The following is a 56,153-nucleotide window of genomic DNA, read 5'->3' as shown; positions in this document are numbered from 1 at the left end:
CCAAAGGCAAACATTAAAATGCGCATGCCGGGAAAGTCGAAGCGATCGCGCAGCGCCTCAACTTCGGGCGTAATAATCCCTAAGTCTTCCGCCATGATTGGCAGCGTTCCTAGAGCTTCGCCGAGGGCGGTGAAAAACTTTTCGCCGGGGGCTTCAATCCACTCGCCGTTGATGGCGGTTTCTTCGCCCGCAGGCACCTGCCAGTAGGCTTCAAAGCCGCGAAAGTGATCGACTCGCACAATGTCGACGTACTGCAACGTCACCTGAAAGCGCTTAATCCACCAGGCAAAATTGGTTTTTTCGGCCTTATCCCAGTTGTAAACCGGGTTGCCCCAGAGCTGACCCGTCTCGCTAAAATAGTCGGGCGGCACACCGGCGATAAAGGCGGGTTCAAAGGTGTTGGGGTCGAGCTTAAACAGCTCGGGGTCGGCCCAAACGTCGGAGCTGTTGTGGCACACGTAGATCGAAATATCGCCCACGATCTGAATGTTTTTGTCGTTGGCGTAGCGGCGCAAATTTTGCCACTGCTCAAAGAATTTAAACTGCACAAACTGGTGGTATTGAATCTGATCTTTCAGCGCCTCCCGCTGGGCTTGCAGCGCCTCGGGCTCGCGACGGGCGATCGCCGGATCCCAAAAATTCCAGCTTTTGCCCTCGTGGGCCTCCAGCAGGGCCATAAACAGCACAAAGTCATCTAGCCAGGAGGCTTGCTCTTGGCAAAACTGGTCAAACTTGGCCTGCTGCTCGGGCGATCGCGTCGTCAGAAAGCGCTCGTGGGCCAGCTTGAGAAACTGCGTTTTGTGGGCAATCACCTTCTCAAAATCGACCTTCTCCGGATCGACATCGGTCAGAGGCTCCAGTTCGTCTTCTGCCAACAGTCCTTCATCCGCCAGCTGGTCTAAGTTAATCAGCAGCGGGTTGCCGGCAAAGGTGCTGAAGTTCATGATGTAGGGCGAATGCTCGTAGCCAGTGGGCCCCAGCGGCAAAATTTGCCACAGCTTTTGGCCACTCTTCGCCAAAAAGTCGACAAAGGTATAGGCGGCTGGCCCCAGATCCCCAATGCCGTAGCGGCTGGGGAACGAGGTGGGATGCAGTAAAACGCCACTGGCACGTTGAAAACTCATAGGGGTTCGGCGATGCGTTAGAAATTTGAAAGGGTCTTAGAATACAGAAAAGTGACGCCTGAGGGCGAATTTTCACTCTACCGGCACTGTCATTGGTAGGAGAAAATGACTGCTCAGCGCATCCTCCTAAGGGTTGGGGGTTGTTAGTTCCCAAGTGCTGTATAGACTTTGCATTCTATTTGCGCTCTTGTGGATTCCATGAATTCTGTGGCGCGTGTTGTGGCTCGGCGTGATGGGCAGCAGTGAGAACGGTGAGCACCGCCCATTCTACTAAGGAGCAAGGCTTTCAGCGATCAGGAATAGGTTGATTCAACGCCGTTGTAGCGGGGAGCGATGGCGCGATCGCTCTTACCTGGGGCCGATGTCGCTTCGTGTGAATTCCGCTAACGTGATGGGCGGACATTGCGTACTGCTAAACGGGTAGGTTGACCTTGAAGAATGAGCCCCTATGGTTTAAGAATGCCATCATCTACGAAGTGCCTGTGCGGGCCTTCGCCGACAGCAATGGCGATGGCATTGGCGACTTTCGCGGCCTGACTGGCAAGCTGGACTATCTTCAAGACCTGGGTGTCACCGCCATTTGGCTGTTGCCCTTCTTCCCGTCGCCGCTGCGCGATGACGGCTACGACATTGCCGACTACGTCAATGTCAACCCGATCTACGGCACCCTGGACGACTTCAAGGATCTCTTGCAGGCGGCGCACCAGCGGGGCATCCGCGTCATTATCGAGCTGATCGTCAACCACACCTCTGATCAGCACCCGTGGTTTCAGCGGGCGCGGCGATCGCCCAAGGGCAGCCCCGAGCGCGATTTTTACGTCTGGAGCGATACCTACGAGAAGTATCAGGAAGCGCGGATTATCTTCCAGGATTTTGAAACCTCCAACTGGACCTGGGACTCGGTGGCTAACGCCTACTTCTGGCACCGCTTTTATTCCCACCAGCCCGACTTGAACTATGACAACCCGGCGGTGCAGCAGGCCGTCTTTGACGTCATGGATTTTTGGCTAGAAATGGGGGTTGACGGGCTGCGCATGGATGCCGTGCCCTACCTCTACGAGCGTGAAGGCACCAACTGCGAAAACTTGCCCGAAACCCACGCCTTCCTGAAAAAGCTGCGGAAGCACGTCGACGAAAAATTCCCCAACCGCATGCTGCTGGCCGAGGCCAACCAGTGGCCCGAAGATGCCGCCGCCTACTACGGCGATGGCGACGAGTGCCACATGAACTTTCACTTTCCCCTGATGCCGCGCCTGTTTATGGCGCTGCGCATGGAGGACAGCTTCCCGATCGCCGACATCCTACAGCAGACCCCCGCCATTCCCGACAACTGCCAGTGGGGCCTGTTTCTGCGCAACCACGACGAGCTGACCCTGGAAATGGTCACCGACGAAGACCGCGACTTTATGTATCGCGTCTACGCCCAAGACCCCGAAATGCGGGTGAACCTGGGCATTCGGCGGCGGCTGGCCCCGCTGCTGGGCAACGATCGCCGCCAGATCGAGCTGCTCAATAGCCTGCTGCTGTCGCTGCCGGGCACGCCTGTGCTCTACTACGGCGACGAAATTGGCATGGGCGACAACGTCTACGTGGGCGATCGCAACGGGGTGCGCACCCCCATGCAGTGGAACTTTGACCGCAACGCCGGCTTTAGCAGCGCCAGCCCCCAGCGGCTGTTTTTGCCCCTGATCGTCGAGGCCGAGTACCACTACGCCACGGTCAACGTTGAGGCCCAGCGGGCCAACCCCAGCTCGCTGCTCAACGCCACCAAGCGGCTGATCTCCATGCGCAATCACTTTCGCGCCCTGGGCAGCGGCGATTTTCAAATTTTGCACCCCGACAACCGCAAGGTGCTGGCCTTTACCCGCACCTACGAAGACGAGCGGATTTTGGTAGTGGCCAACCTGTCCCGCTTTGTGCAGACCGTTGAGCTAGAGCTGCCGGGGTTAAAGGGGTGGGTACCAGTCGAAATCTTTGGCCGCACCGAGTTTCCGCCCATCGAGGAGTCGCCCTACTTCCTCAGCATTGGGGCCTACGCGGTCTACTGGTTTATGCTCAAGCCCCAGGTCGTGCCCCTAACCGAGGTCAAACCCAAGGTCGAGCTGCCGATGCTGCAACTAGCCGGGGCCTGGCCCACGGCGTTTTCTCAGCTGCAATCGGCTCAGACGCGCGGGTTTACGGCGAGTTTAGAAATGTTGCTACCCCAGTATTTGTCTAGCCACCCCTGGTTTGGCGGCAGAACCCGTACGGTGCAAACGGCTCGCATCACCGAAGTCATCTCCATGCCCTACGGTGATAGCCATGCCCAAATGCTGGAGCTACAGGTTGACTACATCCAGGGCAGCCCGCAGACCTACGTGCTGTTTTTGGCGATGGCCGCAGGGGAGCAGGCGCTCCGTCTGCTAAAAGAGTCCCCGCAGTCGGTTGTAGCGCGGCTCAATCTGGCCAGCAGCGATGAGGCGGCGGTGTTGTTTGATGCGATCGCCGACAAGACGTTCTTAACCGCTCTGCTCGACGGCATCGCCCATCACCGGGTCTATGAAAATGCCGCCGGCAAGCTGGTGGCGGCTACCACGCCCTTATTCGATGAGCTGAGCCGCAGTGAGCCCAGCCCATCCCTGGGTGAGGAGCAAATGGGAGACGGCCTGCCCTTTGAAGCGTCGCTGATGAAAGGCTTCCACAACAACACGTCGATTGCCTACGCCAAAACCGGCAGCGTCGCCGCCCAAAATCGCCTGATTCTCAAACTCTTTCAAAAAGTGGAGGAGGGTCAGCATCCCGATCTCGAAGTGCGCCGCTTCCTCGACGAGCACCAGCACTTTACTAACATTCCTTCAATCGCAGGCACCCTGACCTACCATCGCCCGGCGACGGAGCCGATCACCATCGGTTTGCTGCAAGAGTTTATCCCCGACACCCGCAGCGGTTGGGACTACACCCTCGACCATTTGCGCGACTATTTCGATCTCGTCGTGATGGATCAGTCGGATATCGCCGAAGCACCCATGCCCGTTGGGTCGCCCTTTGAGCTTGAGCCGGTGGCCGTGGATGCCTCTCCAACTGAGGTCTTTTTCCCGCTGCCCTATTGCCCGCTGCCCTCCGTCGAGTCTCAAATTCCGGCCTGCAAGGCGATCAACAGCTATCTGGCCAACATGCAGCTCCTAGGGCAGCGCACCGCCGAACTCCACATAGCCCTGGCGGTGGATGCTGACCAGCCTGCCTTCATGCCGGAACCCTTTACCTCGCTCTACCAGCGATCGGTCTACCAGTACAGCCGCAACCTGACCGGCCAGGTCTTCTTGCTGTTGAAGAATCGCCTGAATACGATGCCGCCGGAGACGCGATCGCTCGCCACCCTGGTCTTAGAACAGCATGACGCCTGTTTGCAGCAGTTTCAGTCGGTGTTGAACCACAAAATCACCGCTCTGCGAACTCGCTATCATGGCGACTATCACCTAGAGCAGGTGCTATACACCGGCAAAGACTTCTACATCATTGACTTTGAGGGTGACCCAGCCCGGAGTCTCAACGAGCGCCGCATGAAGCGATCGCCCCTGCGCGATGTCGCCTGCATGCTGCAATCGTTCTACTATGCCGTCAACGTTGCCCTCGACAAGGAAGTAGAGAGCGGCATGGGGCAACCCGACCATCACCATCAAATGCAGCAGTGGGCCGAATTTTGGTATCGCTGGGTGAGCACCACCTTCGTCAAGGCCTACTTGACTACCGCTGCCCGCGATAGCTTTTTGCCCAAAACCCAGCAAGAGCTAGAGGTCATGCTCAACAACTACCTGGTCGAGCAGGCGATCTACAACCTGGGTCGCGAGCTAACTAACCAAACCAACCGCATCAACATTCCCCTGCGCCGCATTCTTCATCTTTTGAATGTTGCCCCTGAGGGCGCTCTAGCTGAGCCTAAGGCCTTGAAGAAGGCCTAACCCAAACCTCAAACAGCGTTAGAGGTCAGCAAATTTTTCCTGCGGTGGCCATCGTCCCGCAGGAAATTTTCGGCTAGCTGTTTTTTGGCCAACAGGCCCAGGGTTTGGATCGCCTGCTCAACTTGCTCTGACCAAGAGACCGCCGTATTTAGCCGCAAGCAGTTGCCATAGCACTGTCCCGAGGCCGAAAACATGACGCCGGGGGCGATCGCAATTCCCTGGGCTAGCGCCTCCTGATACAGCCGCAGTGAATCAAATCCCGCCGGCATTTCGAGCCACAGCACATGGCCCCCGGTGGGCCGGGTCACGCAGGTCTCGGCGGGAAAGTAGTCGCGAATCGCCTGCTGAATGTGCACCATTTGGTCTTGGTAGACGCGGCGCAGGTGGCGGAGGTGGCGATCGTAGCCGCCGTTGGCCAAAAAGGCCGCCACCGTCAGCTGAGGTGCGATCGCCGTGTTTTGGTTGAGAATCGACTTCATGTGGGCAATCTTGCCGTGGTAGCGGCCCCCGGTGCACCAGCCCACCCGCAGCCCCGGCGACAGGGTTTTGCTCACTGACGCGCAGTAGAGCACCCGATTTTCGCTATCAAAGGCTTTGATCGCCTTGGGGCGAGTTCCCTCAAAGCAGAGATCGCCGTAGACATCGTCCTCGATCAGCGGCCTGTCGTACTGGTTGAGTAGCTCCACCAGGTGCTTTTTCTTGCGATCATCCATACAGCTACCCAGGGGGTTGCTGAAATTCGATACCAGCAGCACCACCTTGACATCGCCGGTTTGCAGCGCTTCTTCGAGGTGGGGCAGGCTAATGCCGTCGCGGGGGTGGGTGGGCAGGGTCAGTGCCTTCAACCCTAGGCATTTCAATGCTTCTAGCACGGCGAAGTAGGTAGGCGACTCGATCGCCACGGTGTCGCCGGGCTGGGTCAGCGCTTGCAGGCAAAAATAGATTGCCTCGTTGGCTCCGTTGGTAATCACCATCTGGTCGGGGTGGACTGAGCAGCCCGCGTCGAGCATGCGCTTGGCAAACTCGGCCCGCAGCTCGGGGCAGCCCAGGGGTGTGCCGTAGGAGTGGGCTGCGTTGGTGTTGTCTCGCAATATCTTGCCCATCAGCCGATTGAGCTGAGCCAGGGGCAAGTGTTCTAGGGCAGGTAGCGCCGCCCCGAGCTGAATCAACCCCGGATCGCGCATCAGGCTAATCACCTCAAAGGCCAGGGAGATATCAATATCGGTGGCCTGCCGGGGAGGCGCGGTGGGGGCGGGTTCCTGGGGCAGTTGTAGGGTTGTCTGTTTGACGTAGTAGCCCGATTGGGGTCGCACCACAATCAGGCCTCGGTCTTCCAGCAGGCGATAGGCTTCCATCACCGTGGAGGTGCTGACTGAGAGCTGAGCCCGCAGCTTGCGCACCGAGGGCAGGCGATCGCCCGGTTTAAGCGTGCCTTCGGTAATCAGTTGCTGAAGGCGATCGGCCACCTGTTCGTAGAGGATTTGGTGCGGAGCGAGGGTGATGGGGGAGAGGGGCATGAGGGTGTGGGGTGGGGGAGTAGGGGGTGAGGGTAGGGGAGGTGGGGAGTGAGGGGGTGGGGATAGTTTTGAATTTTGAATTGAGTGGAGTGATGAAGTAGGGGGGATTTTTGGGAGAGGGTAGGAACAGTTTTGGGGTGGGGAGACCAGAACAGTTGTAGAAATCCAAACTGTTACCAAGACAATTTACGCTAACTGCCTCTGTTTCGATAGGGGAAGATCGAAGAAACTTTACCTATGCCGAATCGATTCGTGCTGTTCCCGTTGGCCCATCGCCTTTCTTAGAGGACAGCTCCATGAAACCGAATAGTTTGTACGCTCAGCTTGAGCTAATTCAAGAGCCGCTCGGTAACCCTATCCAAACCGATTACTCTATTGCTCGGGTGTGGGCCGGGGCCAAGCGGTATCTCAGGCGGGCGGGCGGTGCCCTGCTGACTTACCTCTGTGGTTCCACAGACCTCAGTGTGACCGTGAAGCGCGACCTGCGGGGCAATACGCTATTTGTCGCCTACGACCCGGTGAGCCAGCAGCGTCGCACCTTCAGCTCTGAGCAAGAGCTGCGGGTGTGGGCCGACCAACGCTACTACCAGTAGTGGGTAACACCTTCGATCCTGCGGGGCGGGTTAGCCGACTGTCATTCCCGCAGGATTAGAACCTGGCAGATCTAAGGCTGCGATCGCAGGGTTTGCGGTGACTACATAAATCTGTAAACTTTGCTCGACAGCGCGGGGTATGTGCCGAAGTGAGCGCGCCGATGCGTAGGCTAGACTTGAGAATTTTCTCGGGAATGCGCTTTTCTCACCGCCTGGAATCTGCCATGCTAGAGCTACTTCGGAGCGTACTGGGTCAGTATTGGCCAAAATTGACTTGGAAACTGTATTACTGGTTTTCTAGTCCCAAAAAAGTAACCCTGGCCTTGCTGGTCATTGCCGCAGTAGCGCTGGTCGCCAGTAAACCCAAATATCGTCGCCGCCTAACTGTCGGCAGCTTAGGGTTACTGGTCGCCTACTGGTTTGTGCTGTCGCCGCTGTTTGCGACCCCGGCAACGGCCCTGCTATCAAGTTTTGTACCCACAGACAATGGGGAATCAGCCGATGCCATTGTGGTGCTGGCCCGCAACAGCCGCCTCCAGGGCGATCGCTACAATACTGCCTTAGGCATGGTAGCCGAGGGGCGATCGCCTAACCTGTTGATCATGGGCCGTTCCCAGGGGAACGATGTGCTCAAAGCCCTCGATGAGCGCAACCTGTCTCCCAATCTGATGCTCAGTGCTGTCTGCGTGAGAACAACTAAGCAAGAGGCAGAGTCAGCCGCTGCCGCCCTTGGGGCCAGGGGATTGAAGCAGATCATTTTAATCACCGATACGCCCCACATGCTGCGGGCCTGGCTTACCTTTAAAGGGCTGGGGTTTACCGTGATTCCCCATGTTGAGCCGCTGCCAGAGGAGGTGGTCAGTCGTGAGCGATCGGTGCTCGCCATTCGCGAGTACTTGGGCCTGGCTAGTTATGCGGTCTTGGGTCGGTTTGAAGGGCAGTCGCCCAACACCCTGCCTGAGGTGGCCAAAGCAGTAGCTGACGACTTTCCTGCCGATCGCTGCTTTATGACCGCTGAGCAAATTCGGCAGGCGTTAATGCTCAGCTAAAATTTTAAGAATCAGGGTAGAGTCCAATGACCATTTCGCTAACTCAGGTTGATGCTTTTACTGATGCCGCCTTTGGCGGCAACCCAGCAGCGGTGTGCGCCCTGCCCGAGGCCCGCCCCGATCGCTGGATGCAGCAAGTGGCCCAAGAGATGAACCTCTCAGAAACCGCTTTTTTCTACCCTGAGGGCGACGGCTACCGACTGCGCTGGTTTACCCCCACCGTAGAGATCGACCTGTGCGGCCATGCCACCCTAGCTACCTGCCACGTGCTGTGGAGCGAGGGTCACCTGAGCAACGAACAGCCCGCGACGTTCCATACCCGCAGCGGGGTGCTCACAGCCCGCCGCCTCGACGATTGGATTGAGCTCAATTTTCCAGCCAACCCGTCCCACCCCATCGCTGAACCCGACGGTCTGGCAGAAGCCCTAGGCGCAACCCCCCAAGCCGTTGCTGAAAACTCCCTGGGCTACCTGGTCGAGCTAGAGTCAGCAGCGGCAGTACGCGATCTGCGACCCGACTTTGTCGCCCTCGGGCAATTCCCCGTCCACGGCGTGATTGTCACCAGCCGGGGCGACGCGCCCTACGACTTTGTCTCTCGGTTTTTTGCCCCTGCCCTCGGCATCAACGAAGACCCGGTCACCGGAGCGGCCCACTGTTGCCTCAGCCCCTACTGGCGCGAAAAGCTCGGCAAAACCACCTTTCTCGCCCACCAGTCATCGGCCCGGGGTGGCATAGTCAAAGTGCAGGATGAAGGCGATCGCATTCGCCTCAGCGGCCAGGCTATCACCGTCTTCAAAGGAGATTTGCTGCACTAATGCCAATCGAGGTCACCACCTGGTATTTGGAAATGCTCGACTCGGCCCAACTGCGGCCCAAGCTCAGCAAGCATCCCAGTTTGGAGATTCGCCAGGCTGAGGTGCCCTGCCCAGAGTTGAGCCGGTTTCTCTATGCCAGCGTGGGTGGCCAGTGGTACTGGTGCGATCGCCTTTCCTGGTCTTACGATCGCTGGCTCACCTACCTCAACCGTCCCCAGGTCGAAACCTGGGTAGCCTACATTTCGGGTACCCCAGCGGGCTACATCGAGCTAGAAGCCCATCCCCAAGGCGATATTGAAATCACCTGCTTTGGTCTGCTGCCCCAGTTCATCGGTCAGGGCATTGGTGGCCATTTGCTGACGGTGGGCGTGCAGCGCGCCTGGGGCAAGGGAACCAGTCGCGTATGGGTACATACCTGTAGCCTCGACGGCCCTGTTGCCTACAAGAACTATGAGTCGCGAGGGTTCACCCGCTACGACACCAAGGTCGCGATCGAAGACCTGCCCGACGAACCACCCGGCCCCTGGCCCAACAGCAATCCCCACCCACAGCCATGAATCATCCCGACTACTACCACACCATGGCTCGCTACAACCAGTGGATGAACGAGAGCATTTATGCCTGCTGCGCTCAGCTCCCGGATGGCGATCGCAAGGCCGACCGGGGCGCGTTTTTTAAGTCCATCCATGGCACGCTCAACCATCTGCTGTACGGCGATCGCGTCTGGATAGGCCGTCTCAGCCACCAGCCTTACCCCAATGCTCACCTCGGGCAAGACCTCTACGCCAACTTCGACCAACTCCGCCAGGCCCGCACCGAGATGGATGCCGCGCTCATCGACTGGGTAGCCACCTTCACCCCCGACTGGCTGGCCCAGCCCTTTGAGTACACCAGCAACATCGACCAGCAGGTTCGCCTGCTGCCCACCTGGCTGCTGATCACCCACCTGTTTAACCACCAAACCCATCACCGGGGACAAGTCACCACCCTGCTAAGTCAGCTTGGTATTGACCCTGGCCCTACTGATTTACCCTGGCTACCGCTGGCATAACCTCCTGCCAAAGCAGCATAGCCCTAGTCAAAACCGTTGCTTACGTCCATAGCAGGTTAAGTCCCAGCCAGAACAGCCCAACTGCCAAGGTCAAGCCGACCCGCCCCTCTTCGCTCTTCTATTTTCTTTTTTAACTATGGTGCTAGTCATTGCCCCCCGCGCTAATATCCCCAGGCTTGTCGAGAGTGACTGGGGCTGAACCGGGCTGTTGATCAAGGCGTAGGGCCAGGGCCAGGGCCGATCGCGCCTGGGCCTTTTGCACTAGCGGGTCGAGTTGCTCTACCGACAGTCCACTCAACAGGCTCAGTTCCTGACGGTTTAGCCCCCTCAGCAGCATCTCAACACACCAGGTGGCGCGAGCCTGCTCAACCCCAAGCGGCTCACTAGTGGACGACATGATGCCGGTTGTGACCTCGGCCCACAGCTGCCGCACCCGCAAAGGCGTAATTGGCTGATCATCCGGCCCCAAAAACATGGCTGGTGACGCATCGCTGCGGCTTTTGATCCAGCGGGTAAGCGGGTTTTTGGTGTAGGTGCCGTAGCGCTTTCCCATAATCCACTGGTTCAGCGGTACTTGGCGTTGCTGAGGGCCAATCAGCAAGATGTGCTGGCTACTGTCGTAAAGGGCGCTAGCGCGGGTTAGCAGCGGCACCTCTGCTGCCGCCACCCCGGCCCCCAGCAGCACGTAGATCAGGGCATGGGTCTGATTGCCAGCCTTGCGAGCGGCCTGCATAATCTCATGGATCACCGGGGCGGGTAGGTCGATCCAGCTCTCTGTGTCGGGTGGAGTAAGGCTGGGCTGAGCTGGGGTAAGCCCAGCCTCGGCATGGGGCCGGAGGCTGAGCAGCCAACTGACGATACTCTCGATAAAGGCGTTCCTGCTAGACCACAGCCGATGAAATTCCATGCCGTTCTCGTTAGCACCTGCGGTGGTGCTGTCGATCGCCGCATAGCCCAGCAGCAGTGCCATCACCAGCCCCGCCACCTCCTCCGGCGACAGGCCAGCGGTGTCCCCTGGAGCCAAATGCGCCTCCAGGTACTCAGCGATAAAGTTACGAATGGTCTGTAACCCGCGCCCCATAGCCTGGCTATTGTCGGCGGAAAATTGCCCGGCCTCACCGATTACTGATCGCACCAGCTCGGAGAGTTGATCGAGGGTAGCCAAGCACTGACTCAGAAACTCCCTTAGAGACTGGTCGATAGGAGTTTGAGCTAGAGCCGCCAGATCAAAACCATAGTCTGAACCAGACAACACCTCAGCCTCAGTCATGACCGCAGCAAGCAAGCCATGCTTGCTGCCAAACTGGCGAAACAGCGTGACCTCGTTCACCCCCGCCAGATCGGCCACCTGGCGAGTGGTGGTAGTGCCCACCCCCTGGCTAGAAAAAAGCTGAAATGCCGCATCTACGAGACGCTGTCGGGCTGATTGGCGCTGACCTGCCATAGCAAAAAGAAAGCAACACTTGCATTTTACCAGAGAAGTTTGCTAGAGTTAATTTGCAAGCGACACTTGCAAAGACTCCAGTCAGTCCCCAAGGGGTGCAAAGGAGTCGGGCAAGGACTTCCCCTCAATCAGTTCGCAAGTTCGATTGAGGGTTTTAACCCTAAAAGGAAAAAGGACGTGCTATGACAACAACGCTGAAGCAAGCCCCAGAAAAACGGGGAGTCAAAGACCTGGATTGGACATTGGTAGGTTTTTTGGCCGCTATTCACGGCGCGGCCCTGCTGGCCCCGTGGTTCTTTTCATGGTCGGCCCTAGGAGTGATGGTGGCGCTGCACTGGCTGTTTGGCAGCATTGGCATTTGTTTGGGCTATCACCGATTGCTCACCCACCGCAGCTTGCAGGTGCCCCAGTGGTTAGAATATGCGATCGCGACAATTGGCGCGATGGCGCTCCAGGGTGGCCCGATCTTTTGGGTGGCGGGGCATCGCCAGCACCACCTCTACACTGAAGATGCTGAAAAAGATCCCTACGCCGCCAGTCGCGGGTTTTGGTGGAGCCACATGCTGTGGATGGTGTACCGCAATCCGGCAGTCTTTAACGGCCAGATTTATCGTCGCTATGCTCCCGATATTGCCCGCGACCCCTACTACCGCTGGCTCGATCGCAACTTTCTGCTGCTGCAAGTGCCGGTTGCGATCGCCCTCTTTGCCCTCGGCGGCTGGTCTTTTGTCATCTACGGCGGCTTTCTGAGAATTACCCTGCTGTGGCACTCGACCTGGCTGATCAACTCGGCAACCCACATGTGGGGCAAGCGCCGCTTTCACATCGAAGACAGCTCGGGCAATCTGTGGTGGACGGCGCTGCTCACCTACGGTGAAGGCTGGCACAATAACCACCACGCCTTCCCCAACGTGGCCCCCGCAGGCTGGCGCTGGTGGGAAGTCGATGTCACCTGGTACGCCATTTGGGTCTTAGAAAAACTGGGTTTAGCTCGTCGTGTGGTGCGTCCCCCCGCAGAGGCAATGGCCCAGGCACATCAGTAATCGTGTTTGAATAGCTTTACTCCTTCCCTAACCTCGCAATCTTCTTAACAGATTCGCGGGGTTAGCTGTTTATTAGAACACTCTGGACAGTTTTCGCTGGCATCGGTAGAATGCGGATTTTAGACCTATTTTGCAGTGGTCTAGCCAGCGAAAATCTAAAGTTTTAGCTTAACTCAAAAAGTATGACGAAGGGGAAGGGAACCGAGGTTCATTTGCTATGCTAGCTTTAACAATCATGATTCTCTAGCTGTTGAATCATCCCGTTGATTGCTATCTTTATGGAGCCAAGGTAGCGATCGCAAATATAAAAAACAACCTCTGCATCTATATCTTCGTAATGATGGCTGAGAATATCACGAGTACCTTTAGCGCCTTTCCAGTCAACATTTGGATACGCATTCAGTAAGTCTTTTCCCCCCACCTTTTCTAGGTTCTTAATACTCTCTCCCATCCAAATGAGCATCATAGCAATGCCATCAAGCTTGTCTACGCCCTCATCATCTTGGATAAAATCTTCGGCAGATTGAATTCCTGCAAATCGCCGCTCAATTCGATCAATAGCTGCTGAAATTTGGTGAAGGATCTCTCGCAACACCTCGCGATCATACATAGATGACATCTCGCTCAATGCGTTGCTTCAGCACTGGGTTCATTGTTGGTCGATATCTAACAATATCAACGGGGACTTGCAAAACGCTTTGAAGATGCTCTTTGAGATGAACCATAGTGAATAAGTCAGGAGCCATTTCAACCACGATGTCTACGTCGCTGACTTCCTTCGATCGATCTCTAGCAACAGAGCCAAAAATTCCTAGGCGAGTGACACCATATGTTTCTACCAAGAGAGGTTTGAGCTGGTGCAGCATCTCTAAGACTTTGCTGAGTTGGGGAGTCTCTGTAGCCATAGCGCTTTAACTAGGAGGGGCAACACTCTATCCTCAATTGGTGCATTGCGGCCCCAAAGCAAATCCTGCGATGGTTGACTGGGGTTGGCTGGTCGCGAATGCACCCTACAATTGGCCTTTTACTCATCGAGCAAACTTAGCACCTCTTGTTCTACGGCCCGCGAGGGTTGGAGAAACGGCCCATAGGGCCATCGCATCAACTCTACCGGAATACCTTGATCCGCCAGTTGAATAATCTCCCAGATAAATCGGCGTACCTGGTTGGCAATCTCGGGTTCCCACTGACCTAGCTTGGTATCGAGCTGTTCAACGATAGTGTCCATAAACGCTTCTACCAACTGGGTAAACAAGCATTGCTATTCATCAAATTATAGGGTTGCTCATCAGCCAATAGATCTTTTGGCAACAAGGCAACGCTTAGGGTGCTGATGTATCTAGGTCTACAGGGTGGAAGCGGGGGTGGAGGCGATCGCGCACCAATTCGCCTCCTACCAAATGCTGCTCCACAATGCGCAGCACATCTTCAGGGGTGACCCGGCAGTACCAGGTATTGCCGGGCATTATTTTGACCGTCGGCCCAGCGCTGCACTGGCCCATGCAGTCGCTCTCGGCCACCAGAATGGTCGGGCTCTGGTGCTGCTGAAACGCTGCCAGTACCGCTGCCGAACCGCCGCGATCGCACGAGCGATGCCGGCACACCTGCACTAGCCAACGTTTGGAAACCACAGATCGATATTTCCTCTCAATGGGCGTCTTAACCGTGAAGCCGTTATCCCTAAGTCTGCCCTATCGCCCCTAGGACAACTGTCCCATGAGCTTCACTAAACCGTTTAGAGGCCAGTCTTCGAGCAAGATCCGTAGACAGCTAACAGTTCATTCACCCAAAGCGCATCGATCGCACCCTGGAGCCGCCGCTGCTGCTGGCGGAGCGTCTGGGGGCTGAGGCAGGGCTGCAAGCGCGCCACTAGCTCGTCGGCTTCGTCAATCAAAAAGTTTAGCAACGGCTCTGCTTCGGCCTGCCGCAAAATCTCACCCATGCGCTCTGCGGCCACCTGATCGAGGGTGGGGAGCAGCGCTAACTGGCAATATTCGTAGACCGTGGGGCGGTAGGCCAGGGCGCTACTGAGCCATTCGTCAGAGTCTGACATGGGGGTCTCCTACAGCCATGGACCCAAGCCGACTGGGCTCAGGGTTTAATCGAACAACACAGCAACGGGTAACCGGCATGGCAACCCCCAAACCACCAATGGCCCACGGCGATACCCAGACCAAGGTTGGTTCCTTGAGGGTTAAGTGTACCCAGCTTGGTTGCCGTGACAAGGGTTTTGGTGAAGTTTATGCCTTGGGAGGCGGATCTTGGTGAAGGAATGACGAAGCTTGACCTAGACGGCCACTAGCGATCGCACCAAACCCTCGAATAGCGGCAACCCATCCACCCCGCCCAGCACCGCATCGGCGGCTCGCTCGGGGTGGGGCATCAGGCCCAGCACGTTGCCCGCTCGGTTGCAGATACCTGCAATGTTGCCTAAAGAGCCATTGGGGTTAGCTTCCTCATCCACAGACCCATCTATGCCACTGTAGCGAAAAACAATCTGCCGGTTGGCCTCTAGCTCGGCCAGGGTAGCCGCGTCGGCGTAGTAGCAGCCCTCACCATGGGCAATGGGCAGGGTGATCACCTGGCCCGCAGAATAATTGGCTGTCCACAGCAGGTCGGTGCGCTCGACTTTGAGGGGTACGCGATCGCAGATAAACCGCATATCTCGATTGCGCACCAGCGCCCCCGGTAGCAGCCCCACCTCGGTCAAAATCTGAAACCCGTTGCAGATGCCCAGCACCGGCTTGCCTGCCTTGGCGTGCTCCACCGTGGCCTGCATGGCGGGCGAAAAGCGGGCGATCGCTCCACACCGCAGATAGTCTCCGTAGCTAAAGCCCCCAGGCACCACCACGATATCCACATCGCTCAGGTCGCTGTCTTCATGCCAGACCATACGGGTGGGCTGGCCAAGCATGTCGCGGGTGACATAGGCCACGTCGCGATCGCAGTTGGCCCCGGGGAAGACGATGACGGCGAATTTCATGGGAGTTGAGGGGAAGTAAGGGGGAAAGTTTTGAGTTTTGAATTTTGAGTGTTGAGTTTGCTCTACTGAACTCAAAACTAAACACTTAAAACTCAAAATTTCTAAGCCGTTGCCAGGGTTTGCAGCTCAAAGCGATAATTCTCGATCACTGGGTTGGCTAAGAGCTGATCGCACATGCGATCGAGTTGCTGACTGGCGGCAGATTCATTCTCAGCATCGAGGGTTAGCTCAATATATTTGCCGATGCGAATCGGGCCGACGTTGTCGTAGCCCATGTGGGCCAGGCCAGACTGCACTGCGGTGCCCGCTGGGTCGAGCACCGAGGGGCGCAGGGTGACATAGATGCGAGCGCTGTAGTGGGGCAAGGCTGACTCCGGTGGTGGGGGAAATCCATAATAGTTTGCACCCCTCATCCTACCGTATCAACCGATTGATAAAATTGAGTCAGTACAAGTGAGCCAGCATGGTACGACGCACCCGCAGCCAAGAAAAAGTTCTGACCGTTCTAAAGGGTTTGAGCAAGCCAATTTCGGCCCAAGCTCTCTATGTTGAAATGCGGCAGGACGGCAACACCACGGGGCTTGCCACAGTCTACCGAGCGTTGGATGCCCTCAAGCTTGAAGGGGCGGTGCAGATGCGCACTCTGCCCTCTGGCGAAGCGCTCTACAGCTTGCCTCAAGAAGACCGCCACCACCTCACCTGCCTCCAGTGCGGCAACACTATCGCCATTGACCAGTGCCCCGTCCACGACCTAGAAAAACAGCTGCATAAGGCCCACGAGTTCAAAATCTTTTACCACACCCTAGAGTTCTTTGGCCTCTGTCCCCGCTGCCAGGGCAGTCTGTCCAGCGCTGAAGCTTCAGTTTCCTGAGGTTTAAGGCCAAGGACTGGGCTGCTGCCCCCAGTAAACCAGTCCTTGATTGGGCACTGTACTCGGGCTAACACCATTCGGTATATGGGGCTAGCAAGGGGGGCGATCGCAACTCCTACCGATGATTGATGGCGAAGCCAGCCAAGAGAACAATAATCAAAGCTTGAAGGCAGCGGCCATGCGGATTTTCTGTACTCCAGTCCAATGCCGGTAGCTCAGTCATTGTGCGCCTAGGCCGCTTACCCATGGTCAAGTTTAAATCTTATTTTGAGCGCCACTATCCTTACCTAGAGCGCGTTATCGCCATCATTGCTCTAGTCAACTTGGCGCTAGTCTTTTTCGATCTCACCTATCTCAGTCTGCGGCCAGTTTACAAACAGTATTTACCCTCTGTTACCCAGGTCTATGACCCTGTCAAAGGAATTAAGGCTCATCCTTTAACAGAGCGCTATTCATCTCAAGTTGAACAGCTCAAAAGCCAGCTTGATCAGACTGGGCTGCGAGCGCTTCCCACCCAAAACTCACTATCAGACTTGCAAAATCTCAGCCAGCAACTCTCGACAGAGAGCGCCTTTGCTGAGCCCCACGGTGACCTTGCCTTAGTTGCAATTCAGCAAGCCCTGCGATCGCGCACAGGTGAACCCTCAGCCCAGGATGCGTTTGCCAAATTTTGGAGTGCGGACTACCTCGAACAGACGAGTTGGCAAACGGAGCTTGAATTTTGGGACAGGCAAATTCAACCCTTTTTTCAGGGTAATTATTACCGCACCGTCAACCGATGGGGCGCACCAACGGATTATTTTTGGCTGATTGATCTACCGTTCGTGCTAATTTTTGCGGTGGATGTTTTGGCACGCATCAGTGCTACTCGGCGGCGCAACCCCGATCTAACTTGGGTGGAGGCTGGCCTGCGGCGCTGGTCTGACCTGTTCTTGCTACTGCCATTTTGGCGCGGGTGGCGAATTTTGCCTGTAGCCCTGCGCTTGTATCAGGTGGATTTGCTAGCCCTAGACGCGGTGCAGGCCGAGGCCCAGCGGGATGTAATTGTCACGGTTGGGGCTGACATTGCTGGCATTGCTGGCATTGAGATCATCGAGCAACTTCAGGATTCGATCCGGCAGGGGGAGCTGCTGAATTGGATCGCCTTAATTGACCCAGTGGCTAACTCTGAAAACTCAGTTGGCCTGGTGGCTGAGGAAGAAATTACGGCGATCGGCAATCGTCTCTACCAGGTGGGGGTAGACAATATTTTGCCTCAGGTTCAACCCGACATTGAAGAGTTGGTACAGCACAGCATTGCTCGAACCCTAGAGCAGATGCCAGGATACCCCCAGCTCAACCATTTGCCGGGCTTAGAGCAGGTATCTGTGCAGATGGTCAAGCACCTGTCTCATTCGGTAGCCCAAGGTCTTTATCGCAGCGTTGCTGGAAGCTTTTCAGATGCTAGAGGTGCAGAAATTACCGCCCGCTTGCAGCATAATTTACGCGAGGCGATCGCCCATGAACTGAGTCAATACAATACCCGCAAAGAGATCGAATCGAGGCTCGTCAGCGCCTTGGACAAGTTCAAAATCAAATATGTGAAGGCTTTGGCAGAGGCGGGTGGCGAGACGCTAGCCAGCCACACAGAGCTTTTGCGCAAGCAGCTTAGCTGACGTTGCTGCTCCCAAAAATCTTCGCATTTGAGCGGCTATATTCTTTAGACCTCTTACCTGTTCCCTCCCAGGTAAGAGGGTGAACAGGTTGAAAAATCTTAGAATTTTACAATATTGTTTGGTGACGGGCTGGCCAGCCTAGAGTTGGTCAGGCTTGAAATGGTGTCAGTTTAAGTTTGAGGCCGTCTTATTGGAAAATACAGATGAATAGCAAGGCCTCAAGGACAATCTTAATACGGTTATCAGAAGACGCTACTTGAAGGGTTTTGCTTAGTTAGTTTTTAACGTCTATTCTTCTAAAAACCTTTGGTAACAATGAATTGCAGAGATTAACCAAAAATTATGCAACGAGTACTAATCATCGGTGGCTGTGGACGAATTGGCGGCAGTATTGCTAAAGACATTTTGGCTCACACTGACGCTGAAGTGACAATTACCGGGCGCAATCCCCAACTGGGTACCGCTGCCTTAGAACGACTGGGTTCCAAAGTGCAGTTCCAACGGTTGGATCTGTCAAATCAGCCAGAGGTGAAAACAGCGATCGCCAAAGCAGACCTGGTAGTGCATTCGGCTGGCCCCTTTCACTACCGAAATGCTGATGTTTTGTCTGTCTGCATTGAGCAGGGGGTTGACTATACCGACGTTAGCGATGAACGCAGTTTTACCCGCAAAGCTCTGGCGATGCATGCCGAAGCCGAGGCTGCGGGGGTAACAGCCGTCATTAATACTGGGGTGTTTCCTGGTATTTCAAACAGCATGGTGCGCCAGGGGGTTGAAACCTTAGACAAGGCAAGTTCTATTCAGCTAAGCTACATTGTCGCTGGATCTGGTGGTGCCGGTGTGACGGTGATGCGAACCACCTTTATTGGTCTGCAACGCCCCTTTGATGCCTGGCTGAATGGCGTCTGGCAACCGGTGAAACCCTATACAGGCCGTGAATCTTTAGAGTTCCCAGCCCCCTATGGTAAGGCCCATGTTTACTGGTATGACATGCCCGAGTCGATTACCCTACAGCAAACTTTTCCGGTGGACAACGTAATCACAAAGTTTGGCGTAGTGCCTGACTTTTATAACCACGCCACTTGGACAATGGCCCATTGGCTACCCTCGGTGGTGCTGCGCAATCCGCAAACGGTAGAGTTTTTGGCCCATGTCAGTCATTCCATGACCAGTGTGACCGATCGCTTTAGCGGTACTGGGGTGGCCATGCGCTGTGATATCAAGGGGCAGCAGGGGGGCCAGGAAGCGCACTATGTCAGCACCTTTGCCCACGAAAACGCTGCGATCGCCACTGGTCTGGGCACGGGCAGTATCGCCGAACTGATGCTAACCGGCAAGCTCAAACGTCCTGGGGTGTACCCAGTAGAGCAAGCGCTGTCCACAGATTTGTTCAAAACGACGATGAATTCTCGCCAGCTAGAAATTCATGAAACTCTGCGCCAGGCTGAGGTGAATGCCTAATTTTCCATAGAGCATAGGGCTAGTTTTAGCACACTGTGCCTGGGGCAACGCCCTTGAAAATAATACCTTTTTTGCTGAGTAGATTGTGCGATCGCACTCAGCGAATTGTTTCCATGTCGATGCGCCTGCTTTTAGGGCTAGACCCTAAAAGCAGGCGGGTTTTCGCTTGTCAAATCAGCACCCAAGCTATTTTTCAAGACGCTTCCCAAGCTCAGAAAAAAGGAGTATATCGAAAGATTTTTTGAATCTATCTATTTGTATAACGTTAAACCATCTCATTCTTGTGGTTGAGGTTGGCAATGCAAAGAAAAAATTACTGTCTACTTAAGTAAAGATTTTTCTTATTCCCAGTAAAAGGGGATTTTTATGTATCGGCCAGACAAAGTGCAGGCTTACTTAACCTCGATTAGCGAAAGCCATTCTCCTGTGGAAGACGTGCTCAAACGCAACGTTTTTAAGTATGGCTTGTGGCTTCTAGCAATTCCGGCAATTATCTATGGAGCGATTGACCGCGGTGTAGCCGCCTTCTCTGGCTCTGTCCTCGATGTGACCAACCTCTCCTATTGTTTAATAGGGCTAGTTATCCTGTTGGCATGGATATGCATCGGTTTGGCCGACGACCCCTCTGCCATGGTTTCCTTGGAAGAGACTGAGAAAATTAAGTCTGCGATCGCCCCCGCCTCAGACTACATCGCTCAACAGACCTATCGACTGCCGTTTCCTTACCTGTGTCAGGTTTACCATCTGCTCAACGTTCAACACTTAGAAGATATTCACCGCTTCAGCTTGGGAAATTTGAAGGTCGTCAAGGTCAGCGATTTCCAAAAAACCCAGGAGGGCGGCAAGATTCGCTTCGAAACGATGCTGGATTCTCCGTTTAACGTTCTGCGGCTGTGGCGCAACCCAGTGGTTGAGGTAGAGCTAACGATCCATTCGCCTCACCAAATTGAGCTAAAGGTGCCAGCCTATGGCCAAAAGTTTATTCGCATTTTGTTTAATGTAGTGCCTCTCAACGCCGAAGAACATCACCTATCAATTCAAATGTTTAGCAACTTAGCATGGCCTAAGGAATTGTTTAAAGCTGTGTTGATTCTGGCTTCTAGCCTTACCCTTTTAGAAGACTTGCCCTATCTGAATCATTTAGCCAGACGCAACTATGGGCGGCTATTTAGCCAAGTCTCAGAAAAACGGCGATCGAACCAAGCAATGCAGCTCTTTCATCGCTACGCTGATCTTTACAACGATTCCTGGAAATATCGACAGCTACAGCTTCTAGATTACTAACTTCGAGAGCTGGAGCTTTTAGTTTTCCTGCAAAAAGGAGCCTAAGATAGGGGAGCAGGCTATGCTAAGCCTTGATTCATCACGACTACAACAGCTTCCCGTGGTTTCTCCCGTTATCCCTCGACCCGCTCTGGATGTTTCGCCGTCGCCGTCGCCGCGCCCCAGGTCAGCGCTACGCCAGGGGTGGCAGCGATCGCTGCCGCAGCTCAAGCATCCTCAAATGTGGGGCCTGGGTTTTGGTAGCTTAGCCCTGGGCTTGGTCAACGGTGCTTTGGTCATCTCAGCAGGGATCGGGCTAGTGGCCTATCAGCAGATCTTGCAGCTCTCGCCGCGCCAGCGCAAGGGGTTGATGCAGCGTCTTCAGCAGGGGCTGCCGCTGCCCGCCACCCCGCAGCAGCAGGCGTTGAGCTTGGGTTTGGTCACAGGAGTCAGCACTTATACCTTTACTGCCCTGTGGCACAGCACCCACTCGCTGCTGATGGCGCTACTGCTCACCGGGCAGGGGGCACTGGCGCTGTTTGCGGTGGGGGCACTGCTGCGATCGTCCCGTTCGACCGAGCGCACTGATGACCTGTGGGATGCCGCTCCTGTAGCTCAGGTAGATCACAATTTGGGTCTGCTGAGCCACCCCGACCCGCTAAAGCGACTGGTGGCGGTGCGGCGGCTGGTGCGCCTGGCCCAGGGCAATGAAGAGTATCTGGCGGGGATGTCGGTGCGATCGCACCTCCTCGACTGCTTTCAAATTCGGCTGGAGCAGGAGAGCGATGCGATCGTGCGATCGGCTATAGAAGAAGGGCAGAGCTTGCTGCGATCGGCCAAGCCATTATCGCCCAGTTCCGCCACGGCCTTCGTTGTAGACTCTGCCTCTGACGCTGCTGAGCTGAAACAGCCAGAATTAGAAACTCAACTGGTTGCAGCATCAGGCCTTTCAGAATCCCTCAAGCCTCCCAATTTAAAGCATGTAGAAGCATCACCAGAGCAAATCGACCTGGGGCAGCATCCAAGCAGCGCCTTGGAAAAAATGCCAGAGACATCTACCACCACACCGACTCGTGTGTCTGAACCTGCGCCGAAGGGACGGCGCACTGTCGAATACGAATACGTGGAATACTTAGACGTTTAGACTCTAGAAATCTGCGCTATGGATCGCTTCACCGTTGAGGTCATTTCCCAGACCCCAAACCCTCAACAGACCATGTATGCCGCCATGCACCAAGACTACGCCGAGGGCTTTGTGGCGCACGATCGCGCGCAATGGCCCAGCGAAGAGCGCTGCGGCGAAATCTTAGTCACCAGCTTACTAAAGGGGGGGCGTGGTCACTACGGCCCGCTGGAGCACCCGCAGATTGTGTTTAACGTTGGCTGGTTTCCCCACAGCACCATGCAGCAGATTCGTACTCATCGCGTGGGAATTTCATTCGATGTTCAGAGTTTTCGATATACCGGGCAGCGCATTCTCGATGTGGTAGACGGCAAGCGCGAGGTCGAGGAGGTCTTCTATCTACGGCCCCTAGGCTTTTATAGCGATCGCCAGGGCAAAAAGTACGAATACACCCCCGAAGCTCGCCAGCAAGATCTTGACTGGTGCCTGGAAGCCAGCCACCGCTACAAAACCCGCATCGACCAAGGCTTTGCCGAAGAGCACGCCCGAGGGCTGATTCCCTTTGATATTCGTCAGCACTGGGTGATGTCGGCCAACGTGCGATCGGTGATGCACCTGCTCGACCTGCGCTGGAAGGCCGACGCCCAGCTCGAAGCCCAGAAAATGTGCGAAGAGATCTGGCCCCACTTTGCCGCTTGGGTACCGGCGATCGCCGCCTGGTACGAAGAGAACCGTCTTAAAAAGGCCCGCCTGGCCCCCTAAAGCAATGACACAAAAAAGGGGAGACGGTGTCGTCTCCCCTTTTTTGTGTGAGGTTCTGAATAACTCTGAATAGGAAACCCGGCTACTCGACCCTAACGGTACCGGAAGTTGCGGTAGACCAGACGAGAGTTGAGGCCGCGACCTCTCAGGAAGCTAACTACAGCACCAGCATCGTTGCGATCGGTGCACTCCGCCGCATTGATAAATTGACCCTGGGGCGCATTCTCAAGGCGAGGGTTGATTACACAGGTCAAACCACCTACACCCTGGCTGCTGCCACTGGGTAGCACCTGGCGCACCTGCTGAAGTTCATTGTCACCACCAAAGACGGCGGCCACAAAAGGCGCTAGGCCAGCCCCATCGGGCACAGTGCCCCCGCCGCCAAAACAAGCGGGGCGATCGGCCTGGGGAATATTAGTTATCAGAGGCGCAGAGTTAATTCGAGGTTCTGACAGTAGCACCCCGTTGTTGGGGGCAATCACATCCAGCCGAGCCTGTCCATCACCGCTGACTCGAATGAAGTAGCGGGCCGCAGCACCGCCAAAACTTTGACCGCCAAAGTAGTTGACCCAGCATCTGTAGGGGGCAGCCTCAGTGGCTTCTGCGGTGGCAGTCAGACCATTGACCAGCGCTTGACCAGTGACTCTGTTGTAGACATTCATCTTGGTTACGCCGCTGTCGTTAAACACCCGAACCGCGTGATTTTGGGTATCAAAGCCCACAATCGTGCGGTTGAGCAGGTCGCCTTGTCCAGGGTTAGGGTTAGGGTTGGGGTTAGGGTTGGCTCCGGGAAGGAAAAAGTCCCGAACGCTGGTGCTGTTTTGGCTAAGCAATATAGCACTGGTGGAGACCTCAACGATTTCGAGGCGGGCCTGGTTGTTACGTAGGTTGCCACTAGCCCGGTAGACGACGCTGCGGCCTGCACGCGAGCCAAAGCTGTCATAGCTTATCCAATCACTACTAATAATTCCGTCGCGGCGGGTAACGGAAGCATTGAGTTGTTCAGACTGCCGAGTTTCTCGGTTGTAGACGTTCATCCGCAGAGTTTGAGAACTCCTGGGAAAGACGCTAACGGTAAAGGTAGCGGTTTCAAAGTAGAGGGTGGCGTTGCCCGAGGTGTTGGGTTCCTGGGCGATCAACATATCCAATCCGGCCTCGGCAGCGGCGTTGGGCGTCAGTGCTGGGGGCTGAGCCGCACCGTAGCCGGGCACCGATAGGCCCGTAACCAGAAAAACCGAGGTAATAAATAGCGCAAGCGACTTAAACAACCGCTTCGACCAGCGGCTAAGGGGGACATTGGGCCAGACTGGTTGCATGAAAATTAGCTCCCTATACTCCTCATTCGAGAAACCCGTTAGGCGACCAATTCGGGAACGTGCGGGTATAGAACCCCGGTTTCTCTGCAAATACGGCTGTAATTTTAGCTAACTTTCCCTAAAGCGCTCCTTTTTTTTGCTGCTTTCCAAAGCGCTACGGTTTGCCCTGATCAGGCTAAGTCTAGATTCAATTGCCTCGGTGTAAAAAGAGGTCGTCTCCACCAGAAAAACCGTCACTTTTCCTATGGAGGCAAGGCGCACCAACCAGCATTCAGCATTAGGTCTCTATCGTTATGACCACCGGGAGAACAATCACCTTCAGCCTTACAGAGATCAATGGTGTTGCTAAGCCTTTTCTGACCCATGGGCTGACTCGTTAGCCACTTGATCCAAATATTGCTATGCCTCCGATGGACGGGACATGGGTAGATATCCCGAACGAATGTGCAGGTCGCGCTGGGGAAACGGCACCTCAATATCGTGGTGGCGCAGGCTGGCCTCAATCACAAAGTACAGGTCGCTTTTGATCACCAATTGACGACTGGGCTGGGCAATCCACACCAATAGCTCAAAGTTAAGGGCGCTCTCGCCAAAACCCAGAAAAAATACTTGGGGGGCGGGAGCCGTCAAAATTTCCTGGTTTTTTTGGCAAGCTTCGAGCAGAGCAATTTTGACCTGCTGGGGATCGGCACTGTAGGACACCCCCACCGGCAGGCGAATGCGCGATACGGGGTTACCGTGGCTCCAGTTGATCACCTCTGAGTCTAAAAAACGGGAGTTGGGCACGATGATCGAGACATGATCAAGGGTACGAATCTCGGTGCTGCGCGAGCCAATGCGGGCCACGGTGCCGTTGACCTGGCCAAAGTCAACGAAGTCACCCACCTGCACCGGGCGCTCAAACACCAGCACCAGACCGCTGACAAAGTCTTTGACTAGCCCTTGCAGACCCAGACCCACCCCAATGCCAAGACCGCTGGCGATCAGGGCGATGGAGCTGAGATCGATGCCCCAGAGCTGAAGCACGACCACGGTGCCCAGCAAAATCAGGGTGTATTTTGAGAGCACCGAGATCGCTTCCTGGGCGGCGAGGCTGATGCCGGTGACCTGCAAGACCCGCGATCGCATCAGGTTGGTCACCGTACTGGCGATCACCACCAGGGCCAGCAGGGTGGCCATGACCATCAGCAAATCAAACAGCGAGTAAGAGCGGCTGCCCAGCAATAGGCTGCGGTCAAACAGGCCCTCCTGCAAACTGCTCGACACCCGGTAGCTGACCCGCCGCGTGAGGGGAAACAGGTTGGCAACATAGCTCACCGCCAAAAACCACACCACCCCGCGCACCAGCACCAGCGTCAGCCGAAACAACAGCTTCAGCCCGGTGCTGTGCTGCTCTGAGTCGGTGGGCCAGAAGGATAGGCGTTCAAGCAGCGGCTTGAGCCAGCGGTGCCACAGCCAGCCCGTCAACAGGTGCAGCACCAGGGCGGCAGCCAGCGCGGCCAGAGCTTTGACTAGCGCCTGGGTCAAAAAGCCTGACTGGCGTTCGGTGCGAGCCTGGCTGAGGGCAGCAGCTAGAGCATCTGCCCAGCGATCGGCTTGGGCTTGGGGGGTGCTGGCTCCGCCCACGGCGACATCGGCGCTGGTGACCGTCATGATGTAGCGATCGCCCGCAAAAATGATGGGGTTACTCCCCCCTGTGTCCCCAGTGCTGCGAGTTTCGGTGCGCACCAGCGCCGGGTTAGCGTCTTCTATTAAAGATTCCAGGTTGATTTCAATAGCCAGCGCCCGCTCCACGGCGGTGAGGTCTCCGGCGGCGGGTACCTCAAATAGAAAGAGGCCATCTAGAAAGACCGGCTCAGTGTCGATAGTCTGGGCCATGCCTGGCCCTACCATGGCCCCATGCAGCGCCAGCGATAGCACAATTCCCCAGACCAGACGGCCTAGCCAACCCATCGGGTTTATTCCCATCAGCATGCGTCTAGACCCGACCGAGACACCGACACCAGCATAGCGGACGGGAGGGTGGGGAGGAGTGGGAGGGTAAGGGGGTTGGGGTTGGGGAAGTTTTGAATTTTGAATTGAGGGCTAGGGGGAAGCGGTGGATGAGAGATTGAGAGGATAACTAAGGGTTTTCTGGAGAGGGCGAGTCTTCGGGAATGGCCTCGGTTAAGGCACGGCGGGCAATGCGGGTGATGTAGAGGGTCACCGCCACCGTGGCTACCAGGCCGATAATGCGAAGGATCCACTGTACTGTGGCGGCCTCGGGAGGTTGGCTGCTGTCGGCCCCTAGGGTAGCGAGGTTGCCCACCAGCGACCCCAGGTAAACGTACATAATTGTGCCGGGCAAAATGCCTACCGTGCCCACCACATAGTCTTTGAGGGAAATTTGGCTCAGTCCTAGGGAATAGTTGAGCAGGTTAAAGGGAAACACTGGCGATAGCCGCAGCAACAAGATGATCTTGCGGCCATCCCTAGCGATCGCATTGTCAACGGCTCGAAAACGTGGGTTGTTGGCAATTTTGCTAGCGACCCAGCCCCGCGCCACGTAGCGGCCTACCAAAAATGCTGCCGTGGCCCCTAGCATCGCCCCTACAAACACCAGGGCCGAGCCTTTGAGCACGCCAAACACCACGCCCGCTCCCAGAGTCACGATTGAGGCGGGCACAAAGGCAACGGTAATTACGATATAGAGCAGGATAAAAGCTAGGGGTGCGATCGCCCCCAGACCGTCAATCCAAGCCAGTGCCTGCACCAGCTGCTGCTGAAGCGACGCAAACAACGACGGGTCTGCCCCTGATCCCTGGGCTAGGACAGAGGCTGCTGGGGCACTCACTAACGCAACACTCAACCAGAACATAAAGCGAAGCACTCTCTCACTAACAGCGGGCGCGAATTAGGTCTGGAAACTTGATCTTAAAGGAGATGAGAGAACGTCGTGCGATTGGCACCGCCTGGGAGTGAAACTTAAGCAGCGATTTCAGGCAGGTTTAGACATAAAAAAGGCCCAGCGATCGCCGGGCCTAGATATGAGTCAGGTGCGCACCGCATTGCAAGAATGCACGGGTGGTTCACTGTCATCATGGTTGTAGGGGCGATCGCTGGGGTTAATGAGCGGTTAAGCTAGCCCAAGTCTCTGAGTCGTATCGGGCTACGGGCCAATCCGCTGCCAGCACAGGCATCAAAGCTGAGAATCTTGGCCTAAGCCTGAGGGGTCTCAGAAGGCAGAACTTCGTGGGTAGACCGTCCTAGCATGTTGGCTCGGCGATGCTGCTGCTGCTGACGGGTACGGGCTAATAGCTGCCGAGCCTGCTCTTGAGTAGATAACATAGCGAACACTCCAAAAATTCTGTATCTAAAGTTACCGAATACAATTCCAAGCATATCTTTTCTTTTGAGAAAAGAGTCAAGGCTAGCCACAGAAAACATCAAACTTTGGAAAAAATCTGCCCAGCGACAGACCGTAGCGCCTGCTCCCCCAGCCAGCGGTAGCATCCTGGTAGGATCAAGGCCAATAAGGAACCCCCAAGTGAAATCCGTGGTGAAACAAGCGCTGAAAATTTCCCGCGTCATGCTGTCGGTGTATTACGCCTATATGGTGGAATACCGGGCTGAGCTGGTGTTTTGGGTGCTTTCAGGCACATTCCCTTTGATTCTCATGGGGCTGTGGGTCGAAGCGGCCCAGGGCGACCAATTTAACCTCAGCCCAACCGAGCTGGTGCAGTATTTCTTGGCGGTATTTTTGGTGCGGCAGTTCACCGTCGTCTGGGTAATCTGGGAATTTGAGCGGGAGGTGGTGGAAGGCCGACTGTCGCCCTACCTGTTGCAGCCCATCGACCCCGCCTGGCGACACTTTTTTAGCCACGTGTCAGAACGCTTTGCTCGGCTGCCCTTCGCTTTTTTGCTGGTGGGTTTCTTTTTGCTGCTCTACCCCTATGCCGCCTGGTTGCCCAGCCTGGGCAATCTGCTGCTAGGGCTGCTGGCGATCGCCCTGGCCTTTTGCCTGCGGTTTCTCATGCAGTACACCTTTGCCCTAGCCGCCTTTTGGACGGAACGAGCCAGCGCCCTGGAGCAGTTTTGGTTTTTGCTCTACACATTCCTGTCGGGCATGATCGCCCCCCTCTCCCTCTTTCCTGACGCGGTGCGAGAGGTGGTGCTGTGGACGCCATTTCCTTACCTAATTTACTTTCCGGCCAGTCTGCTGATCAACCGCCCGGAGCATGTGGCTCAAGGGTTTGCGGCAATGGTGCTCTGGTCGGCGCTGTTTTGGGGGCTAAACCGCTGGCTGTGGCGGCGGGGGCTGAAGCAATATTCTGGCATGGGGGCCTAATGGAGCGCTATTGGAAGGTGCTGCGGCTGTTTTGGGGTACGGCGATCGCCGCCGAGCTAGAGTATCGCCTCAATTTCTTGGTCACCGCCCTGATTAGCCTGGGCGGGCTGGTGGGCAGCTTATTTGGCCTGTTTTTGTTCTATCGCACCGGCTACGAGTTCGCCGGATGGAGTTGGGAAGCCGCCTTGCTAGTGCTAGGGCTATTTACCGTGCTGCAGGGCTTTGCCGCCACGGTGCTAATTCCCAACCTCAACAAAATCGTTAGCCAGGTGCAGCAGGGCACCCTCGACTTTGTGCTGCTGAAGCCGATTAGCTCGCAGTTTTGGCTCTCAACCCGCGTGATCTCGCCCTGGGGTCTGCCCGACGTGCTGTTTGGCCTGGTGATGATCGGCTATGGCGGCACGCGGCTGGGCCTGGGCTGGGCCGACTACGCCCTGGCAATCTTGCCCCTGCTGTTTGGGGCGCTGACTCTCTACAGCCTGTGGTTTATGCTGGGGGCCACCAGCATTTGGTTTGTCAAAATCTACAACGTCACCGAGGTGTTGCGGGGGCTGCTAGAGGCAGGGCGGTTTCCGATCGCAGCCTATCCAGTCGCCTATCGAGCGTTCTTTACCTTTGTGGTGCCGGTGGCGTTTTTGACGACCGTACCGGCCCAGACCATGCTCAACCAGGGCGGGCGCGGCTGGCTGCTGGCCTCGGCACTGCTGGCAGCGGTACTCATGGTGGTGGCGAATCGGTTTTGGCGGTTTGCCCTGCGGTTTTACACCAGCGCATCGAGCTAGGTCAGCTAGAGCCAGCGCTTGATCCAGCTCATCCCTAGAGCTACGGCATTGCCCTGGCTGCTGCGGTGGCGGGCGCTTTCAGCGATATACAGAATTTGTAGCTGGATTGGTCGATGGTGCGATCGCCCGTTAGCTTGCACCAGCCAGCGCTGGTATTGGGCCAGCTCATCACCCTGAAGCAGCAGATCTGGGTGGCGTTGCTGTCGCTCCCATTGCAGGGCTCTCACCAAAAGCTGGGTATGGGCATCGTGATAATCAGCAGCGTGGTGTAAGGTCTGCAAAAGGTGACGGCCCCCGTCGGTCTGTGCCAGGGGCAGCGATCGGTTCCGGAGGTCAATGGTTTCGAGGGTTTGCAAGGGTTCGGGCAGGTGATGGGCAGAGATGGTTTCGATCAGCACCGGCACAATGCGTTTGTTCAGGCTCAGGGCAAACAGCAGCCCCTGTAGACAAAAGACATCGGCCAGGGTGTAGGGCGACAGCACCAGCACATAGTTATCGCAGGCCTCAGCTGCCCGAGAGATCAGCGCCTCAGGGTCGGCGTCAGCGGGCCAGGGGTAGGGGCATTGCCGGTAGGTAATCTGAGCCTGGGTCAGTAGCTGGCGCAATGCCTCTACCACCTCGGCACCACCAGGCCCGGCGATCGCGTCCCCAGGGGTATGGCCACCATCCTCGACCGCGTAGGCCAAAAATACCTGAGCCGTGGGATCAGTGGCAGACTGGCGATGGCCAGCAACATTTGCGTTGTTCAAAAGCTGTACCTATGCTTGCCATGCACTCAAACCCTGTGCCCAGATTGGCCAACGCGCTATGCGTTGTCTGGGGTTGTTGCTCCAACTGCCCGCGCCTTGAGCATACCCATTTTTTCAAATTGGCTTGCTATCGCCGGATACACCTGCTCACTTAGTCTGCAACTGTCTTTTAAGCCCATTGCAGGTAAGGCCAGGATTTTGACTGTCCCCAGCGGCGGGCTGAGCCCTTGCAAAAGACCGGCCTTAGAGAGCTAAGGCCACCAGCTCATCCAGCACGTCCTCAAAGGCTGGACGAGCCAGCACCTCAGGCTGCATACAGGCGAACTGTAGCTGGCGCAGTCGCCGCACTGGATCAGAGAAGGTGGGGCAGCGATCGAGCAAATCCTCCAGCAGACAGCCAAAGGCCCGTACCTCCAGCCGCTCTAGGACCGGAGCGGCCTGCCCCGCCCGGTCGTAGAAGCTGGCCGCCCCAAAGTCGCTTAAGCAGGCGTCTCCCACCACAGTAACCAGGGTGTTGTGGGGGTATAGATCGCCGTGGAGAATGCCGCGCCGATGCAGGTGGGCGGCAGCAGCGGCCACTCCAAGCGCAATGCCCACAGCCGCCTCTAGAGAATAGGTGACCTCTGGAGGATAGGTATCACGGGTACAGCTTTCCAAGCTGGGAGGGCCGCCCATCACTTGGTAGGTAGAATCTACCAGCGGCAATACCAGCCCAGATTTCTGCTCGGGATGGCCGACAATTTGCCCCAGGGGCCCAATCAGGTTGGGGTGTGCCCCCGCCGCTATGCAGGCCAGCATTTCGTCTTCGGGCAGGCCGTCGCTGGTGATCGCGCCTTTAAACAGCTTGAGGGCAACGGGCATTTCATCCTGGCCCTGTCGCCAAGTGCCGCGCGAAATTACGCCGGAGGCCCCCTCCCCGAGGATATCGCCTACCGTCAAGTTATCCCAAGCGATTTGCGGGAGCGGCAGAGGTTCACTGTCCCAGCCCTGGCAGAAAGGGTTGCCCGCGTAGGCCAGCCAGCTTAGGCGGGGCAGGGCGAGAAGCTGAGAGGGCAAGGCCTCAAGCTGGTTGGCGGCCAAGCGCACTAGCTCTAAATTTTGGCAGTTGGCTAGACTCTCGGGCAAAGCCCGCAGCTGGTTGCCAGCCAGCATCAGCTTTTGCAGATCGGTGAGCTGACCAATGGACTCGGGCAGCGACTCAATGCGGTTGTCGGTCAAGATCAGCCAGCGGGTAGCTAGGGGTAGCGCCCCAGCGGGCACGGTGGTGATTTGGTTGGCCTTAAACCCAATCATCGACAGCTTGGGACAGTGGGCCAGCACCTCGGGCAACACCTCAAAGGCGTTGTTGCTGAAGAATGCCACTCGCAGGTTGTGCAGCTGAGCAAAGCTGTCGGGCAGGGTAGTCAGAGCATTGTTTGACAGATCGAGGACTTCGAGGCTGTCTGCCAACTCAAGAATTTCTTCTGGAAAGGTCGTTAGCCCTGCCGCCAAGTTGAGTCGCCGGGTGCCGGGGCGCAAATGTAATGGTTCGAGGCCGACACCGAGGGGTCGCCGCATTTCCAGATTTTGCATCAGTGTATCCTCGGGTCGAGTGTCTACGCCTAATGTGGCATTTCTCCAAAGTTACACGTGTGAAAATTCGGTGTAGTTTATCGGCGAGCTTGGCGATCGCACGAACCGAGTCAACAGGCTTGAGACAGTGCTCTAGCGATCGCGGCCAATCTCCCGCAAGTTCAGATAAACAACTAACGCAGCAATCAGGGTCAGCAGACTACCCAAACCCGAAAACACTAGGCCCAGCCAGCGAGCGGTCGCCTGGTCTTGCTCAAGCGACAGTAGGTAGGCGGCTTTGGTTTCAAACCCAATTTCGGCTTTGTCTACCACGGGGTGATTCCGAGTCGGTTCCCGTTTCTGGGATGCCGTAGGCTCTACGCTTCGCGAATCGCCCGCGATGCTCAAGGTGCCCAACACCAAAACTGGATCGTTGACCTTAAAGCCTTCGTAGCTGCGATCGCTCCCCTCCTCTACCTGAGAAACCGTCGATCGCAGGGTATATCCCGCCGCGATCTCCACCTCCTTGCCTGGAATCTGCACCCAAAGCGTGGGGTTATAGCTGCGCACATAATCCCATTCCCACTCGTCGTCTCGGTACACCCGGTGATATTCGTCGTAGGCCACCAGGGGCGGGCGATCGCTAGGGGAGTTGCGATCGCTCACCTTTCCCTCCAGCAGCACCGGCGCACCTCGCTCGTTGAGAGTAGCCGCCGTGGCTACGGGCAGCCGCGCCACCTCCTTGGCATGGTTGGCAACTTTCCCAGGCACCACTGCCCAAAGCACTCCCCCGGCAATCAAAAAAGAAACGCCCACGGCGGCAAATATGCCCGGCAGCAACCAGCGATCCCAGTTGTTCATTGCTACCCTACGATCTCTGTTGTCACCAAGATGCCCTCAACTGGAGCTAGATTAGCTCTGCACAGCTTGAGGCTCAGGCACATCGTCTAGAGCTTCTAAAGCTGCCTTTTCTTTATCTAGCCGCCGCTTGCGGGCATAGAGCTGAATCGTTGCCGCCATAAACACCACCAGCCCCACCATCAGCCAAGTGGTCGCCCCCGTGGGGAAGTTGTTCTTAAAGATCACCAGCATGACGATCGCCACCAGCAGCAGGGTGGGGGCTTCGTTGAGCGCTCGCAATTGCTGCCCCGACCACTTGCACTCGCCCCGGTGCAGCTGACGCATCAGCCGAGCGCAGTAGTGGTGATAGGCCAACAGCACCGCCACTAGCCCAAGCTTGGCGTGCATCCAGCCATCTTTGAGGTAATCGGGCATCTGCACCAGCAGCCCAATAGCCATCACCACCGTCACTATCATGCCGGGGTTGGTAATGATGCCGTAGAGGCGCTTTTCCATCACGGTGTACTGGTTCTTGAGAATGCTGCGAGCTGGCTCTGGCTCAGCCTCCGCCTCAACGTGATAGATAAACAGGCGTACCAGGTAAAACAACCCGGCGAACCACACCACCACGCCGACAATGTGAAACGCTTTGAACCAGTAGTAGGCCATAGGTATTCCTGTCATCCGGCCAAAGGCTCTGCTCTGGCGAGATGTTGCAAACCGTTAAGTACGCCTTTTATTGTCCTGCAAGGGTTTGCCCTTGAGAAGGCGAGCGCGATGGTTCTTAACGATTTTGGATTGTGGCTTTGCGATTTTGAGTGATTGTTCTTACCCCCACTCCCCACTCCCTACTCCTACAACCGCCGCAACACCTGTGCCAACAGCTCCCCCGGCAGCTTAGAGAGCACCACCTGCTGACCGGGAATGCCGAAGATTTCAAAGTTGAGGTGGGCGTTGTAGACCAAGGCTGTGATCAGCACCTCCACCTGCTGAGGGTCGTCGTACCAGCCCTGGTAGGCCAACAGGTATTGGCTGAGGGCCGTTTCTAGATGGTGCTGACGGGCTTCTGGCTGAGTTTCTGGCAGTGCCTGAGCCAGCTGATCGTGAACCACTCCGGCGCTGTGGCAAGTGGCCCACAGGTCAAACCCCAGAGAAGGGGGTGGCGTTTCTTGCAGGGCGATCTGGGCAGCGGCCAGGGCAGTTTCGTAGGCGGCAACGGCCTGTTGTAGGGTGTCAATGCGCCGTTCGCCTGCGATCGCCGCCTGCTGCGCCAGATCCCAGTAGGCGGTGCCCAGGTTGTTGGCGGTGGCAGCACAGCCAGCCGGGGCAGCGTCCACAGTGCGGTATTTGAGGGCAGCTTGGTAGGCAGCGATCGCCCGCTCGAGCAAAAATACCGGCTGCTGGTGCTGGGCCAAACTCCAGTAGGCAATACCCAGGTTGTTTTGCACCATGGCATATTCCAGCGGTTCATCCTGGGCAGAGCGGTGAGCCAGGGCTTCACCGTAGGCGGCAATAGCCTGGGCCAGGTGATGCTGGGGCTGGTCATACTGGGATAGCCGCCAGTGGATCGCCCCCAGGCTGTTTTGCAGATTGGCGTAGTCGATGGGCGATCGCGCCGCCGGGCTGTGCAATAGAGCCTGCTGATACGCTGCTACGGCTTTCTCTAAACAGGGGGCTGGCTCCTCCAGGTTAGCCAACAGCCCGTATACGGTGCCCAGGTTGCCGTAGATGCGCCCTAGGGTGTCGGCGGGGATCGCTTTAGCACCACCCTGGAGGGCTTTTTCGTAGGTGCTGGCGCTGCGGCGCAGCCAGGGGGTGGGGTCAGGCGTGCTCTCCTGCTGCCCCTGGAGCCAGTAGAGGCTAGCTAGGTCGTTGAGGGCGTCGCACCAGTCATTGCTGCCCTGGGGCAAACCGGCGATCGCCAAGTCATACACTGCCGTCGCAAAGTCCAACACGCTGGCAGCGGGGGCATCGACCGAGAGGCGATCGCGCCCGATCTGGCCCAGCGCCAGGTACGCTCGCGCTAGGGTCAGCGGCCCCGCCTGCTGCTCAACCAACCCCTGAATATAGCGCCATAGGTTTGTCAGCTCCACATCTTCAGCTAAGTCTGGGGGCAGTTGTAGAGCCCCCGCCGGGCGCGGAGATGTCGAACCGGGCGAGGCGGGGGCAGGAACCGGCTCAACGGTTGGCAGCACAGGCTCAGCCCGCTGTAGGGCCGCCAAGGTCTCCGCTGCCATTGCCCCCATCGGCGGCATGACAATACTCGAAAACGTCCCTTGCTCTATAACGGTGTAGCCCTGGAGATTTTGTGGCTGATCATGGCTGCGAGCAGCCTTAGCATCTGAGGCGGGCAGAGTAGGCAGGTCTGCGGGCGGTACTGCTGGCCGTGCCGCCGCATCCTGCAAAACAGGATTCTTTAGCGCAGGCTGCTCAAAAGTCGAAAGATCATCTCGCAGCACCCGCCAGAGATCGGGGGGATTAGCCGAGGGATTATTTGGCCCTGGTGGCACCGCTGGCTCAGCCGGAACCGAAGGAAACGCACCGGGTTCGCCCATGAACTCAAACAGACCGCTGCGCGATCGCCAAAACCCCGGCACCGACTGGCGAATTTTGCCTAGCCAAGGGCGCGGCACCCACACCACCAGCCGACAGTCGAGCTGGGTCAGCAGCGCATCGACCCGAATCAGCGAGGCCAAAAACCGATTTTGCACCGTGGGCGACTGGCGGGTGAGCTGATCAATACCCACAATCTGAAACACGGGCGTAGTCGGTAGGCTGCTCTGGAGCCGACGCTGCTGCTTCAGCCACAGCAACACCTCGCGCACTAGGTCGGGGCGATCGCCGCTCAGCCGCAGCGTCACCAGCGTAAACTGCCGCGCCCGCACCTCTGCCGCCAAAGGCACCGTCTCAGGCAGAGGGCTAAAGTTGGCCTCCAGGCGCTGGGCTAGCTGCTCTTGCAGGGCCAGGTCGTCGCACACCGCAATCAGCAACTGCCGTCGCAAGTTGAGTTGTAGAGCCAGTCGCAGCTCTTGATAGGCTTCCTGGTTGTGCCCCAGGTAGGTTTGAGAATTCAAAGACACAGCAGCGGTCACGGTGGTTAAGATGCAAGCGGCATGATAAAACTAGTTACTATGAACTAGCGCGACGGTCAGAGACCAGCCCTGAGCACGATTCCGAAACGGATACTTGTTTCGAGTTTCCGTTTCTGGATGCCATAGGCTTTACGCTTCGCGAATCGCCCCGCCCCCTTCCATTACACTTCACTCCACGCCAATCGTTTCAGGACGCCAGCATCATTTTCAGCCCCAATGAGCGCGACCCAGACCACCTCTCTGGCCCCAACCCCCCTTGAGTTAGCTATTCTGGGCCAACTCAAGGCTACTGGCGGCACCTGCGATGCCCTCACCGCGCTACCCGTCGAGCGCAAAAGTTCTATGCGCCAGCGGGTCAAAGCCTGCCAGCAGCTTCAGGCCAGGGGCTGGCTAGCCTACGACCATGACATCGCTCAATTTGGCCTTACCCTCACCGGCAAAACCCTGCTTAAGTTGGATCTTTCCGTATGGCCTGTTACCCCCGACGAGTTGATGATTCTGCGATCGTGCCAGGGGGGCCGCATTAGCCCCAGCCAGATCCATCGGCGGGTGTCAGTGGGCGATCGCCAGCGGTTGCTCGAGAGACTGGCAGCACAGGGGTTGATCGTGGTGTATGAGCGGGCTGTGGTCAATCTGCACCTCACTCCCGAGGGCAGCCGCTACTGGCAATGAATTAAGATCAAGCTACGCTTATCACTGGCAGTAAGGGTAGAGCCAAAACATAAGCAGCAACCTTACCCTACAAATAGACCCTATAAATAGGGCAAAATTAGCTCAAGGCTTTCTAGCATGACTTTGCCGCTGAATTGCAAGCACGTTTTAGCATTAGCCCAGGCTCACCAAAGCGAGCTTGAATTGCTTGGAGTTAAAGCATTGGAACTGTTTGGCTCAGTGGCCCGTGATGAGGCCCGCCACCATAGTGATGTTGATTTTTTGGTCGATTTCGCCATTGAGCCAACTCTGTTTGATGTATTTCGGGTACAGCATTATCTCGAAGATCTTTTAGGCTGTGACGTAGATATAGGAACTCGGGCAGCACTCAAAGCCCATCTCCGAGAACCCGTCACTAAGGATGCTGTTCGTGTCTTCTAGAGACTGGCTGCTTCGCATTCACGACATCCTGACCGCAATCAGCGCTATTCAAGCACGCACCTCAACCATCAACTTTGAAATGTTTGAAGATGACGAAACTATCCTTAAGGCGGTGCTTTACGACTTCATCATCATTGGTGAGGCCTCAGCCAACATTCCTGAAGCGATTCAACAGCGCTACTCTGACCTGCCCTGGCGCTTGATGAAAGACATGCGCAACGTAGCTGCCCACGAATACTTTCAGCTAGATATACCCACCATTTGGCGAACGATTCATCGCAGCCTACCGCCCCTCGTCAAGCCGTTACAGTCGATCCTTGAATGCGAGCAGTCATCGTAACCGACTACAAGATCCACCTATCAGGCACACCCTAGGGCCAGGATAACTCCCCCATCTTCCCTACCCCCCTCACCGCCCTCATCCACCTCCCTACCCCACACCCCGCCTTCCACGGTTCGGTATCCCCTCCTTCAGAGAAATGGCTTGAGCAAGCACTATAGATGATATAGCTGTCAAGCCGGAGCAAAGACAATATGGGTAAAGTAGTTGGAATCGACCTAGGCACCACTAACTCTGTGGTTGCCGTTATGGAAGGGGGCAAGCCTACCGTTATCGCTAACGCCGAAGGCTTTCGCACTACCCCCTCGGTCGTTGCTTACGCTAAGAACGGCGATCGCCTCGTTGGCCAAATCGCCAAGCGCCAGGCAGTCATGAACACCGAGAACACCTTTTACTCGGTCAAACGCTTCATCGGTCGCCGCTTCGACGAAGTCACCACCGAGTCGACCGAAGTCGCCTACAAAGTGATGAATGTCGGCAACAACGTCAAAATTGACTGTCCCCAGGCGGGTCAGCAGTTTTCCCCTGAAGAAATTTCAGCTCAAATTCTGCGCAAGCTGGCCGACGATGCCGGTAAGTACCTGGGCGAAAAAGTCACCCAGGCCGTGATCACCGTGCCGGCCTACTTCAACGACTCCCAGCGCCAGGCTACCAAAGACGCTGGTAAGATTGCGGGTCTCGAAGTCCTGCGCATCATTAACGAGCCGACTGCCGCTTCGTTAGCCTATGGTCTCGATCGCAAGAGCAACGAAACTATCTTGGTCTTTGACCTGGGTGGTGGTACCTTCGACGTCTCCATTCTCGAAGTGGGCGACGGCGTATTTGAAGTGCTGGCTACCTCAGGCGACACCCACCTGGGCGGCGACGACTTTGACAAAAAGATCGTCGACTACTTGGCGGCTGAGTTTCAGAAAATGGAAGGCATCGACCTACGCAAAGACAAGCAGGCCCTACAGCGCCTAACTGAGGCTGCTGAGAAAGCCAAAATTGAGCTGTCGAGCGTCACCCAGGCCGAAATCAACCTGCCCTTTATCACCGCGACCCAGGATGGCCCTAAGCACCTGGAAATGACCCTTACCCGGGCCAAATTTGAGGAGCTATGCGCCGATCTGATCGATCGCTGCCGCATCCCTGTCGAGCAGGCCCTCAAGGATGCCAAGATCGCCAAAACCGCCATTGACGAAGTGGTGCTGGTGGGTGGTTCTACCCGCATTCCCGCCATCAAAGACGTGGTCAAGCGCACCCTCGACAAAGAGCCTAATGAAACCGTCAACCCTGACGAGGTCGTAGCCGTAGGTGCCGCCATCCAGGGTGGTGTGTTGGCTGGGGAAGTAAAAGACATTCTGCTGCTCGATGTCACCCCCCTGTCTCTAGGGGTTGAAACCCTAGGCGGCGTGATGACCAAGCTGATCACCCGCAATACCACCATCCCCACCAAGAAGTCAGAGGTGTTCTCCACCGCCCAAGACGGCCAAACCAACGTGGAGATTAAGGTGCTCCAGGGCGAGCGCGAAATGGCTGCCGACAACAAGAGTCTGGGTAACTTCCAGCTCTCTGGCATTCCCCCCGCGCCCCGCGGCGTGCCCCAAGTCGAGGTGATCTTCGACATTGACGCCAACGGCATTCTCAATGTCACTGCCAAAGACAAGGGCACCGGTAAAGAGCAGACCATCACGATCTCGGGGGCCTCTACCCTCGATGAGAATGAGGTCGAGCGCATGGTCAAGGATGCTGAAGCCAACTCCGCCGCTGACAAAGAGCGGCGCGAGCGCATCGACCTCAAAAACCAGGCTGACTCTCTCTCCTACCAAGCTGAGAAGCAGCTAGCCGACATGGGCGACAAAGTGCCCGCCGCCGACAAGGAAAAAGCTGAAGAGCAGATCAAGGCGCTGAGAACCGCCATTGAAGCCGAGGACTTTGACACCATCAAAACCCTCACCGGCGAACTGCAACAGACCCTTTACGGCATCAGCACCAACCTGTATCAACAGGCCGGTGGCGACGCGGCTGGTGCAGCCCCTGGCCCCGACGCTACCCCTGGCGATAGCTCCGGTGGCGACGATGTGATCGATGCTGAGTTCTCTGAACCGGGCTCGAACTAACCGGGCACCCCGCCCTAGCCCACAGCCTTGCTTCGGCTAGCTAAAAGGTGGAGAGCGATCGCTCTCCACCTTTTTTTGCTTTGACCCGACTTTTGCTTTGACCCGACGTACCTGGACACTGCCCTATAACGACAACTACTACAGCAGCAGTTCTAAAGAAACTCCCACACGGCTGTCTTGGCCAAAGCGAGAGTTTTGCCGCTGAAAATCAGTGCCTAGCCGCAGCTGCCGGGTCACGGCATAGCCGATCGCCAGGCTCGTAATGCCCACCTCATTCTCACTGCCGGGTGCCACCCACCGCTGGCTCAGAGCCAAGTCGGCCCCACCGCCCCGCGACGGCACCAGCATCAGGCGCAGACCTACGTCTAGTCCATCGATCTGGTAGGCCGGGGTGCTGAGCGATCGATAGCCCACCGTAGGCGCAAGGTTAAAATAGCCGCCCAAAGGCAGCAGGTAGTACCGCGCCTCACCGCCGTAAGATTCGCGCTGGCCATTCCAGCTGCGGCTGTAGTCAACACTGGCGGCGAGGCCCGTGCCCGGCACAAAGACGTCTTCTACCGCTGCCCCAAAGCCACCGATCTGCCCCGTCGAGGGAAACTGAGCATAGCCGACCCGCAGCCTGGTGCGAAAGCTGGGCTGGTGGCGAATTTCATCGGCCACATCGGGCACCTCCTCTAGCCAGCGCTGGAGCGTTGGGCTGCCTTCGATCACAGCCGGGTCGAGGTCGAGGGTAGGGGCCACGGCCTCAGGCTCGAGGGCTAGAGTCTCTGACGGAGTAACGGCGCTAACGGTTGGCAGGGTCGCCTCAAAGGAAACCGTACAAGATTCCACAAAATCGACGGCCTGAGGGCAAAGGGCTAAGCCCGAGGTTGTCGGGTTGTGGGGCGTTTCAAAGTTAGGTGTTGTAGGCGTAAGCGATTGAACACCGTTAGACCGATCCTCAAGCGCCATTGCACTCTGCCCAATCCCAAACACCGCTAAGCAGCCCCCCAGTCGCAACAGTTGAGTTTTTGTTGACACCACTCGGCGGCTCCTAGCTCACACAATGAATCCTATGCATCTTACCGCCTTCGCTCAGCAGCGCTGCCACCTTGTGGACGGGCAAAAAAAGCGGCCTCACTCAAAGAGCAAAACCGCTGGGGGAAACGAGGATAGCGTTCCGATAAATGGCTAATGTCCTCTAGCGCACCTGGCCGCGTGTCGCCATGGCGTCTATGGGTTTGAGGAAGTAGAGCTGCACTAGCTGCCAACCGATAGTGGCAATGTGAGGCAGTTGTTGCAGCTTCTTCAACGGCTTAGGCTGATTCGACTCAGCAATCTTGCTTAGCTTAGAGTTAGCCGCGGCAGCCACATCCAACCGCTTGAAGAAGCTGGGGTGCTCAACATTCAGCGTCACTGGGAACACGCGTCCGGCAGTGCTGTTGGTTTTCTCAATCACCTCAATGTCGTACTCACGGACATTCAACCCGAGGGACTCATAAAAGCCTCTGGCCCGGAGATCGTTGAGGTACATAGTGGCAAACACCGACAGCAGGAAGAATCGGCACCACAGCCTGGCCTTCCAGTCGTTGAGAATTTGGGGCTGAGACTTCATCAGGGCCGAGAAGAAATCGCCGTGGCGGTTTTCGTCTTGGCACCAGTTCTCAAAGAACCGGAAGATGGGGTAGATTTCGTTCTCAGGGTGAGACTCGAGGTGGCGGAAGATGGTGATATAGCGCCAGTAGCCGATCTTCTCTGACAGGTAGGTGGCGTAGAGAATGAACTTGGGCTTAAAGAAGGTGTAGTCTTTGGTCTTGGTCAAAAAGCCCAGGTCTAGCTGCATGTTGAAGTCAGCCATGGCCTTGTTGAGAAAGCCAGCGTGACGCGCTTCGTCGCGCGATATGAGGTCAAAGCACTCAGACAGCAGAGGGTTCTTGCCCTTGAGGCGACGGCTCAATTCTTTGTAGAGCAAAAAGCCAGAGAACTCGGAGGTGCAAGAGCGCTCTAGAAATTCTACAAACACCTGCCGGGTTTCGCCAGTAACGCAGTCCCAAGACTGGTCAAAGACTTCGCTGCGGACGAAGTGATGGCGGTTGTAGTCAGCCCGCAACTCGTCGAGGATGGCGAGCATCTCGTCTTCGTTGATCGAGAGATCCATGGCGGCCATCTCGTCAAAGTCGGTGGTATAAAACCGAGGGGTGAGAATGGTGTCTTTGGCGGGAGCCTTTACCCCTGGGCGAAGCTCTTGCAATTCGGGCTTTTTAAGGGAATCTACCATGAGTCCTTCGATGGCGCGGTGAACGTGGGCCGGTCTATCTTCCGGCGGGCGATGCTAGGGAAGCCGTCTTTAAACTCTGCACGCTCTGGACTAATTCACATCCTGAGAACAGAGGAGCGGACAACTGTCCAATGAATCGCTAAATGTCAGTGTATCAGGGCTTTTAGGACAGTCGGCAACGCTTTAAGTTTTGCAACAAAACCTTTCGGTAGATAACGCTAGCCCAAAAGCCTTTCGTGCAAATTCGTTAAGGGACAGGGTTTCTGGCGTTGCGTCTGGGCAAGCTGATAGCCAGAACTGACAGTTATTGGCAGGAGAGCAGCATGGCGATCGCAGGCATTATTTTCATTATCGCTGGGGCCGTGCTCGGGTGGGTGCAAAAACGCCAGCAGGGCCGCTGTCGCCAGCTCAAGCTGGCCCGCGCCTGTCAGGCGACAGACCTAGAAGCCATGGCTACTGCCGTCTCAAAGGAAATTGGCGGCGGCGACTGGCGCGACTATGTGTGGCTATGGGGCACTGTCAAAGCCGAAGTTCCCCTCACCTCAGAATTTAAAGCAATCCCTTGCGTGGGCTACACCAGCACCGTCGTGCGCGAGTACGAAGAAACCGTGCGCCAGAAAGACAGTGACGGCAAAGTCACGACCAGCATTCAGAGGGGTTCAGAAACCATCAGCGAGCACAGTCAGCACATTCCCTTCGACCTGGTAGACCCGTCGGGGCAGGTACGAGTGGATCCTGAAGAGGCCAAGATCGAGCAAGTAGAGGTGCTGGACGAGTTTCGACCGGGCAACCCTGCTGGGGGCATGCTCTCCTTTGGCCCGTTTTCGCTGGCGCTGGGAGAAGAGAGTATGGGTGGCCCCCGCCGCACCCTGGGCTATCGCTATCGGGAGACCGTTCTACCGCTCGATCGCCCCCTGCTGGTAGTGGGCATGGCGAGCGATCGCACCGGCACCATCGCCATTGAGAAGCCCGCCCAGGACGACCAGCCCTACATCATCACGCTGAAATCCCACGAGGCCATTACCAAGAGCGTTGATCAAAGCGCCAAAATTGCGTTTTGGTCGATGGTAGGGTGCCTTGGGGTGGGGGTGGTGCTGCTGTTAGCGGCGATCGTGGGGTAATGTCGAGATTCAAACCAGAATTAGTGACAGACTCTACTATGGGGTAAATAACGGCAAACTGCAAAGCTATGAGTTCTCAAGTAGATTGCGAGCTTCATTTAGAGCATTCAGAAAGTCATTCAAGAAGAATTTTGGGGAGAAATCTGAATCAACGAAGTCGGCAAGAAGTTCTATCTCAACCAAATCATCACCCTTATCTTTATTGATCTGGGCAATTTGCTCTTCTTTATACTGAATTTCAACAGTAATTTTTTCGTATCTTGAATCACTGAAGCGAATTATTTCAAACCCTGAGTTCAGAACATTCATCGCGCTTTTACCTTCTTTAAGCCTCAAAAGTTGCTTTCAAGCGATCTGCAAGCTGGCGGATTTCTATCCATCTTTCATCATCTATAATTTCTTGAGGGTCAGGGTAAGAAAATATTGTTTCTTTGAAGGCTTCCATCTTCTTCACGAGTTCCTGTCCCCAGCCTAGCTGAGCACTGGAAAATAAACTTTTCTGTTCCTCAATGAAATCCTTAAAGATAAAGTCGTCAAAAAGATTGCAGTATAGTTCTTCTGGGGAGGAGATTTTATCGCTTCGACCAAGCCAAGATTCTCTTTGAAATTCTTCGTCCGATATATCCTTTAATACTTCTATAATTTTTTCCTGCCAAGTTTTAATATCCATAATCCAGGCTTTCCGTTGCAGTACAGAAGGATTAGCGCCGCCTATCTTGAATCGGTTCATCTTCTGGAATGCCTTGCTCCAGCTTGTACTGGGTGATCAGCTGGTTCATTTTGTAGCGCATCTTGAGGTGAGTTTCGACCCCTTCGTAGGTGTAGCGGTCGAAGTTGCCCTGGTCGATTAGCTGCTTGAGGTAGCTGACGCGATCGCCCGGATTGGGGTGCGAGGCAAACCAAGTTATACCCTGATTGCCGTACTCGTCTTCGAGGGTCATCATCAGATTGTGCAACCCGTCGGCGGCATAGCGGCTGGTAGCCAGCAGCTTAGTGCCCAAAATGTCTGACTGGCGCTCCATGTCGCGAGAGTAGCTCGACACCACCAGCCCAGCGGCGACATTAGCCACCTCAGGAATGGGAATAAACGAGGCCAGGCTGGCGGTGAGGTTACCCTGGGTCACCATCTGAAAGCTGTGGGAGAGCACCGCGTGGGCCAGTTCGTGGCCGACCAATCCGGCCAGTTCGGCTTCGGAGTGGCTTTTGGTAAGCGCTCCGGCATTGAGAAAGATCTTGCCGCCAGGCAGGGCAAAGGCGTTGAGGCTGTCATCCATGATCACCTCAAACGTGTAGTCAAACTCGTCTCGCCCGGCCAGGGCGGCTAGCCGCTGGCCCATGTCATTCACATAGGCGCGAATCTCAGGATCATCGACAATGGGCAGCTGTCGCTTCACCTGCTCAGCCACCTGATTGCCCAGACCGCTTTCACCCTGCATGAGCAAAATGCCAGAATTAAGCGCGCTGAACGGCCCCAGCAGCCCCCCGGTGAGAATGTACCCCGCCGCCCCAGTGACAATATTTGATATTAAGTTGCGAGTCAGGGACTGATTCGTCTCGCCGCGAAAGCGATCGAGGTTCTGCCGCGCCAGATTACCCATGGCCTCAGCTTCGGGGTGCTCGGGATTGAGAATGGCGAACTGGTTAGCGGTAATGGCGGCTTCAATCCACTGTTCGTGGGCCATCTGCACCTCGGCCTGGGCCTTAAGCAAGTCGGGGTTGTAGGGATAGCGGGCGATCGCCCCATCCAACACCCGAGCCGCTTCGTCAGCCCGATCATTCGCCACAAGGTAGCGGGCGTAGAGGGCCTGCCCCGGCAAAAACTCGGGGTAGTTCTCCACCAGCAGCTCTAGGGGAACCAGCACCCGATTGGGGAACTCCGACTCGGCTCCGGCCTGGGCCTCACGCCAGTAGACCTGCCCAGCCGGAGGTAGCTCAGCGGGATCGGTGAGGGGAGCGATCGCCACCTCTGACCCTGTCTCTGCCAGCCACTCTGGATCTTTGGCCGCCCGATAGAGGAGTTCAGCATCGTCGCGATTGCCCGCTTGGTAGAGGCGATCGGCCTCGATCAAGATCTCGCTGCGCTTGGCCACTTCTGGCGAAAGGCCAGATAGCAGCAGCGCCCGCCCTACAGTTGAATCGGCATCAATGTCTGCGGCTGCTGGAACCGCCTCAGAGCCAGCCCCAGGAATTTCGGGAATATCGGGTTCCTTGGGCGGCAGCTTCAGGGTGCCATCAGGTTGCGCTGGGAATGGCGTAGGCAGCGTGTTTTCGGGCCGCGCGACCGGATCCACCGGCAGCACATCCTCGGCATTGGCCTGCGCCGTTGCTGCTGGCTGCGTCGCTACTCCCGTAGGCTCTACCGCAAATCCTGAAAACCCTTGGCTAAGCAGCACCACCCCCAAGAAACTAGCGAGTAATGCTGTCACAAACCGCTGCGATCGCCGCATGGCATCTCCCTAAAACTGGTTTCTCTACAACAAATGGAGCCATGCTCCCTATGTGACGGGTGAGGGCGAGACACAGGATTATGTTTGCACGAAGCTATCCCTAGAATCAGGTTCTTGCCTAACAACTTATTTATTCTGACCAATGCTTTGCCAAGCCAGAATCTGTACTCCTATAATTTTGTTAAATAAATGTAACGCCGGAAAACGCAACAACGGAGCCCCATGACCTTAGACACGATCAAACCCTGGCTCAACTTTGTTCACCCCATAACCATGTGGCTGCTGCTAGCGATCACCCTCTACGCCCTTTACCTGGGAGTTCAGTCGCGCCGCACCCGTTTGTCTGATGCCGAAACCCGCAAAGAGTTGATCAAAGGCAAATTTGCCCTCAAGCACCACAAGGTCGGCTCTGTGCTGCTAGCCTTCATGGTGATTGGCACTGTGGGTGGCATGGGAGCTACTTACTTGGAGGCCGGCAAGCTATTTGTGGGGCCTCATCTGCTAGCAGGCCTGGGTATGACAATCTTGATTGCTGTCTCTGCCGCCCTAGTGCCGTTCATGCAGAAGGGCAGTGAGACGGCCCGCCTCACCCACATCACCCTCAACGTGGTGCTAGTTGGTCTATTTAGCTGGCAAGCTTTTACCGGCATGAAAATTGTGCAGCGGCTGCTGACTGACCTTCAGGCCTCGGCTGGATCCTAGTTTGTCGGGCAACCTAAGCAAGTCCTAGTCAATAAATTCTTCAGCGATCGCAGCCCAAAGGGAACTCCTAGGCCGCGATCGCTTTGTGTTGTCGGTGCAAACTATCCCCAGATCTAGCCTCCAGGCCTGGCTTCGGCTTGGCCGTCGTGGATGCCGTCCCCCGCTCACCGCCCCCAGTTTGACCAAAAGTGGTGGCCCCGGTAGCTCTCAGGCAGGGGCAAGTTATGGCTGTGGTGAAAATCTTCCTGCACCTTGCGGGTGAGGCGCTTAGAAACCTGGCGCACCACCTGGTTGAGCAGGCGATCGCCCGAGGACTTGAGCAGCGATCGCGGCACCGAGTTTAGCAGGCGCGGCATGTGAATCTTGACCGCCAGGCTCAGATCCCAGTCAACCTGGGTCAGATCGGTGGCGGGAGGGGTAGCCTCGGGGCCATCCTGCAAGCGCATCACCGCATGAAAATCGACATCATAGCCGGGAGGCACATACCCCGGCACCGGAATCGTATCGATACGATAGACCTGATGGTCGAGGGGCGACAGATATAGCCCCACCTTAGGCTCCACTTCATAGCCCAGCACCGAGAAGCGCCCAACCACCAGCCCATAGCCGTGGTCTGAGATATGCTCTACCTGCATCGGGTGAGCGCAGCGAGTAAACCACCCTCGGTGACTGTTGAGGTAGCGACCGACGGTGTCGCTGTCGGCGGCCATATCCATTTTGCCAGCGTAATGCCCCTCTAAGAGCAAGGCTCCGTCTACAAGGGGTGCCGGGTCGTGGGCAGGTTGGGGTGCCCCATGGTCAGCACTGGCTGGGGAAATTTGCTTGTTGACCATCGCCTCCTCAGCACCAACTCCCTCATCCCTGGGCGAAGGAGAAGCGTTGGGATTTTGGGCAGATGGCATGAATTCGAGAGTCACTGTGCAACCACTTGCTTAAACAACATCAGACAATGTAATTACGCCGAAGGTTGCGTCCCAGGCTTAACCCATCGTAAGGCTTTAGTATCTCAAGTGTGCCCCTCAGAACTGTCATGCCTATCACGGTTTCATGTAACCCGCCTTAGGGTTGGTTTCTTTTCATATCGCTTTCCGTAAGATCAAGCCAGCTAGATAACTATTGGGGAAGCAGCCGTGAAAGCATTTGTCGCCGGGGCAACTGGAGCCACAGGTTCAAAAATTGTGAACCAGCTCGTAGGTCGCGGCGTGCCCGTGGTGGCCTTTGTGCGCGATGCCGCCGCTGCCCGAGACAAGCTGCCCATTGAGGTCACCCTAATGGAGGGCAGTGTGACCGATAAAGAGAGCATTCGCAAGGCGATCGCAGGCTGCACCGTACTGCTATCGGCCACTGGTGCCCGTCCCGGCTTTGACCCCACCGGCCCCTACCAGGTTGACTACGAAGGCAACAAAAACCTGATCGATGTGGCCAAAGAAACCGGCATTGAGCACTTTGTCATGGTGTCGTCGCTCTGCGCCTCCCGCTTTTTCCACCCACTCAATCTGTTCTTTCTGATTCTCTACTGGAAGCATCAGGCTGAGGCTTACCTGCAAGCCAGCGGCCTCACCTACACCATCGTTCGCCCCGGCGGCCTTAAGGACGACGATGCCGATACCCGTACCCTAGTGATGGCTCCGGCAGATACGCTGTCTGAGGGCAGTGTGGCCCGGCAGAAGGTGGCTGAGGTCTGCGTAGAAGCGCTCTACCTACCCCAGTCGCGCAACAAAATTGTAGAAATTGTGGCCCAAGACAACGCCAATCCTCAGCCCTACGAAGCCATGTTTGCCGGGGTAGCGTAGGGCAGTTCGGATATGATTTCGACTGCATTGGCGACCCCAGCTTCGGCTTGAATTTTTGCCCCAAGATCGGCGGCGCGTTGACCCATGGCGCGATCGCCCACAGCCTGGTGAATTGCTGCTGCTAGTCTTTCCGCAGTGAGTTGGTTGCGGGGAATTGATGCTGTCCCCACGCCTAATTCTGCGACCCGCTGCCCCCAAAAGGGCTGATCGCCAAAGAATGGAATCACGACCGCAGGCACCCCTGCTCTCAGTCCAGCCGCCGTAGTTCCCGCGCCCCCATGGTGAACGACCGCTGCAACCCGTGGGAACAGCCAGGAATGAGGAATTGAATCCACCATTAGAACTGTGTCTGGTAAGTCGCTCTTGCTCAAACCACTCCAACCCGACTGCAAAATAGCGCGCTGCCCCGTAAGTTGGATCGCCTGTAAGACGAGATCGGCTGTTTCTTCTGGGTTTCGGCTCACCATACTGCCAAAGCCGATAAACACAGGTGGAGCGCCTTTTTGCAGAAACTCTAGGACTGCGGCGGGTGGAGTCCAATCTGGTGCTTCTTCCAGGAACCAATAGCCTGTTACATGGGTATTTTGCCAGTCCGAGGGTTTCGCAATCACCGATGGACTTAGCCCATACAGAATCGGGTATTGCTGAAACTGCACCGCGCCATAGTTGCCAAAAAATGGGGTCGGCGGCAAATGAAGGACTTGTTGGCGAGCTAATGTATCCCCTTTGCGAGAGCCCTGCCACATAATCTGTCGAAATAACTGATGGGAGAGCCGATTAACAGCGCCACCCAGTTTAGAAATTGCTTGGGGAAACAAAATAGCCGGAAAAGCGGTGGTGGGCGTGAACGGAAAAATGTACGCTTGTAGTAAGGGTAGATTCAGCTTTTCGGCAAGCGCAACACTTAAGAACAGTCCACCCACCCCGGCAACTATCAGATCTGCATCCTGACAAGCCACGACCCCCCCTTTTGCCCAGTCAATCGCGGCCCGTTGATAAGCTACCGCCGTGCGCGCATTAATCTTTAGAAAATTTCTGCTTTCCAGCAGTTGACGGTTCTTAGGATCTTCCAGAAAGGCTTGGACGTTGCCCTTGAGAGGATAGAACGCTAGCCCATGGGAAGTGACTAACGATTCAAAGTTTTCATGGGTGGCGAGTCGAACGCTGTGCCCGGCTGCTTTTAAGCCCTTACCCAACGCAACGTAGGGCTGAACATCGCCTCGACTTCCCATGGCAATGATTGCAATTCGCATAAATGATGCTCCGTTTTGTTGTTCACCGAGGGACTTATGCCTAAAATGTGAGCGATTGCTCGTATTTTATGAAGATCGCACTGCCCTGACAACTCGCATTTCTACAAGACCTACCAATGCCCCCTAAACCCGCTGCAAACCCGCGTAAACACCCGAAACAAGAGCGATCGCAGGCCACGGTTGAGGCAATTCTCACAGCAACGGCTCATATTTTGACGGAAAACGGGTACGACCAGTTGACGACAAATCGGGTGGCAGAACGGGCTGGTGTGAGTATCGGCTCGCTGTACCAATACTTTCCGAATAAAGAGGCTTTGATCTTTGCCTTGGCCGAGCATCACGCTAATGAAATGGTGCAGTTGGCTCAACACCACTTAAAGGAATCAAGCGTTGGCGAACGCACGATTCCAAAGGTGCTGCGGCAAATTGTCAAAGCTGCGATCGCTGCCCATGCCGTCAATCCGAAACTGCATCGCGTTCTGCATGAACAGATTCCCCACAGTGACGTGATGCGGCGATTGGATGAAGCAAAAATGGAAAATATGCTGCGATCGTTTCTCGCGCAACGCTCTGATCAGCTGCAACCGAAAAATCTAGAGTTAACGGTTTTCATGGTTGAGCGCACGATTCGAGCCTTGATTCATGGGGCGATGATCGATCGCCCTGAGTTGTTCAATACTGAGGAATTTGAGCAAGAACTGATGGCGATGCTGTCAGCCTATTTAGTGAAAAAAATAGACGACTGACAAAATTTTAGAGGTGGATTGGTTGAAAGGCACGGTCACCCAACGCCAAAGCTAGTTTTGTGGAGTTCTGCGATCGCGTTACCTGATCGACCCCATGCTACCGGGCGCAACGGCAAATATATCAGCGTGATGCCCCGTCGCATTAACCCCAGCAGAGCGCTAAGCAAAGCAGGGTAAGCACCTCCCTCTGAGGCAAATAAAGCAAATAATAAAAGCCCCAGCTTTTTTGTAAAGCTGGGGCTTGCTCTTGTGGCGTTTTTAGGAGTTGTAGCGTGCTAGCCCATCTGCTGTTCCATATCGGCGATCTCTAGGCGGGTTTTAATCACCGTGTCGGGGTTGAGGCTGATGGAGTCAATGCCCTGCTCCACTAAGAAGCGGGCAAATTCGGGGTAGTCGCTCGGCCCCTGGCCGCAGATGCCGATCTTGCGGTTGTACTCCTTCGCGGTTGCAATCGCCATCTTCACCATGCGCTTGACCCCGGTGCTGCGTTCATCAAACAAGTGGGCCACCAGGGAAGAGTCGCGATCGAGACCCAGGGTGAGCTGCGTCAGATCGTTGGAGCCAATGGAGAAACCGTCGAACACCTGGCTGAACTCGTCGGCCAAGATTACGTTATTGGGCAGTTCGCACATCACGTAGACCTTCAGCTCATTTTCGCCACGCACCAGGCCGTGCTGGGCCATTTCTTCGAGCACTCGGCGGCCCTCGTCGGGGGTGCGGCAGAAAGGCACCATCAGTATCACGTTGGTGAGGCCCATGTCATCGCGCACCCGCTTGAGCGCCTGGCACTCTAGGGCAAAGCCATCGCGGTAGCGATCGTCGTAGTAGCGCGAGGCACCACGCCAGCCCAGCATCGGGTTTTCTTCGTCGGGTTCGAAGGTGCTGCCCCCCAGCAGGTGGGCATACTCGTTGCTCTTAAAGTCGGATAGCCGGACGACGACCGGTTTGGGATAAAAGGCCGCAGCCAGGGTGCCAACGCCCTGGGCGAGCTTATCGACAAAATAGTCGGGTTTGTGGTCGTAAAGGGCGGTAAGCTGCTGAATTTCGCGCTTTTCAGAGCCATTGGCGAGGCTGTCGAAGTTGAGCAGAGCCAGCGGATGCACCTTGATGTGGTTGGCAATGATAAATTCGAGACGGGCCAGGCCGACGCCGTCATTGGGCAGGGCGGCTAGGGTAAAGGCCAGCTCGGGGTTGCCCACATTCATCATAATCTTGGTGCGGGTTTCGGGCAGGCTGTCGAGTTTGGTGGTTTCGACCCTAAAGGGCAGCTCGCCCCGGTAGATCACCCCTTCTTCGCCCTCGGCGCAGGAGACAGTCACAGGTTCGCCCATGGTGAGCATTTGGGTGGCGTTGTCGCAGCCAACGATCGCAGGTATCCCCAATTCCCGCGCAATGATAGCAGCGTGGCAGGTGCGCCCACCCTGGTCAGTCACGATCGCGCTGGCCTGTTTCATAATCGGCTCCCAGTCGGGGTCGGTGCGGGCGGTGACCAGCACCTCACCAGGGCGGAACTGAGTAATCTGAGAGACATCTAAAATGACGCAGGCCTCACCCTGGCCAATCAGGTCACCTACAGCGCGCCCTCGGGCGACCGGCTCTACGCCCTCGGGCACGTCAAGAATGTACGATCGCAGCTCATTTTGCGACTTCTGCGACTGCACCGTCTCGGGCCGGGCCTGCACAATAAACAGCTCGCCCGTGTGGCCATCCTTGGCCCACTCAATATCCATGGGGCTGTTGACGCCGCGCAGCTCGGTGTAGTGCGCTTCGATGGTGCAGGCCCAGTGGGCTAGCTGAAGAATATCCTCTTCTCCGATCGCAAAGCGACCCTGATCGGCCTGGGGCACCGGCTCGTTTTTGGTCAGCTCGGTGCCGGTGGTGTTGTAAACCATGCGCAGCGCCTTGGTGCCCAAACGCTTGCTGAGAATAGGTTTATGGCCCGACTTGAGAGTGGGCTTAAACACCACGTACTCGTCGGGGTTTACCGTGCCCTGCACCACGTTTTCGCCCAGGCCGTAGGCGGCAGTAATCAGCACCGCATCTTGAAAGCCCGTTTCGGTATCGATCGAGAACATGACGCCGGAAGTGGCCAGGTCAGAGCGCACCATGCGCTGAATGCAGACCGACAGCGCTACATCAAAGTGGTCGAAGTGCTTGGTAGTGCGGTAGGAAATAGCGCGATCGGTAAACAGCGAGGCGTAGCACTTCTTGCAGGCGATCAGCACCGCTTGGTCGCCGTAGACATTGAGGTAGGTCTCCTGCTGACCCGCAAAGCTGGCATCGGGCAAATCTTCGGCGGTGGCACTAGAGCGCACGGCCACGTCTACCTCGGTGTAAGCATGGTCTTGTAGGCAAGACTCATCATCGAAGCAAAGGCTCTGCCCCGCCTCCTCACACATCTGGTGGTAAGCAGCGAGAATGGCAGTCTTCAAGTCGTCGGGGAAGGTGGCGTTGAGAATGAGCGATCGCGCCTTTCTGCCCCGCCGCCGCAGCTCACTCACATCGTTGACGTCAAAGCCGCCCAGCACCTGTCGCAGTTGGGCATCTAGCCCAGTTTTCTCAATAAAGTAGCGGTAGGCGTAGGAGGTGGTAGCAAACCCCGTCGGCACTCTCACGCCCTTGGGCGTTAACTGCTGAATCATTTCGCCGAGGGAGGCATTTTTGCCGCCCACTAAGTGCACATCCTCTAGCCGCACCTGGTCGAGCCAAAGCACCAACTGTTGATCACGCTGCACCAAAGACTGTTGAACTACAGACGTAGCTACCATGTCGCCACCTCAAAGAAGTATTCGCAAAGGCTGTGCGGCGAAACACTCCACTCGTAGACTGTTGAGATTTTTGAGTAGCTGGAAACCGGCGATTTTGCCTAGCAAAGGCGTCGCCAACGCGCCGCACATCTCCATGCTAAAAACCTGGGGATCAGCCCACAACCTTGTCTAACTTTTCGTGTCTCGAACGCAATAGATGTATACAACCCCGAACTGCGGTCAGGGTCGAGCAGACCGTTGGCAACGCTGTTACAGTGATCCGTACCCCCCTAGCCGCAGGTTAAGTATGGACAGTCGCGAGCTTGCCCAATTTATCGAAGCCAGGGACGGCATGTCTAAGCCCTGGTTGCTCGTGCTGCTGCGCTTAAAGAAGCTAGAAGAACGCAAAGACACCACCCCCCCTGAACTCTACATGGAAGAACTCCAGGCGCTGCACAAGGAGTTGATGGGCTTAGGAGAGTGGTGGGTTGGCAACGAAGACGAGCTTTTTAACCCCTAGGGGGTAGAGAATTTTGAGTTCTTAGTTTTAAATGTCGAGTGGCGAAAGTTCCTCGGCTATCGTCGAGCAGGCGGCTCGCCTGCGGACAGCCAGAGGCTTGGGCGACCCGACCGGCAGGGCTTATAGCGAGAACTCAACATTCAAAACTCAACATTTCTCCTCTGGAGACGCTACGCGAACAAAACTCATCAGCCCCCTACGCCGTAGACTATTAAGAAGCGTTGCAAATGATGTCGTGACCAATATTCTTTCCCGTCCGCGTCTGCGTCAGATCGAACCCCTGCCCCTGCGAACCCTCTGGGGCGATACGCTCACGGTGTTTTGGGGCGACTGGCTCGATTTGCGGGCGCGCATTCCTCAGGTGGCGGCATCGGGGCTCGTGTCACCGCTGATCTATATCCTGGCCTTTGGTTTAGGCCTAGGCAATGCGATCGATCAGGTGACCACGCCCTCAGCAGGCGACAACTACCTAGAGTTTATTTTGCCGGGTATGGTGGCGCTGTCGTCGATGGTGATTAGCTTTGGCGGCACCACGTTTTCGATCTGCGGCGATCGCCTCTTTACCAAAACCTTTGAGGAAATGCTGCTCTACCCGGTGCATCCCTTAGCGCTGCACCTGGGCAAAATGCTGGCGGGCATCGTGCGCGGGATGATGACGGCGGGCTCGGTAATCTTGGTGGCGATTCTCTTCACCGGGCGGTTTTGGAGCTTTGTAAACCCGCTGTTTTTGCTGCTGGTGGTGCTCAACTGCGCCGTGTTTGCCGGTCTGGGAGTCATCGTCGGACTCAACGTCAAATCTCTTGAAAGCGTGGGGCTGTTCAACAACTTTTTGATTGTGCCGATGTCGTTTTTGGGCGGCACGTTTTTTGACCCCAGCACTCTACCCATGGCGCTGAAGGCGATCGTTTATCTGCTACCGCTGACCTACACCACCATTGGTCTACGGGCAGCCGCCTACAAGCCCCTGGCTGAGTTCCCCTGGTATTCGATTCCCATTCTGCTAGCGGTGGCGGGGGTACTGGCGGCGATCGGGGCCCGCCAGTTTTCAACCCAGCAAGACTAGAGCGGCTTTGCACTGGATTGGTTAGCCTACTCGCGGCACTGGCTGATACAGATCGCGCCTTCACGCAAACGACCTTTGAGTTATGGCATTTCGCCGGTCGTAGGCTGCTAATCGCAAAGGTTAGGAGCCTTTATGAAAACTTCTTCCGGTGTTTTGGTCTTCAGCCTCCGGACACGGGCATTCTCAACATGAAGAAGGTGATGCATCTTCGTATCTTTAAGGGTGTCTGCAAATGCCGGGAATGTGACGAGCCGACAGACGTAATTCAGCCGACGATAATGCAATCCAGCACCCGCAAGCGAGGCGGGCTGAGCCGATACCGCCCAACGAGCTTAGGCAGCTTTTGATCAATGTTCGCTTGCAACGGGATGAAGCTAAGGATCAAGTTGTCGAGAAAGCACGACAGCTAGAGGAAAGTCAAACGCTTTACCAAGAGCAAGAGGAAAAACTGCAATCGACAATTGTTCTCTATCAGGAAACTCAAGAACAGGCCAACTCATATCTGGCGCTTTATACCGAGGAGCAAGCCAAAAGTAGCGAGCTTGAAATCAAATACAACGAAGCTTTCCAGGAGTCTCAGAACTACCTGACGCTGTATAAGCAGATTGAGCAAGAGCTGAAAATTGAGCGGCGCTCCAAGGCAGGAATTAAAGGATGGGAGACCCGACGCAAACGGGAAAATGAGCGATTGAAGGAAGAGATTGGCCAAATGGCGATCGTCCTGCGCGAGTCGCTAACCAAAAAGGATCAAGCTATTCAGAGCTTGGAAGATGTAGCATCCCGAATGGATCGCATTCAGAGGCTAGTAGATTCAGTCGATGGTGAGGTGGCAAATAACCCAGTAGGAATGCTGCAAAAGTTTCAGCGTATATGGACTGCTGTTAGGGAAATCCTGGCGGAGTAAAGAACAGGTAATCCATGAGCAACGATTCCGCTTCAATAATTCCGGCTTCACAACCTGCGACCCTAGGCGATCGCCTACGCAACATTGCCGAAACGTTACGGCAGGAAACGGATACGCAGATTAAAGCTACCTCCCGAATTCTGGGTGCAGCAGCTCAGATAGCCCAGAACCACGATCAGCTCATTGGTGAGGTAGTGGAGATGGTCGAAGAGGATTTGAGTCGAAGGAATCAAAGCGAGGCTTCAACTACTTATAAAGTTTCGGATTTAAGGCAGGAGTTTAAGACTCTCAAAGCCGCTAAGGCTCACTTCGATATTAAGGCAAATAGCTGGGACTCTCTGGCAGAAAAACTGAATGAAACCAACGAGATTCCTGGTAGCAGCGGAGACTGGATTCCAAATCTTGACCACAGTCAAGTATTGGAGCGGCTCGATCGCATCGATCGAGAAATTGTGTCCCTTCAGGGAAGTATGGAGCGGGTGTTGGGTCTGTTGCAGCAGATGGTAAAGCAGAGCTAAACGCCTGTCTGGGTAATGTCTTGGCATTGGTGCGCAAAGTTCTTTATTGCAGACCGCTTACTTCTCTGATTACTCTTTTGCTTTCAACAGTGCTAGCGATCGCGAGAGTCGAGCCTGGGTCTGAATCATCAGCGGCCCGCTCAACCGCAGCCGCCCCAGGGTGAGAAATATCAGTCCCAGCAGCAGATTCACCCCAGCCACGGCCCCGATCGCCTGAAGCCAGCTCAGCCCTAGAGACTGAGCAAACGCCACGCTGGCGACAATACCGAGCACAACCGCTGTGGTAACTAGACCGATGCCGATGCCCAGCAGAATAAACCCGCTGATCAGCCGTCGGCTTTCGTAGTTAGCCTCTTGCACCGCCACATTGAGATGGGTATCGACTAGCACCGTCATCAAACGCAGCAGCCGCCGAAAGTAGCCTTCGATTTGGTCAAAGGTGGAGTCAGAGCTAGCCACGCTTGCCCCCCAAGATCAGACCCAACACAAAGCCAAGGCCCAGGGCGATCAGCAGGCTTTGCCCCAGGTTGCTGCGAGCGCGTTTTTCAAGCTCGGGCAGCATTTCGGCCTTCAGCTCTTGGATGAGGTTTTCGGTGCGCGATTCGAGGTCGTCGAGCAGATTGTCAATGCTGGATTTAGTTACTCCCAGGGGCTCAGTAGCCTCTAGGACAGTGGATTTTAGGGCAGACGACATTCCATTGATCGCAGACTGACGAGAGGCATTGCTCAAGACCGGTGGCTCGACTTCGATCAGGTCAGCCAGCTCGTTTAGATGGCGGCGAATGCGGGTTTTGGTGTGATCCATTTCACCGCTGATATAGTCTACGGCCAGCTCTAGGTCGCCTTTGGTCGCCAGCAGATTGGCTTCGACTAGCTGGGGCCATTCCGATAAAATCAGCGGCACCATCGCGTCAAATTGATGCTTAAAGGCTTTTTTAGCGTGAGGGATAGTATTTTTTTTAGCCATAGCTCAAGGCGATTCCCGTAGGGATAAGGTTGGGGCGAGTAGCTGGGCTAGTGGGCAAAGGGTTCAGGAAACCCGCCTTTTGCGGCCTCGCCGTCGAAACACTAGGTACAGCAGCACACCTACTACGATCAGTACTAGAATTGGCACCGCGATCGCCAGTACCGAAAGGATGGTCGAGCTGACCAGCTCAGTCGTCGAAACCGCGATGTTGCCCACTGGGCCACCCGCCGCT

General features: G+C 56.1%; 57 protein-coding genes (2 of these 57 cut by a window edge). 27 read left to right on the top strand and 30 right to left on the bottom strand.

The features are described 5' to 3' along the window. On the bottom strand, positions 1-1,124 hold the 5' portion of the coding sequence (gene malQ, locus H6G07_RS15860; protein WP_073609086.1) for a 4-alpha-glucanotransferase. Its footprint begins 385 nt before the window's first position; 1,124 of the gene's 1,509 nt are visible here — the first part of the coding sequence; the start codon lies at positions 1,122-1,124; its stop codon lies off the left edge, out of view. Between the two features lie 431 nt (positions 1,125-1,555). On the opposite strand from malQ, the gene treS reads away from it, so the two are divergent. Continuing rightward, positions 1,556-5,062, top strand: a complete 3,507-nt coding sequence (gene treS, locus H6G07_RS15855; protein ID WP_242026817.1) for a maltose alpha-D-glucosyltransferase — start codon at positions 1,556-1,558, stop codon at positions 5,060-5,062. An 8-nt stretch (positions 5,063-5,070) separates the two neighbouring features. Here the strand turns inward: treS and H6G07_RS15850 are convergent, their stop codons facing one another. Further along, positions 5,071-6,579, bottom strand: coding sequence for an aminotransferase-like domain-containing protein (locus tag H6G07_RS15850; protein WP_073609088.1), 1,509 nt, complete (start codon positions 6,577-6,579; stop codon positions 5,071-5,073). A gap of 296 nt (positions 6,580-6,875) precedes the next feature. Here H6G07_RS15850 and H6G07_RS15845 point away from each other — a divergent pair, with 296 nt between their 5' ends. The 5 genes from H6G07_RS15845 (at position 6,876) to H6G07_RS15825 (ending at position 10,087) form a co-directional block, all read left to right on the top strand. After that, a complete protein-coding gene (locus H6G07_RS15845) occupies positions 6,876-7,172 on the top strand; it encodes a hypothetical protein (RefSeq protein WP_073609089.1) in 297 nt (98 codons plus the stop codon). 224 nt (positions 7,173-7,396) lie between these two features. Further along, complete coding sequence (locus tag H6G07_RS15840; protein WP_171973029.1) at positions 7,397-8,221, top strand: YdcF family protein; 825 nt, start codon at positions 7,397-7,399, stop codon at positions 8,219-8,221. Between the two features lie 26 nt (positions 8,222-8,247). Continuing rightward, the gene (locus H6G07_RS15835; protein WP_073609091.1) at positions 8,248-9,036 is read left to right on the top strand and encodes a PhzF family protein; all 789 of its coding nucleotides are present in this window, start codon (positions 8,248-8,250) and stop codon (positions 9,034-9,036) included. Next, a complete protein-coding gene (locus H6G07_RS15830) occupies positions 9,036-9,593 on the top strand; it encodes a GNAT family N-acetyltransferase (protein WP_073609092.1) in 558 nt (185 codons plus the stop codon). The genes H6G07_RS15835 and H6G07_RS15830 overlap by 1 nt, the downstream gene beginning before the upstream one ends. Continuing rightward, entirely contained in the window at positions 9,590-10,087 is a 498-nt protein-coding gene (locus H6G07_RS15825; protein WP_073609093.1) for a DinB family protein, read from the top strand. The genes H6G07_RS15830 and H6G07_RS15825 overlap by 4 nt, the downstream gene beginning before the upstream one ends. A gap of 142 nt (positions 10,088-10,229) precedes the next feature. On the opposite strand, the gene H6G07_RS15820 is transcribed toward H6G07_RS15825, so the two are convergent. Further along, a complete protein-coding gene (locus H6G07_RS15820; protein ID WP_073609094.1) occupies positions 10,230-11,531 on the bottom strand; it encodes a TetR/AcrR family transcriptional regulator in 1,302 nt (433 codons plus the stop codon). A gap of 182 nt (positions 11,532-11,713) precedes the next feature. Between H6G07_RS15820 and H6G07_RS15815 the strand changes: the two genes are divergently transcribed. Next, the gene (locus H6G07_RS15815) at positions 11,714-12,574 is read left to right on the top strand and encodes an acyl-CoA desaturase (RefSeq protein ID WP_073609095.1); all 861 of its coding nucleotides are present in this window, start codon (positions 11,714-11,716) and stop codon (positions 12,572-12,574) included. Positions 12,575-12,800: 226 nt separating this feature from the next. On the opposite strand, the gene H6G07_RS15810 is transcribed toward H6G07_RS15815, so the two are convergent. From H6G07_RS15810 to purS, 7 genes are all read right to left on the bottom strand, one after another. Next, entirely contained in the window at positions 12,801-13,184 is a 384-nt protein-coding gene (locus tag H6G07_RS15810; RefSeq protein ID WP_073609096.1) for a HepT-like ribonuclease domain-containing protein, read from the bottom strand. Then, the gene (locus H6G07_RS15805; protein ID WP_073609097.1) at positions 13,177-13,479 is read right to left on the bottom strand and encodes a nucleotidyltransferase family protein; all 303 of its coding nucleotides are present in this window, start codon (positions 13,477-13,479) and stop codon (positions 13,177-13,179) included. The genes H6G07_RS15810 and H6G07_RS15805 overlap by 8 nt, the downstream gene beginning before the upstream one ends. A 119-nt stretch (positions 13,480-13,598) precedes the next feature. Beyond that, on the bottom strand, positions 13,599-13,802 hold the full coding sequence (locus H6G07_RS15800; RefSeq protein WP_073609193.1) for a hypothetical protein: 204 nt from the start codon (positions 13,800-13,802) through the stop codon (positions 13,599-13,601). A 94-nt stretch (positions 13,803-13,896) separates the two neighbouring features. Beyond that, positions 13,897-14,205, bottom strand: coding sequence for a (2Fe-2S) ferredoxin domain-containing protein (locus H6G07_RS15795; protein WP_073609098.1), 309 nt, complete (start codon positions 14,203-14,205; stop codon positions 13,897-13,899). A gap of 104 nt (positions 14,206-14,309) precedes the next feature. Further along, entirely contained in the window at positions 14,310-14,627 is a 318-nt protein-coding gene (locus H6G07_RS15790; protein ID WP_073609099.1) for a hypothetical protein, read from the bottom strand. A 234-nt stretch (positions 14,628-14,861) separates the two neighbouring features. Next, positions 14,862-15,557 carry a phosphoribosylformylglycinamidine synthase subunit PurQ gene (gene purQ / locus H6G07_RS15785; RefSeq protein WP_073609100.1) on the bottom strand — a complete coding sequence of 232 codons (696 nt, stop codon included), beginning with the start codon at positions 15,555-15,557 and terminating at the stop codon, positions 14,862-14,864. Between the two features lie 101 nt (positions 15,558-15,658). After that, positions 15,659-15,922, bottom strand: a complete 264-nt coding sequence (gene purS, locus H6G07_RS15780; protein ID WP_171973030.1) for a phosphoribosylformylglycinamidine synthase subunit PurS — start codon at positions 15,920-15,922, stop codon at positions 15,659-15,661. A 98-nt stretch (positions 15,923-16,020) separates the two neighbouring features. Between purS and H6G07_RS15775 the strand changes: the two genes are divergently transcribed. From H6G07_RS15775 to thyX, 6 genes are all read left to right on the top strand, one after another. Further along, on the top strand, positions 16,021-16,428 hold the full coding sequence (locus tag H6G07_RS15775; RefSeq protein WP_073609102.1) for a Fur family transcriptional regulator: 408 nt from the start codon (positions 16,021-16,023) through the stop codon (positions 16,426-16,428). A 245-nt stretch (positions 16,429-16,673) separates the two neighbouring features. Further along, complete coding sequence (locus H6G07_RS15770) at positions 16,674-18,083, top strand: hypothetical protein (protein ID WP_073609103.1); 1,410 nt, start codon at positions 16,674-16,676, stop codon at positions 18,081-18,083. 342 nt (positions 18,084-18,425) lie between these two features. Further along, entirely contained in the window at positions 18,426-19,544 is a 1,119-nt protein-coding gene (locus tag H6G07_RS15765; protein WP_073609104.1) for a saccharopine dehydrogenase family protein, read from the top strand. Between the two features lie 366 nt (positions 19,545-19,910). Next, positions 19,911-20,828 carry a hypothetical protein gene (locus tag H6G07_RS15760; RefSeq protein ID WP_073609105.1) on the top strand — a complete coding sequence of 306 codons (918 nt, stop codon included), beginning with the start codon at positions 19,911-19,913 and terminating at the stop codon, positions 20,826-20,828. A gap of 100 nt (positions 20,829-20,928) precedes the next feature. Then, on the top strand, positions 20,929-21,951 hold the full coding sequence (locus H6G07_RS15755) for a hypothetical protein (protein ID WP_190740729.1): 1,023 nt from the start codon (positions 20,929-20,931) through the stop codon (positions 21,949-21,951). An 18-nt stretch (positions 21,952-21,969) separates the two neighbouring features. Beyond that, complete coding sequence (thyX, locus tag H6G07_RS15750; RefSeq protein ID WP_073609107.1) at positions 21,970-22,692, top strand: FAD-dependent thymidylate synthase; 723 nt, start codon at positions 21,970-21,972, stop codon at positions 22,690-22,692. A 92-nt stretch (positions 22,693-22,784) separates the two neighbouring features. On the opposite strand, the gene H6G07_RS15745 is transcribed toward thyX, so the two are convergent. From H6G07_RS15745 to H6G07_RS26720, 4 genes are all read right to left on the bottom strand, one after another. After that, positions 22,785-24,008 carry a hypothetical protein gene (locus H6G07_RS15745; protein ID WP_073609108.1) on the bottom strand — a complete coding sequence of 408 codons (1,224 nt, stop codon included), beginning with the start codon at positions 24,006-24,008 and terminating at the stop codon, positions 22,785-22,787. 399 nt (positions 24,009-24,407) lie between these two features. Then, a complete protein-coding gene (locus H6G07_RS15740) occupies positions 24,408-25,976 on the bottom strand; it encodes a mechanosensitive ion channel family protein (protein ID WP_199312138.1) in 1,569 nt (522 codons plus the stop codon). Positions 25,977-26,130: 154 nt separating this feature from the next. Beyond that, positions 26,131-26,841, bottom strand: coding sequence for a TVP38/TMEM64 family protein (locus tag H6G07_RS15735; RefSeq protein ID WP_338420704.1), 711 nt, complete (start codon positions 26,839-26,841; stop codon positions 26,131-26,133). Positions 26,842-27,206: 365 nt separating this feature from the next. After that, the gene (locus H6G07_RS26720; RefSeq protein WP_277874273.1) at positions 27,207-27,335 is read right to left on the bottom strand and encodes a hypothetical protein; all 129 of its coding nucleotides are present in this window, start codon (positions 27,333-27,335) and stop codon (positions 27,207-27,209) included. A gap of 265 nt (positions 27,336-27,600) precedes the next feature. Between H6G07_RS26720 and H6G07_RS15730 the strand changes: the two genes are divergently transcribed. Further along, a complete protein-coding gene (locus H6G07_RS15730) occupies positions 27,601-28,335 on the top strand; it encodes an ABC transporter permease (RefSeq protein ID WP_242026830.1) in 735 nt (244 codons plus the stop codon). Continuing rightward, positions 28,335-29,117 carry an ABC transporter permease gene (locus H6G07_RS15725; RefSeq protein ID WP_073609110.1) on the top strand — a complete coding sequence of 261 codons (783 nt, stop codon included), beginning with the start codon at positions 28,335-28,337 and terminating at the stop codon, positions 29,115-29,117. The genes H6G07_RS15730 and H6G07_RS15725 overlap by 1 nt, the downstream gene beginning before the upstream one ends. A gap of 5 nt (positions 29,118-29,122) precedes the next feature. Here the strand turns inward: H6G07_RS15725 and H6G07_RS15720 are convergent, their stop codons facing one another. The 5 genes from H6G07_RS15720 to H6G07_RS15700 all read right to left on the bottom strand — a co-directional run bounded on the left by H6G07_RS15720 (position 29,123) and on the right by H6G07_RS15700 (position 35,337). Beyond that, positions 29,123-29,866, bottom strand: coding sequence for a toll/interleukin-1 receptor domain-containing protein (locus tag H6G07_RS15720; RefSeq protein WP_073609111.1), 744 nt, complete (start codon positions 29,864-29,866; stop codon positions 29,123-29,125). A gap of 243 nt (positions 29,867-30,109) precedes the next feature. Next, positions 30,110-31,438: a leucine-rich repeat-containing protein kinase family protein gene (locus H6G07_RS15715; RefSeq protein ID WP_199312136.1), complete on the bottom strand. Its 1,329-nt coding sequence runs from the start codon at positions 31,436-31,438 to the stop codon at positions 30,110-30,112. 132 nt (positions 31,439-31,570) lie between these two features. After that, entirely contained in the window at positions 31,571-32,278 is a 708-nt protein-coding gene (locus H6G07_RS15710; protein WP_073609112.1) for a hypothetical protein, read from the bottom strand. A 51-nt stretch (positions 32,279-32,329) separates the two neighbouring features. Beyond that, positions 32,330-32,926, bottom strand: a complete 597-nt coding sequence (hemJ, locus tag H6G07_RS15705) for a protoporphyrinogen oxidase HemJ (RefSeq protein WP_073609113.1) — start codon at positions 32,924-32,926, stop codon at positions 32,330-32,332. Positions 32,927-33,111: 185 nt separating this feature from the next. Further along, positions 33,112-35,337, bottom strand: coding sequence for a tetratricopeptide repeat protein (locus H6G07_RS15700; RefSeq protein ID WP_171973031.1), 2,226 nt, complete (start codon positions 35,335-35,337; stop codon positions 33,112-33,114). A 228-nt stretch (positions 35,338-35,565) separates the two neighbouring features. Here H6G07_RS15700 and H6G07_RS15695 point away from each other — a divergent pair, with 228 nt between their 5' ends. The 4 genes from H6G07_RS15695 to dnaK all read left to right on the top strand — a co-directional run bounded on the left by H6G07_RS15695 (position 35,566) and on the right by dnaK (position 38,883). After that, a complete protein-coding gene (locus H6G07_RS15695) occupies positions 35,566-36,021 on the top strand; it encodes a hypothetical protein (RefSeq protein ID WP_073609115.1) in 456 nt (151 codons plus the stop codon). Positions 36,022-36,138: 117 nt separating this feature from the next. Continuing rightward, a complete protein-coding gene (locus H6G07_RS15690; RefSeq protein ID WP_073609116.1) occupies positions 36,139-36,441 on the top strand; it encodes a nucleotidyltransferase family protein in 303 nt (100 codons plus the stop codon). Then, entirely contained in the window at positions 36,431-36,781 is a 351-nt protein-coding gene (locus H6G07_RS15685) for a HepT-like ribonuclease domain-containing protein (RefSeq protein WP_073609198.1), read from the top strand. The genes H6G07_RS15690 and H6G07_RS15685 overlap by 11 nt, the downstream gene beginning before the upstream one ends. A gap of 194 nt (positions 36,782-36,975) precedes the next feature. Beyond that, positions 36,976-38,883 (top strand): molecular chaperone DnaK, encoded by a 1,908-nt coding sequence (gene dnaK / locus H6G07_RS15680; RefSeq protein WP_073609117.1) that lies wholly within the window; start codon positions 36,976-36,978, stop codon positions 38,881-38,883. Positions 38,884-39,021: 138 nt separating this feature from the next. Here dnaK and H6G07_RS15675 read toward each other — a convergent pair whose 3' ends face one another. Together H6G07_RS15675 and acsF are read right to left on the bottom strand one after the other, a co-directional pair. Further along, entirely contained in the window at positions 39,022-39,906 is an 885-nt protein-coding gene (locus tag H6G07_RS15675; RefSeq protein WP_199312132.1) for a hypothetical protein, read from the bottom strand. Positions 39,907-40,063: 157 nt separating this feature from the next. Next, entirely contained in the window at positions 40,064-41,140 is a 1,077-nt protein-coding gene (gene acsF / locus H6G07_RS15670; protein ID WP_073609118.1) for a magnesium-protoporphyrin IX monomethyl ester (oxidative) cyclase, read from the bottom strand. A gap of 323 nt (positions 41,141-41,463) precedes the next feature. Here acsF and H6G07_RS15665 point away from each other — a divergent pair, with 323 nt between their 5' ends. Beyond that, complete coding sequence (locus H6G07_RS15665; RefSeq protein WP_073609119.1) at positions 41,464-42,261, top strand: E3 ubiquitin ligase family protein; 798 nt, start codon at positions 41,464-41,466, stop codon at positions 42,259-42,261. Positions 42,262-42,327: 66 nt separating this feature from the next. Here the strand turns inward: H6G07_RS15665 and H6G07_RS15660 are convergent, their stop codons facing one another. From H6G07_RS15660 to H6G07_RS15650, 3 genes are read right to left on the bottom strand one after another with little or no spacing between them, the layout of a single operon-like run. After that, positions 42,328-42,570, bottom strand: coding sequence for a hypothetical protein (locus tag H6G07_RS15660; protein ID WP_073609120.1), 243 nt, complete (start codon positions 42,568-42,570; stop codon positions 42,328-42,330). Positions 42,571-42,586: 16 nt separating this feature from the next. Continuing rightward, positions 42,587-42,931, bottom strand: coding sequence for a hypothetical protein (locus H6G07_RS15655; RefSeq protein ID WP_139297072.1), 345 nt, complete (start codon positions 42,929-42,931; stop codon positions 42,587-42,589). A gap of 31 nt (positions 42,932-42,962) precedes the next feature. Then, the gene (locus H6G07_RS15650) at positions 42,963-44,708 is read right to left on the bottom strand and encodes a M48 family metalloprotease (RefSeq protein WP_073609122.1); all 1,746 of its coding nucleotides are present in this window, start codon (positions 44,706-44,708) and stop codon (positions 42,963-42,965) included. A 222-nt stretch (positions 44,709-44,930) separates the two neighbouring features. Between H6G07_RS15650 and H6G07_RS15645 the strand changes: the two genes are divergently transcribed. After that, complete coding sequence (locus H6G07_RS15645) at positions 44,931-45,410, top strand: DUF4079 domain-containing protein (protein WP_073609123.1); 480 nt, start codon at positions 44,931-44,933, stop codon at positions 45,408-45,410. A 164-nt stretch (positions 45,411-45,574) separates the two neighbouring features. Here the strand turns inward: H6G07_RS15645 and H6G07_RS15640 are convergent, their stop codons facing one another. Further along, positions 45,575-46,312: a DUF1997 domain-containing protein gene (locus tag H6G07_RS15640; protein WP_199312130.1), complete on the bottom strand. Its 738-nt coding sequence runs from the start codon at positions 46,310-46,312 to the stop codon at positions 45,575-45,577. A gap of 228 nt (positions 46,313-46,540) precedes the next feature. On the opposite strand from H6G07_RS15640, the gene H6G07_RS15635 reads away from it, so the two are divergent. After that, the gene (locus H6G07_RS15635) at positions 46,541-47,203 is read left to right on the top strand and encodes an SDR family oxidoreductase (protein WP_073609125.1); all 663 of its coding nucleotides are present in this window, start codon (positions 46,541-46,543) and stop codon (positions 47,201-47,203) included. On the opposite strand, the gene H6G07_RS15630 is transcribed toward H6G07_RS15635, so the two are convergent. Beyond that, on the bottom strand, positions 47,173-48,456 hold the full coding sequence (locus H6G07_RS15630; RefSeq protein ID WP_073609126.1) for a glycosyltransferase: 1,284 nt from the start codon (positions 48,454-48,456) through the stop codon (positions 47,173-47,175). The genes H6G07_RS15635 and H6G07_RS15630 overlap by 31 nt on opposite strands. 116 nt (positions 48,457-48,572) lie before the next feature. On the opposite strand from H6G07_RS15630, the gene H6G07_RS15625 reads away from it, so the two are divergent. Then, positions 48,573-49,202, top strand: coding sequence for a TetR/AcrR family transcriptional regulator (locus tag H6G07_RS15625; RefSeq protein ID WP_073609127.1), 630 nt, complete (start codon positions 48,573-48,575; stop codon positions 49,200-49,202). 275 nt (positions 49,203-49,477) lie between these two features. On the opposite strand, the gene ppsA is transcribed toward H6G07_RS15625, so the two are convergent. Further along, positions 49,478-51,970 (bottom strand): phosphoenolpyruvate synthase, encoded by a 2,493-nt coding sequence (gene ppsA, locus H6G07_RS15620; protein WP_073609128.1) that lies wholly within the window; start codon positions 51,968-51,970, stop codon positions 49,478-49,480. Between the two features lie 286 nt (positions 51,971-52,256). On the opposite strand from ppsA, the gene H6G07_RS15615 reads away from it, so the two are divergent. The 4 genes from H6G07_RS15615 (at position 52,257) to H6G07_RS15600 (ending at position 54,954) form a co-directional block, all read left to right on the top strand. Beyond that, entirely contained in the window at positions 52,257-52,469 is a 213-nt protein-coding gene (locus H6G07_RS15615) for a hypothetical protein (RefSeq protein ID WP_073609129.1), read from the top strand. Positions 52,470-52,704: 235 nt separating this feature from the next. Next, positions 52,705-53,532 carry an ABC transporter permease gene (locus H6G07_RS15610; protein WP_425320108.1) on the top strand — a complete coding sequence of 276 codons (828 nt, stop codon included), beginning with the start codon at positions 52,705-52,707 and terminating at the stop codon, positions 53,530-53,532. Positions 53,533-53,875: 343 nt separating this feature from the next. Continuing rightward, positions 53,876-54,436 carry a hypothetical protein gene (locus H6G07_RS15605; protein ID WP_199312126.1) on the top strand — a complete coding sequence of 187 codons (561 nt, stop codon included), beginning with the start codon at positions 53,876-53,878 and terminating at the stop codon, positions 54,434-54,436. Between the two features lie 14 nt (positions 54,437-54,450). Next, positions 54,451-54,954 carry a hypothetical protein gene (locus tag H6G07_RS15600; RefSeq protein ID WP_073609130.1) on the top strand — a complete coding sequence of 168 codons (504 nt, stop codon included), beginning with the start codon at positions 54,451-54,453 and terminating at the stop codon, positions 54,952-54,954. 69 nt (positions 54,955-55,023) lie between these two features. Here the strand turns inward: H6G07_RS15600 and H6G07_RS15595 are convergent, their stop codons facing one another. The 3 genes from H6G07_RS15595 to H6G07_RS15585 all read right to left on the bottom strand — a co-directional run. Further along, positions 55,024-55,413 carry a phage holin family protein gene (locus H6G07_RS15595; RefSeq protein WP_084173231.1) on the bottom strand — a complete coding sequence of 130 codons (390 nt, stop codon included), beginning with the start codon at positions 55,411-55,413 and terminating at the stop codon, positions 55,024-55,026. Continuing rightward, positions 55,406-55,921: a hypothetical protein gene (locus tag H6G07_RS15590; RefSeq protein WP_073609131.1), complete on the bottom strand. Its 516-nt coding sequence runs from the start codon at positions 55,919-55,921 to the stop codon at positions 55,406-55,408. Before H6G07_RS15590 ends, H6G07_RS15595 begins: the two co-directional genes overlap by 8 nt. Positions 55,922-55,984: 63 nt before the next feature. Further along, positions 55,985-56,153: the 3' portion of a DUF4126 domain-containing protein gene (locus H6G07_RS15585; RefSeq protein ID WP_073609132.1), read on the bottom strand. 392 nt of this gene lie beyond the right edge of the window; only the last 169 of its 561 coding nucleotides appear in the window; its start codon lies off the right edge, out of view — the gene reads right to left on this strand; the stop codon is at positions 55,985-55,987.

The sequence above is a fragment of the Phormidium tenue FACHB-1052 genome (genome assembly GCF_014696675.1).
GTDB lineage: Bacteria > Cyanobacteriota > Cyanobacteriia > Phormidesmidales > Phormidesmidaceae > Nodosilinea > Nodosilinea tenuis_A.
This window is presented reverse-complemented; position numbering and strand designations above follow the sequence as displayed.

Bases quoted from the DNA above. Each gene is read 5' to 3' on its own strand.
- H6G07_RS15850 (WP_073609088.1), bottom strand. From the start codon at position 6,579: ATGCCCCTCTCCCCCATCACCCTCGCTCCGCACCAAATCCTCTACGAA.
- H6G07_RS15845 (WP_073609089.1), top strand. From the start codon at position 6,876: ATGAAACCGAATAGTTTGTACGCTCAGCTTGAGCTAATTCAAGAGCCG.
- H6G07_RS15840 (WP_171973029.1), top strand. From the start codon at position 7,397: ATGCTAGAGCTACTTCGGAGCGTACTGGGTCAGTATTGGCCAAAATTG.
- H6G07_RS15835 (WP_073609091.1), top strand. From the start codon at position 8,248: ATGACCATTTCGCTAACTCAGGTTGATGCTTTTACTGATGCCGCCTTT.
- H6G07_RS15830 (WP_073609092.1), top strand. From the start codon at position 9,036: ATGCCAATCGAGGTCACCACCTGGTATTTGGAAATGCTCGACTCGGCC.
- H6G07_RS15825 (WP_073609093.1), top strand. From the start codon at position 9,590: ATGAATCATCCCGACTACTACCACACCATGGCTCGCTACAACCAGTGG.
- H6G07_RS15820 (WP_073609094.1), bottom strand. From the start codon at position 11,531: ATGGCAGGTCAGCGCCAATCAGCCCGACAGCGTCTCGTAGATGCGGCA.
- H6G07_RS15815 (WP_073609095.1), top strand. From the start codon at position 11,714: ATGACAACAACGCTGAAGCAAGCCCCAGAAAAACGGGGAGTCAAAGAC.
- H6G07_RS15810 (WP_073609096.1), bottom strand. From the start codon at position 13,184: ATGTATGATCGCGAGGTGTTGCGAGAGATCCTTCACCAAATTTCAGCA.
- H6G07_RS15805 (WP_073609097.1), bottom strand. From the start codon at position 13,479: ATGGCTACAGAGACTCCCCAACTCAGCAAAGTCTTAGAGATGCTGCAC.
- H6G07_RS15800 (WP_073609193.1), bottom strand. From the start codon at position 13,802: ATGGACACTATCGTTGAACAGCTCGATACCAAGCTAGGTCAGTGGGAA.
- H6G07_RS15790 (WP_073609099.1), bottom strand. From the start codon at position 14,627: ATGTCAGACTCTGACGAATGGCTCAGTAGCGCCCTGGCCTACCGCCCC.
- purQ (WP_073609100.1), bottom strand. From the start codon at position 15,557: ATGAAATTCGCCGTCATCGTCTTCCCCGGGGCCAACTGCGATCGCGAC.
- H6G07_RS15775 (WP_073609102.1), top strand. From the start codon at position 16,021: ATGGTACGACGCACCCGCAGCCAAGAAAAAGTTCTGACCGTTCTAAAG.
- H6G07_RS15770 (WP_073609103.1), top strand. From the start codon at position 16,674: ATGGTCAAGTTTAAATCTTATTTTGAGCGCCACTATCCTTACCTAGAG.
- H6G07_RS15765 (WP_073609104.1), top strand. From the start codon at position 18,426: ATGCAACGAGTACTAATCATCGGTGGCTGTGGACGAATTGGCGGCAGT.
- H6G07_RS15760 (WP_073609105.1), top strand. From the start codon at position 19,911: ATGTATCGGCCAGACAAAGTGCAGGCTTACTTAACCTCGATTAGCGAA.
- thyX (WP_073609107.1), top strand. From the start codon at position 21,970: ATGGATCGCTTCACCGTTGAGGTCATTTCCCAGACCCCAAACCCTCAA.
- H6G07_RS15745 (WP_073609108.1), bottom strand. From the start codon at position 24,008: ATGCAACCAGTCTGGCCCAATGTCCCCCTTAGCCGCTGGTCGAAGCGG.
- H6G07_RS15740 (WP_199312138.1), bottom strand. From the start codon at position 25,976: ATGGGAATAAACCCGATGGGTTGGCTAGGCCGTCTGGTCTGGGGAATT.
- H6G07_RS26720 (WP_277874273.1), bottom strand. From the start codon at position 27,335: ATGTTATCTACTCAAGAGCAGGCTCGGCAGCTATTAGCCCGTACCCGT.
- H6G07_RS15730 (WP_242026830.1), top strand. From the start codon at position 27,601: ATGGTGGAATACCGGGCTGAGCTGGTGTTTTGGGTGCTTTCAGGCACA.
- H6G07_RS15725 (WP_073609110.1), top strand. From the start codon at position 28,335: ATGGAGCGCTATTGGAAGGTGCTGCGGCTGTTTTGGGGTACGGCGATC.
- H6G07_RS15715 (WP_199312136.1), bottom strand. From the start codon at position 31,438: ATGCAAAATCTGGAAATGCGGCGACCCCTCGGTGTCGGCCTCGAACCA.
- H6G07_RS15710 (WP_073609112.1), bottom strand. From the start codon at position 32,278: ATGAACAACTGGGATCGCTGGTTGCTGCCGGGCATATTTGCCGCCGTG.
- hemJ (WP_073609113.1), bottom strand. From the start codon at position 32,926: ATGGCCTACTACTGGTTCAAAGCGTTTCACATTGTCGGCGTGGTGGTG.
- H6G07_RS15695 (WP_073609115.1), top strand. From the start codon at position 35,566: ATGAGCGCGACCCAGACCACCTCTCTGGCCCCAACCCCCCTTGAGTTA.
- H6G07_RS15690 (WP_073609116.1), top strand. From the start codon at position 36,139: ATGACTTTGCCGCTGAATTGCAAGCACGTTTTAGCATTAGCCCAGGCT.
- dnaK (WP_073609117.1), top strand. From the start codon at position 36,976: ATGGGTAAAGTAGTTGGAATCGACCTAGGCACCACTAACTCTGTGGTT.
- acsF (WP_073609118.1), bottom strand. From the start codon at position 41,140: ATGGTAGATTCCCTTAAAAAGCCCGAATTGCAAGAGCTTCGCCCAGGG.
- H6G07_RS15665 (WP_073609119.1), top strand. From the start codon at position 41,464: ATGGCGATCGCAGGCATTATTTTCATTATCGCTGGGGCCGTGCTCGGG.
- H6G07_RS15660 (WP_073609120.1), bottom strand. From the start codon at position 42,570: ATGAATGTTCTGAACTCAGGGTTTGAAATAATTCGCTTCAGTGATTCA.
- H6G07_RS15655 (WP_139297072.1), bottom strand. From the start codon at position 42,931: ATGGATATTAAAACTTGGCAGGAAAAAATTATAGAAGTATTAAAGGAT.
- H6G07_RS15650 (WP_073609122.1), bottom strand. From the start codon at position 44,708: ATGCGGCGATCGCAGCGGTTTGTGACAGCATTACTCGCTAGTTTCTTG.
- H6G07_RS15645 (WP_073609123.1), top strand. From the start codon at position 44,931: ATGACCTTAGACACGATCAAACCCTGGCTCAACTTTGTTCACCCCATA.
- H6G07_RS15640 (WP_199312130.1), bottom strand. From the start codon at position 46,312: ATGCCATCTGCCCAAAATCCCAACGCTTCTCCTTCGCCCAGGGATGAG.
- H6G07_RS15630 (WP_073609126.1), bottom strand. From the start codon at position 48,456: ATGCGAATTGCAATCATTGCCATGGGAAGTCGAGGCGATGTTCAGCCC.
- H6G07_RS15625 (WP_073609127.1), top strand. From the start codon at position 48,573: ATGCCCCCTAAACCCGCTGCAAACCCGCGTAAACACCCGAAACAAGAG.
- ppsA (WP_073609128.1), bottom strand. From the start codon at position 51,970: ATGGTAGCTACGTCTGTAGTTCAACAGTCTTTGGTGCAGCGTGATCAA.
- H6G07_RS15615 (WP_073609129.1), top strand. From the start codon at position 52,257: ATGGACAGTCGCGAGCTTGCCCAATTTATCGAAGCCAGGGACGGCATG.
- H6G07_RS15600 (WP_073609130.1), top strand. From the start codon at position 54,451: ATGAGCAACGATTCCGCTTCAATAATTCCGGCTTCACAACCTGCGACC.
- H6G07_RS15590 (WP_073609131.1), bottom strand. From the start codon at position 55,921: ATGGCTAAAAAAAATACTATCCCTCACGCTAAAAAAGCCTTTAAGCAT.